The organism is Paenibacillus turpanensis (genome assembly GCF_011421635.1).
In the GTDB taxonomy this organism is placed as follows: Bacteria; Bacillota; Bacilli; order Paenibacillales; family YIM-B00363; genus Paenibacillus_AK; species Paenibacillus_AK turpanensis.
This window is the reverse complement of the sequence record NZ_WTLI01000029.1, coordinates 1-55,057: the sequence shown is the minus strand read 5'-3', so window position 1 is coordinate 55,057 and position 55,057 is coordinate 1. Positions and strand designations below refer to the sequence as shown.

At 49.2% G+C, this 55,057-nt stretch carries 73 protein-coding genes and 1 other annotated feature; of the genes, 70 read left to right on the top strand and 3 right to left on the bottom strand.

Annotation, left to right across the window (positions count from 1 at the left end; genetic code table 11):
• Positions 1-2 precede the first annotated feature (2 nt).
• The 3 genes from radA to pssA all read left to right on the top strand — a co-directional run bounded on the left by radA (position 3) and on the right by pssA (position 3,286).
• Positions 3-1,385 (top strand): DNA repair protein RadA, encoded by a 1,383-nt coding sequence (gene radA / locus GQS10_RS21285; protein WP_166246048.1) that lies wholly within the window; start codon positions 3-5, stop codon positions 1,383-1,385.
• Between the two features lie 61 nt (positions 1,386-1,446).
• Positions 1,447-2,496, top strand: coding sequence for a DNA integrity scanning diadenylate cyclase DisA (gene disA, locus GQS10_RS21280; RefSeq protein ID WP_207952384.1), 1,050 nt, complete (start codon positions 1,447-1,449; stop codon positions 2,494-2,496).
• A 61-nt stretch (positions 2,497-2,557) separates the two neighbouring features.
• Positions 2,558-3,286 carry a CDP-diacylglycerol--serine O-phosphatidyltransferase gene (pssA, locus tag GQS10_RS21275; RefSeq protein ID WP_166246045.1) on the top strand — a complete coding sequence of 243 codons (729 nt, stop codon included), beginning with the start codon at positions 2,558-2,560 and terminating at the stop codon, positions 3,284-3,286.
• A 118-nt stretch (positions 3,287-3,404) separates the two neighbouring features.
• Here the strand turns inward: pssA and GQS10_RS21270 are convergent, their stop codons facing one another.
• Positions 3,405-3,800, bottom strand: coding sequence for a nucleoside triphosphate pyrophosphohydrolase family protein (locus GQS10_RS21270; protein WP_166246043.1), 396 nt, complete (start codon positions 3,798-3,800; stop codon positions 3,405-3,407).
• Between the two features lie 248 nt (positions 3,801-4,048).
• Here GQS10_RS21270 and GQS10_RS21265 point away from each other — a divergent pair, with 248 nt between their 5' ends.
• The 64 genes from GQS10_RS21265 to GQS10_RS20950 all read left to right on the top strand — a co-directional run bounded on the left by GQS10_RS21265 (position 4,049) and on the right by GQS10_RS20950 (position 51,334).
• Positions 4,049-5,137: a PIN/TRAM domain-containing protein gene (locus tag GQS10_RS21265; RefSeq protein WP_166246041.1), complete on the top strand. Its 1,089-nt coding sequence runs from the start codon at positions 4,049-4,051 to the stop codon at positions 5,135-5,137.
• 62 nt (positions 5,138-5,199) lie between these two features.
• On the top strand, positions 5,200-5,901 hold the full coding sequence (gene ispD, locus GQS10_RS21260; RefSeq protein ID WP_166246039.1) for a 2-C-methyl-D-erythritol 4-phosphate cytidylyltransferase: 702 nt from the start codon (positions 5,200-5,202) through the stop codon (positions 5,899-5,901).
• Positions 5,898-6,380 carry a 2-C-methyl-D-erythritol 2,4-cyclodiphosphate synthase gene (gene ispF / locus GQS10_RS21255; RefSeq protein WP_166246037.1) on the top strand — a complete coding sequence of 161 codons (483 nt, stop codon included), beginning with the start codon at positions 5,898-5,900 and terminating at the stop codon, positions 6,378-6,380. Before ispD ends, ispF begins: the two co-directional genes overlap by 4 nt.
• A 46-nt stretch (positions 6,381-6,426) precedes the next feature.
• Positions 6,427-7,884 carry a glutamate--tRNA ligase gene (gene gltX, locus GQS10_RS21250; protein WP_166246035.1) on the top strand — a complete coding sequence of 486 codons (1,458 nt, stop codon included), beginning with the start codon at positions 6,427-6,429 and terminating at the stop codon, positions 7,882-7,884.
• 129 nt (positions 7,885-8,013) lie between these two features.
• Positions 8,014-8,196 (top strand): hypothetical protein, encoded by a 183-nt coding sequence (locus tag GQS10_RS21245; protein ID WP_166246033.1) that lies wholly within the window; start codon positions 8,014-8,016, stop codon positions 8,194-8,196.
• 134 nt (positions 8,197-8,330) lie between these two features.
• Positions 8,331-9,038, top strand: coding sequence for a serine O-acetyltransferase EpsC (gene epsC, locus GQS10_RS21240; RefSeq protein WP_166246060.1), 708 nt, complete (start codon positions 8,331-8,333; stop codon positions 9,036-9,038).
• Entirely contained in the window at positions 9,019-10,431 is a 1,413-nt protein-coding gene (gene cysS, locus GQS10_RS21235; protein WP_166246031.1) for a cysteine--tRNA ligase, read from the top strand. Before epsC ends, cysS begins: the two co-directional genes overlap by 20 nt.
• Positions 10,432-10,438: 7 nt before the next feature.
• Positions 10,439-10,870 (top strand): Mini-ribonuclease 3, encoded by a 432-nt coding sequence (locus GQS10_RS21230; protein ID WP_166246029.1) that lies wholly within the window; start codon positions 10,439-10,441, stop codon positions 10,868-10,870.
• Positions 10,854-11,660: a 23S rRNA (guanosine(2251)-2'-O)-methyltransferase RlmB gene (gene rlmB, locus GQS10_RS21225; protein WP_166246027.1), complete on the top strand. Its 807-nt coding sequence runs from the start codon at positions 10,854-10,856 to the stop codon at positions 11,658-11,660. The genes GQS10_RS21230 and rlmB overlap by 17 nt, the downstream gene beginning before the upstream one ends.
• Positions 11,645-12,157: an NYN domain-containing protein gene (locus GQS10_RS21220; RefSeq protein ID WP_166246025.1), complete on the top strand. Its 513-nt coding sequence runs from the start codon at positions 11,645-11,647 to the stop codon at positions 12,155-12,157. The genes rlmB and GQS10_RS21220 overlap by 16 nt, the downstream gene beginning before the upstream one ends.
• A gap of 134 nt (positions 12,158-12,291) precedes the next feature.
• Positions 12,292-12,960 carry an RNA polymerase sporulation sigma factor SigH gene (gene sigH, locus GQS10_RS21215; RefSeq protein WP_166246023.1) on the top strand — a complete coding sequence of 223 codons (669 nt, stop codon included), beginning with the start codon at positions 12,292-12,294 and terminating at the stop codon, positions 12,958-12,960.
• Between the two features lie 395 nt (positions 12,961-13,355).
• The gene (rpmG, locus tag GQS10_RS21210; protein ID WP_166246021.1) at positions 13,356-13,505 is read left to right on the top strand and encodes a 50S ribosomal protein L33; all 150 of its coding nucleotides are present in this window, start codon (positions 13,356-13,358) and stop codon (positions 13,503-13,505) included.
• A gap of 27 nt (positions 13,506-13,532) precedes the next feature.
• The gene (gene secE, locus GQS10_RS21205; RefSeq protein WP_166246019.1) at positions 13,533-13,748 is read left to right on the top strand and encodes a preprotein translocase subunit SecE; all 216 of its coding nucleotides are present in this window, start codon (positions 13,533-13,535) and stop codon (positions 13,746-13,748) included.
• Between the two features lie 10 nt (positions 13,749-13,758).
• Complete coding sequence (nusG, locus tag GQS10_RS21200; protein WP_166246016.1) at positions 13,759-14,295, top strand: transcription termination/antitermination protein NusG; 537 nt, start codon at positions 13,759-13,761, stop codon at positions 14,293-14,295.
• 71 nt (positions 14,296-14,366) lie between these two features.
• Positions 14,367-14,792, top strand: coding sequence for a 50S ribosomal protein L11 (gene rplK, locus GQS10_RS21195; RefSeq protein ID WP_166246014.1), 426 nt, complete (start codon positions 14,367-14,369; stop codon positions 14,790-14,792).
• 84 nt (positions 14,793-14,876) lie between these two features.
• Positions 14,877-15,569 (top strand): 50S ribosomal protein L1, encoded by a 693-nt coding sequence (gene rplA, locus GQS10_RS21190; protein WP_166246012.1) that lies wholly within the window; start codon positions 14,877-14,879, stop codon positions 15,567-15,569.
• Between the two features lie 56 nt (positions 15,570-15,625).
• Positions 15,626-15,777 (top strand) — a sequence feature (ribosomal protein L10 leader region).
• Positions 15,778-15,821: 44 nt separating this feature from the next.
• Entirely contained in the window at positions 15,822-16,325 is a 504-nt protein-coding gene (gene rplJ, locus GQS10_RS21185) for a 50S ribosomal protein L10 (protein WP_166246010.1), read from the top strand.
• Positions 16,326-16,368: 43 nt separating this feature from the next.
• Positions 16,369-16,731 (top strand): 50S ribosomal protein L7/L12, encoded by a 363-nt coding sequence (rplL, locus tag GQS10_RS21180; RefSeq protein ID WP_166246008.1) that lies wholly within the window; start codon positions 16,369-16,371, stop codon positions 16,729-16,731.
• A gap of 97 nt (positions 16,732-16,828) precedes the next feature.
• On the top strand, positions 16,829-17,443 hold the full coding sequence (locus GQS10_RS21175) for a class I SAM-dependent methyltransferase (protein WP_166246006.1): 615 nt from the start codon (positions 16,829-16,831) through the stop codon (positions 17,441-17,443).
• A gap of 350 nt (positions 17,444-17,793) precedes the next feature.
• Entirely contained in the window at positions 17,794-21,330 is a 3,537-nt protein-coding gene (gene rpoB, locus GQS10_RS21170) for a DNA-directed RNA polymerase subunit beta (protein WP_166246004.1), read from the top strand.
• 42 nt (positions 21,331-21,372) lie between these two features.
• Positions 21,373-24,993, top strand: coding sequence for a DNA-directed RNA polymerase subunit beta' (rpoC, locus tag GQS10_RS21165; protein ID WP_166246002.1), 3,621 nt, complete (start codon positions 21,373-21,375; stop codon positions 24,991-24,993).
• A gap of 136 nt (positions 24,994-25,129) precedes the next feature.
• A complete protein-coding gene (locus tag GQS10_RS21160) occupies positions 25,130-25,378 on the top strand; it encodes a 50S ribosomal protein L7ae-like protein (protein WP_166246000.1) in 249 nt (82 codons plus the stop codon).
• Positions 25,379-25,498: 120 nt separating this feature from the next.
• On the top strand, positions 25,499-25,921 hold the full coding sequence (gene rpsL, locus GQS10_RS21155; RefSeq protein WP_166245998.1) for a 30S ribosomal protein S12: 423 nt from the start codon (positions 25,499-25,501) through the stop codon (positions 25,919-25,921).
• Positions 25,922-25,968: 47 nt separating this feature from the next.
• Complete coding sequence (gene rpsG, locus GQS10_RS21150; RefSeq protein WP_166245996.1) at positions 25,969-26,439, top strand: 30S ribosomal protein S7; 471 nt, start codon at positions 25,969-25,971, stop codon at positions 26,437-26,439.
• 111 nt (positions 26,440-26,550) lie between these two features.
• Positions 26,551-28,626 carry an elongation factor G gene (fusA, locus tag GQS10_RS21145; RefSeq protein WP_166245994.1) on the top strand — a complete coding sequence of 692 codons (2,076 nt, stop codon included), beginning with the start codon at positions 26,551-26,553 and terminating at the stop codon, positions 28,624-28,626.
• A gap of 41 nt (positions 28,627-28,667) precedes the next feature.
• Entirely contained in the window at positions 28,668-29,858 is a 1,191-nt protein-coding gene (tuf, locus tag GQS10_RS21140; RefSeq protein ID WP_166245992.1) for an elongation factor Tu, read from the top strand.
• Positions 29,859-30,143: 285 nt separating this feature from the next.
• On the top strand, positions 30,144-30,455 hold the full coding sequence (gene rpsJ, locus GQS10_RS21135) for a 30S ribosomal protein S10 (protein ID WP_166245990.1): 312 nt from the start codon (positions 30,144-30,146) through the stop codon (positions 30,453-30,455).
• A gap of 45 nt (positions 30,456-30,500) precedes the next feature.
• Entirely contained in the window at positions 30,501-31,130 is a 630-nt protein-coding gene (gene rplC, locus GQS10_RS21130; RefSeq protein ID WP_166245988.1) for a 50S ribosomal protein L3, read from the top strand.
• A gap of 26 nt (positions 31,131-31,156) precedes the next feature.
• Positions 31,157-31,780, top strand: a complete 624-nt coding sequence (rplD, locus tag GQS10_RS21125) for a 50S ribosomal protein L4 (protein WP_166245986.1) — start codon at positions 31,157-31,159, stop codon at positions 31,778-31,780.
• The gene (rplW, locus tag GQS10_RS21120) at positions 31,780-32,070 is read left to right on the top strand and encodes a 50S ribosomal protein L23 (RefSeq protein WP_166245984.1); all 291 of its coding nucleotides are present in this window, start codon (positions 31,780-31,782) and stop codon (positions 32,068-32,070) included. Before rplD ends, rplW begins: the two co-directional genes overlap by 1 nt.
• A gap of 33 nt (positions 32,071-32,103) precedes the next feature.
• The gene (rplB, locus tag GQS10_RS21115) at positions 32,104-32,934 is read left to right on the top strand and encodes a 50S ribosomal protein L2 (RefSeq protein ID WP_166245982.1); all 831 of its coding nucleotides are present in this window, start codon (positions 32,104-32,106) and stop codon (positions 32,932-32,934) included.
• A 36-nt stretch (positions 32,935-32,970) separates the two neighbouring features.
• Positions 32,971-33,252, top strand: coding sequence for a 30S ribosomal protein S19 (gene rpsS, locus GQS10_RS21110; protein WP_166245980.1), 282 nt, complete (start codon positions 32,971-32,973; stop codon positions 33,250-33,252).
• A gap of 68 nt (positions 33,253-33,320) precedes the next feature.
• Positions 33,321-33,653 carry a 50S ribosomal protein L22 gene (gene rplV, locus GQS10_RS21105; RefSeq protein WP_166245978.1) on the top strand — a complete coding sequence of 111 codons (333 nt, stop codon included), beginning with the start codon at positions 33,321-33,323 and terminating at the stop codon, positions 33,651-33,653.
• A gap of 30 nt (positions 33,654-33,683) precedes the next feature.
• Positions 33,684-34,352 (top strand): 30S ribosomal protein S3, encoded by a 669-nt coding sequence (gene rpsC / locus GQS10_RS21100; protein WP_166245976.1) that lies wholly within the window; start codon positions 33,684-33,686, stop codon positions 34,350-34,352.
• 2 nt (positions 34,353-34,354) lie between these two features.
• Positions 34,355-34,792 carry a 50S ribosomal protein L16 gene (gene rplP / locus GQS10_RS21095; RefSeq protein ID WP_166245974.1) on the top strand — a complete coding sequence of 146 codons (438 nt, stop codon included), beginning with the start codon at positions 34,355-34,357 and terminating at the stop codon, positions 34,790-34,792.
• Positions 34,779-34,976: a 50S ribosomal protein L29 gene (gene rpmC / locus GQS10_RS21090; protein WP_166245972.1), complete on the top strand. Its 198-nt coding sequence runs from the start codon at positions 34,779-34,781 to the stop codon at positions 34,974-34,976. The genes rplP and rpmC overlap by 14 nt, the downstream gene beginning before the upstream one ends.
• A 37-nt stretch (positions 34,977-35,013) precedes the next feature.
• Entirely contained in the window at positions 35,014-35,286 is a 273-nt protein-coding gene (gene rpsQ / locus GQS10_RS21085; protein WP_166245970.1) for a 30S ribosomal protein S17, read from the top strand.
• 36 nt (positions 35,287-35,322) lie between these two features.
• Positions 35,323-35,691 (top strand): 50S ribosomal protein L14, encoded by a 369-nt coding sequence (gene rplN, locus GQS10_RS21080; RefSeq protein WP_166245968.1) that lies wholly within the window; start codon positions 35,323-35,325, stop codon positions 35,689-35,691.
• 50 nt (positions 35,692-35,741) lie between these two features.
• On the top strand, positions 35,742-36,095 hold the full coding sequence (rplX, locus tag GQS10_RS21075) for a 50S ribosomal protein L24 (RefSeq protein ID WP_243735323.1): 354 nt from the start codon (positions 35,742-35,744) through the stop codon (positions 36,093-36,095).
• A 31-nt stretch (positions 36,096-36,126) separates the two neighbouring features.
• Positions 36,127-36,669, top strand: coding sequence for a 50S ribosomal protein L5 (rplE, locus tag GQS10_RS21070; protein WP_166245966.1), 543 nt, complete (start codon positions 36,127-36,129; stop codon positions 36,667-36,669).
• 37 nt (positions 36,670-36,706) lie between these two features.
• Positions 36,707-36,892, top strand: a complete 186-nt coding sequence (locus GQS10_RS21065; RefSeq protein ID WP_166245964.1) for a type Z 30S ribosomal protein S14 — start codon at positions 36,707-36,709, stop codon at positions 36,890-36,892.
• A gap of 31 nt (positions 36,893-36,923) precedes the next feature.
• A complete protein-coding gene (rpsH, locus tag GQS10_RS21060) occupies positions 36,924-37,322 on the top strand; it encodes a 30S ribosomal protein S8 (RefSeq protein WP_166245962.1) in 399 nt (132 codons plus the stop codon).
• Positions 37,323-37,352: 30 nt separating this feature from the next.
• Positions 37,353-37,895, top strand: coding sequence for a 50S ribosomal protein L6 (rplF, locus tag GQS10_RS21055; RefSeq protein ID WP_166245960.1), 543 nt, complete (start codon positions 37,353-37,355; stop codon positions 37,893-37,895).
• A 58-nt stretch (positions 37,896-37,953) separates the two neighbouring features.
• Complete coding sequence (gene rplR, locus GQS10_RS21050) at positions 37,954-38,322, top strand: 50S ribosomal protein L18 (protein WP_166245958.1); 369 nt, start codon at positions 37,954-37,956, stop codon at positions 38,320-38,322.
• A gap of 26 nt (positions 38,323-38,348) precedes the next feature.
• The gene (gene rpsE, locus GQS10_RS21045) at positions 38,349-38,846 is read left to right on the top strand and encodes a 30S ribosomal protein S5 (RefSeq protein WP_166245956.1); all 498 of its coding nucleotides are present in this window, start codon (positions 38,349-38,351) and stop codon (positions 38,844-38,846) included.
• A 13-nt stretch (positions 38,847-38,859) separates the two neighbouring features.
• Positions 38,860-39,042, top strand: coding sequence for a 50S ribosomal protein L30 (gene rpmD / locus GQS10_RS21040; protein WP_166245954.1), 183 nt, complete (start codon positions 38,860-38,862; stop codon positions 39,040-39,042).
• 38 nt (positions 39,043-39,080) lie between these two features.
• Positions 39,081-39,524, top strand: coding sequence for a 50S ribosomal protein L15 (gene rplO, locus GQS10_RS21035; protein ID WP_166245952.1), 444 nt, complete (start codon positions 39,081-39,083; stop codon positions 39,522-39,524).
• Positions 39,524-40,834, top strand: coding sequence for a preprotein translocase subunit SecY (secY, locus tag GQS10_RS21030; RefSeq protein WP_166245950.1), 1,311 nt, complete (start codon positions 39,524-39,526; stop codon positions 40,832-40,834). The genes rplO and secY overlap by 1 nt, the downstream gene beginning before the upstream one ends.
• Positions 40,835-40,873: 39 nt before the next feature.
• On the top strand, positions 40,874-41,524 hold the full coding sequence (locus GQS10_RS21025) for an adenylate kinase (RefSeq protein ID WP_166245948.1): 651 nt from the start codon (positions 40,874-40,876) through the stop codon (positions 41,522-41,524).
• Entirely contained in the window at positions 41,525-42,274 is a 750-nt protein-coding gene (gene map / locus GQS10_RS21020) for a type I methionyl aminopeptidase (protein ID WP_166245946.1), read from the top strand.
• Between the two features lie 15 nt (positions 42,275-42,289).
• The gene (locus tag GQS10_RS21015) at positions 42,290-42,601 is read left to right on the top strand and encodes a KOW domain-containing RNA-binding protein (protein ID WP_166245944.1); all 312 of its coding nucleotides are present in this window, start codon (positions 42,290-42,292) and stop codon (positions 42,599-42,601) included.
• Positions 42,602-42,603: 2 nt separating this feature from the next.
• Positions 42,604-42,819, top strand: a complete 216-nt coding sequence (gene infA, locus GQS10_RS21010; RefSeq protein WP_068606632.1) for a translation initiation factor IF-1 — start codon at positions 42,604-42,606, stop codon at positions 42,817-42,819.
• A gap of 90 nt (positions 42,820-42,909) precedes the next feature.
• The gene (rpmJ, locus tag GQS10_RS21005) at positions 42,910-43,023 is read left to right on the top strand and encodes a 50S ribosomal protein L36 (protein WP_003333770.1); all 114 of its coding nucleotides are present in this window, start codon (positions 42,910-42,912) and stop codon (positions 43,021-43,023) included.
• A 17-nt stretch (positions 43,024-43,040) separates the two neighbouring features.
• Positions 43,041-43,406 (top strand): 30S ribosomal protein S13, encoded by a 366-nt coding sequence (gene rpsM / locus GQS10_RS21000; RefSeq protein ID WP_166245942.1) that lies wholly within the window; start codon positions 43,041-43,043, stop codon positions 43,404-43,406.
• 19 nt (positions 43,407-43,425) lie between these two features.
• Positions 43,426-43,827, top strand: coding sequence for a 30S ribosomal protein S11 (rpsK, locus tag GQS10_RS20995; protein WP_166245940.1), 402 nt, complete (start codon positions 43,426-43,428; stop codon positions 43,825-43,827).
• A 124-nt stretch (positions 43,828-43,951) separates the two neighbouring features.
• Positions 43,952-44,896, top strand: coding sequence for a DNA-directed RNA polymerase subunit alpha (locus GQS10_RS20990; RefSeq protein ID WP_166245938.1), 945 nt, complete (start codon positions 43,952-43,954; stop codon positions 44,894-44,896).
• A gap of 40 nt (positions 44,897-44,936) precedes the next feature.
• Positions 44,937-45,305 (top strand): 50S ribosomal protein L17, encoded by a 369-nt coding sequence (gene rplQ, locus GQS10_RS20985; protein ID WP_166245936.1) that lies wholly within the window; start codon positions 44,937-44,939, stop codon positions 45,303-45,305.
• Between the two features lie 72 nt (positions 45,306-45,377).
• Complete coding sequence (gene truA / locus GQS10_RS20980; protein ID WP_166245934.1) at positions 45,378-46,169, top strand: tRNA pseudouridine(38-40) synthase TruA; 792 nt, start codon at positions 45,378-45,380, stop codon at positions 46,167-46,169.
• A gap of 184 nt (positions 46,170-46,353) precedes the next feature.
• A complete protein-coding gene (rplM, locus tag GQS10_RS20975; protein ID WP_166245932.1) occupies positions 46,354-46,791 on the top strand; it encodes a 50S ribosomal protein L13 in 438 nt (145 codons plus the stop codon).
• A gap of 20 nt (positions 46,792-46,811) precedes the next feature.
• Positions 46,812-47,204, top strand: coding sequence for a 30S ribosomal protein S9 (gene rpsI / locus GQS10_RS20970; protein ID WP_166245930.1), 393 nt, complete (start codon positions 46,812-46,814; stop codon positions 47,202-47,204).
• Between the two features lie 228 nt (positions 47,205-47,432).
• Positions 47,433-48,125 (top strand): phosphoadenylyl-sulfate reductase, encoded by a 693-nt coding sequence (locus GQS10_RS20965; protein WP_166245928.1) that lies wholly within the window; start codon positions 47,433-47,435, stop codon positions 48,123-48,125.
• Between the two features lie 22 nt (positions 48,126-48,147).
• Positions 48,148-49,329 carry a sulfate adenylyltransferase gene (gene sat / locus GQS10_RS20960; protein ID WP_166245926.1) on the top strand — a complete coding sequence of 394 codons (1,182 nt, stop codon included), beginning with the start codon at positions 48,148-48,150 and terminating at the stop codon, positions 49,327-49,329.
• 81 nt (positions 49,330-49,410) lie between these two features.
• Positions 49,411-50,166, top strand: coding sequence for an N-acetylmuramoyl-L-alanine amidase CwlD (gene cwlD, locus GQS10_RS20955; protein WP_166245924.1), 756 nt, complete (start codon positions 49,411-49,413; stop codon positions 50,164-50,166).
• A gap of 55 nt (positions 50,167-50,221) precedes the next feature.
• A complete protein-coding gene (locus GQS10_RS20950; protein ID WP_166245923.1) occupies positions 50,222-51,334 on the top strand; it encodes an Mrp/NBP35 family ATP-binding protein in 1,113 nt (370 codons plus the stop codon).
• A 44-nt stretch (positions 51,335-51,378) separates the two neighbouring features.
• On the opposite strand, the gene gerD is transcribed toward GQS10_RS20950, so the two are convergent.
• Complete coding sequence (gene gerD / locus GQS10_RS20945; protein ID WP_166245921.1) at positions 51,379-52,203, bottom strand: spore germination lipoprotein GerD; 825 nt, start codon at positions 52,201-52,203, stop codon at positions 51,379-51,381.
• 142 nt (positions 52,204-52,345) lie between these two features.
• On the opposite strand from gerD, the gene GQS10_RS20940 reads away from it, so the two are divergent.
• Positions 52,346-52,945: a KinB-signaling pathway activation protein gene (locus tag GQS10_RS20940; protein ID WP_166245919.1), complete on the top strand. Its 600-nt coding sequence runs from the start codon at positions 52,346-52,348 to the stop codon at positions 52,943-52,945.
• Positions 52,946-52,976: 31 nt separating this feature from the next.
• Here the strand turns inward: GQS10_RS20940 and pdaB are convergent, their stop codons facing one another.
• Positions 52,977-53,750, bottom strand: a complete 774-nt coding sequence (gene pdaB, locus GQS10_RS20935; protein WP_166245917.1) for a polysaccharide deacetylase family sporulation protein PdaB — start codon at positions 53,748-53,750, stop codon at positions 52,977-52,979.
• A gap of 114 nt (positions 53,751-53,864) precedes the next feature.
• On the opposite strand from pdaB, the gene GQS10_RS20930 reads away from it, so the two are divergent.
• Entirely contained in the window at positions 53,865-54,464 is a 600-nt protein-coding gene (locus tag GQS10_RS20930) for a stage II sporulation protein M (protein WP_166245915.1), read from the top strand.
• A gap of 139 nt (positions 54,465-54,603) precedes the next feature.
• A complete protein-coding gene (locus GQS10_RS23355; protein WP_243735321.1) occupies positions 54,604-54,822 on the top strand; it encodes a hypothetical protein in 219 nt (72 codons plus the stop codon).
• The last annotated feature ends 235 nt before the right edge of the window (positions 54,823-55,057 follow it).

The following is a 55,057-nucleotide window of genomic DNA, read 5'->3' as shown; positions in this document are numbered from 1 at the left end:
TCATGGCGAAAACAAAAACAAAATTTTGCTGTCAGGAATGCGGGTATGATTCTCCACGCTGGATGGGAAAGTGTCCGGGCTGCGGGGAATGGAATACGATGGTCGAGGAGCTCGAGCGTTCGGAAGTTAAGACACGCGGCATTTCTACGGCATTCGGGGGCATCGCGGCGGCCTCGAAGGAGAAGGCCGTTCCGATTGTCCGGGTAGACAGTACGGCGGCGCCGCGAGTCACAACCGGTATGAATGAGCTGAATCGGGTGCTTGGCGGGGGTCTTGTGCCTGGTTCCTTGATTCTCGTCGGAGGCGACCCAGGGATCGGCAAATCGACGCTGCTGCTGCAGTCCTCGTTTTCGCTTGCTTCTCAAGGGTTAAAGGTGCTGTACATTTCTGGTGAGGAATCGGTTCGCCAGACGAAGTTAAGAGCAGACCGCTTAAACGCATTGTCCGAACAATTGTTCGTATTATGTGAAACGAACCTTGATCATATTGACGAGGCGTTGGAGCAGGTGAAGCCGGATTTTCTGGTCATCGACTCGATCCAGACGGTATACCATCCACAGGTTGCTTCGGCACCGGGAAGTGTTGCGCAAGTTCGCGAATGCACCAGTCATTTTATGCGTATAAGTAAAATGAGAGGCATTGCCACCGTGCTGGTCGGTCACGTTACGAAAGAGGGAGCGATTGCCGGCCCTAGGCTGCTCGAGCATATGGTCGATTGTGTGCTCTATTTCGAGGGAGAACGGCATCATGCTTACCGGATGCTGCGAGCGGTCAAAAACCGTTTCGGTTCCACCAATGAAATTGGCATCTTCGAAATGAACGAGGACGGCTTGAAGGAAGTGGCCAATCCGTCGGAGCTCTTCCTATCAGAGCGTCCGAAGGGTGCCTCCGGTTCTACAGTGGTAGCAAGTGTGGAAGGGACGCGCCCGGTGTTAGTGGAGCTGCAGGCGCTTGTAGCGGCGACAGGCTTCCCGTCTCCGAGACGGATGGCAACCGGCGTTGATTATAACCGCTTGTCTTTAATTATTGCGGTGCTGGAAAAACGCATGGGGATGATGCTGCAAACGCAGGACGCCTACATCAACGTTGCCGGCGGCGTAAAACTGGATGAGCCTGCCGTGGATTTGGCGATCGCCATTAGCATTGTTTCCAGCTTCCGGGACCGGCCTTTGCGTCCGGAGGATGTCGTATTTGGCGAAATTGGCTTAACCGGGGAAGTGCGGGCCGTTTCTCGGGTGGATCAACGAGTGAAGGAAGCGCAGAAGCTGGGCTTCAAACGTGTTATCATGCCGCAAAAAAGCATGAAGGGCTGGAACCCGCCTAAAGGAATTGAAATTATAGGAGTAGATACAGTGGCGGAAGCATTAGCGGCTGCTTTTGAATAATGTGGGGATGAAAGAAACAAGGGGGTCAACAAGGGTGACAGAGGACCAGAATGAAGGAATAATGAGTCAGTTACTGCAATTGGTGGCGCCGGGTACTGCGTTTCGGGAAGGCTTGGAGAATGTACTGCGGGCGAAAACCGGCGGTTTGATTGTGGTCGGTTACAGCCCGGAGGTCATGGAAATTGTAGACGGCGGTTTTGCCATTAATTGTGATTTCTCGCCCAATTACTTGTATGAGCTGGCAAAGATGGACGGCGCAATCATTTTGAGCGAGGATATCAAAAGAATTCTTTACGCGAACACGCAGTTAATTCCCGATTCTTCCATCACTTCGATCGAAACGGGGATTCGGCACCGGACGGCGGAGCGGGTGGCCAAACAGACCGGAAAGCTTGTCGTATCCATCTCTCAGAGAAGGAACGTCATCACGCTGTACCAAGGAAACCTGCGTTATGCGCTGAAGGACATTGGCGTCATACTGACAAAAGCCAATCAGGCATTGCAGACGCTGGAAAAATACAAGGTTGTATTGGACCAGGCGTTTACCAATTTAAGTGCGGCGGAATTCGAGGAGCAGGTAACCCTGCATGATGTCACCAATGTCATTCAGCGCATTGAAATGGTATTGAGGGTTAAGTCGGAAATTAACAAGTATATCAATGAGCTGGGAACGGAAGGGCGCCTCATTTCGATGCAGGTCGAGGAGCTGGTGGGCAATACGGAGGAAGAAGCCGCGCTTCTGCTGAAGGATTACTGCCGCGATTCCCATGATGAGAAGGTCAGGGATATTGACCACTCCCTCAAACGTCTTTCTTCCGATGAGCTGTTGGAGCCTCATCATATCGTTCGATTGATCGGCTACCCTTATAACAATGCAGCGCTGGAAGAGCAGGTTTCACCGCGGGGATATCGGATTCTGAACAAAATCCCGCGTCTTCCTACCGTTATTATAACCAATCTGGTGGAACAATTTATGCACCTCCCGCACATTATGATGGCAACAATTGAAGAGCTTGACGAGGTGGATGGAATTGGCGAAGTACGGGCCCGTACGATAAAGGAAGGGCTGAAGCGGATTCAGGAACAAGTTCTTATTGACAGACATATTTAGATGCCCTAGAATGGGTAATTGACTCGCATACAGGGAATAGTAAGGACAGAGGTGGATGCAAATGATCGCTAAATCGCTACCCAGCGTCTTTACGGTCGGCAACCTGTTTCTCGGCATTATTTCGATCATCTTGGTGTTTAATGGGAACCCGGAAATGGCTGCCATCATGGTGATTGTAGCAATGCTGTTAGACGGCCTTGACGGCCGCGTCGCGCGCGCGCTCAATGCGCAAAGTGAATTTGGCAAGGAGCTGGACTCGTTATCCGACGTCATCTCGTTTGGCGTGGCGCCGGCGTTTATTATGTATGTTGTATCGTTTCAGGATTTGCAGTATGCGGCAGTAAGCTGGATTGTTACCGCGATTTTTCCGATTTGCGGAGCGCTTCGACTGGCGAGATTTAATGTTATCGCAGGAGTGCCCGGCTATTTCGTGGGCTTGCCGATTCCGGCAGCAGGCGGTGTACTTTGTACGTTAGCGCTGTTCCACAAGGACATTCCTACGTGGGGACTAATGCTCAGCACAATCGCTCTGTCGTATTTGATGGTCAGCAACATCCGGTACCCGAACTTCAAGAAATTCGGTCTGTCGAAGAAAGCACTTTGGATTACGCCGATCGTGGTTATTGTAGCAGTAGCACTAGCAATTATGTTCCCTGGATTGTCCAAGCTGATTTTCGTTCCGTTGGTCATCTACGCATTATGGGGCCTAAAAAAAAACGTTAACCTAATGGCACGATTTGCTACCCGTCGTCAGCGCCGTGATCGTTCTTCACAGCGCAAGACTTTATAGTGTTTCTTGAAATTATTAACTTCATATTTGGTAAAATAAAAAGCATTTATTTTCCGGCCTGCAGAGGGCGAGGGAATAAATGCTTTTTTTCTTGCGGAAAAGATATCGGCAGCGGCAGTTACGTCATTTTGAAAAAGCCAAGGGTCGAGCATTTGTCCGCTTCTTCGGCAACCACTTCATCCAGTTGAATGTTAAGCAAGTTGCAAAGCGAGGTCATATAAAACAAATTTTTTCCGAGTTCATTCTTAATGGTGTCAACACAATGCTCACATAGATCGCCGGTAACATGCGTATTCGTAACCGTTTTCAAATCGTCGCCATTGAGCGTTACATCGTATTTCTGGCGGTGTGCGTTAATGCTGATGCACCCGCATTCGGTGACCGCCTTGGTAACGCTGCGGTTAACCGTCGCATTGGATTGCTGAAACTTGGACATCACATCGAGCAGACTGCGGTGACGGAGTAGCAGATCTTCCACTTGGGACTGAAATTCCGTTAAAGATGGCTTGCTCATGATTCCACCTCGCGATCACTTTGAATGTTCGGTATCCCCATTATAGTCGTCCTACAAAAATAGTGTCAATGTCGCCTGCTTATCCCTAACGGTAAAGGGGAAAATTGATTTCCATAAAAAAATTGGCTCCACAAGATTAGTGTTTGCACGTTTGGAACATACTGGGAGTATGGAATCACGTTTTACGTCTCATTGAACCATTTTCTCATCAACTTTTTTAGGTGTGTGAAAGCAGGGGGTATAATAACATGGTCAGGAAAATGATGCAGTTATGTTTGACAATTGTTGGGGGGGTACTCGGTTACCGAGTAGGCATCCCGGGCGAAATGCCGGCGATGAACTCCTTCCAAACCGTAGGAGGAACGGAGCTTATTCCAGGTCAGCCTTATTGGTTTGCGGCTGCTGGTGCGGTCATCGGGTATGTGGTGGCTAGAACAGCGGGGGATTACAGCCTTCGCAAGCTGCATCAGAGCGAGGATCGAATTATTCGGCTGCCTGTGGCCGATCTCGCTGCAGGAATTACAGGAATGATTATCGGCTTGGTCATCGCGGCGCTTCTGTACCCGGCTGCTGCCAGCATCGGCGGAATGGGGACGGCTGTACCGACTCTGCTTACGCTGGTACTCGGGTATCTTGGTTTCCGAATCGGATCCCGAAAAAAGGAAGAGGTCGGCGCTCTCATTACCGCATTCCGCAAAGGGCCGGTGGAAGAGCATGTGCATCGTGTGGAGGAGCATAAAATCCTCGATACAAGCGTTATTATTGACGGGCGTATTGCCGATATTTGCAAAACAGGCTTTATTGAAGGGACGCTCGTTATTCCGGAGTTCGTTCTGGAAGAGCTGCAGCATATTGCCGATTCTTCCGATCTGTTGAAGCGTAATCGAGGCCGGCGCGGACTCGATATTTTAAATAAGATTCAAAAAGAGCTTGAAGTAAAGGTACTGATTTATGAAGGAGATTTTGAAGACATTTCCGAGGTCGACAGCAAGCTGGTGAAGCTGGCCAAGGTGCTGCATGGAAAAGTGGTTACCAACGACTTTAACTTGAACAAGGTTTGCGAGCTGCAGGGTGTTTCGGTATTAAACATCAATGATTTGGCGAATGCGGTGAAACCGGTTGTGCTTCCGGGTGAGGAAATCTTCGTTCAAGTGATCAAGGATGGCAAGGAGCATGGTCAAGGAGTTGCTTATCTTGACGACGGCACTATGATTGTGGTCGAGGGCGGCCGCGATCATATCGGTTCGAACCTAGAGGTGCTTGTGACGAGCGTGCTGCAAACGTCGGCAGGACGAATGATTTTTGCCAAACCGAAATTGTTGGAAAAAGCCCAGTAAAACGTTTATCATAGAGTACGGATTGCTTCAACCATATTTCCGTAATTTAGGAGAAGCGAATAATGGGAAAAACGGTGGCGGTTGTTGTTGCCGCAGGCCGCGGCTCACGAATGGGGACCGCGGAAAGCAAGCAGTACTTGCTTCTGCAGGGAAAGCCGATTCTGGTCTGGACGCTGCAGGCGTTGGCGGCTATACATAGGATTGATGAGATCGTGCTCGTCACCGGAGCGGACGATGTTCAGCGCTGTGAAGCGCTTGTCCAGCAATACGGCTTGGCCGGACAAGTCTCCCGGATTGTCCCTGGGGGATCGGAGCGGCAGCACAGCGTTCTGGAAGGCTTGAAGGTATGCCGGGAGCGGGATGCGGATTGGGTGCTCGTGCACGACGGCGTGCGGCCGTTTATCGACGCGGGGCAAATGGACGCGTTGATGGCGGAAGCAGAGAAGAGCGGGGCGGCCGTGCTTGCGGTGCCCGTGAAGGATACGATCAAGGTGGTTGGGGCGTCGGGAGACATTACGTCGACGCCGGACCGCCGCAGCCTGTGGGCGATTCATACGCCCCAGGCTTTTCGCTTTTCTTTGTTGTGGAAGGCGAACGAGGCCGCTGTACGTGACGGGTTTCTTGGCACGGACGATGCCTCGCTTGTGGAACGGCTGGGGGTCTCTGTGCGTGTAGCGGAGGGCTCCTACCGCAATATTAAAATAACGACGCCTGAAGACCTGGAATGGGCGGATTGGTTTATCGGGCGGGGGGAGAACGTATGATCCGGATCGGACAAGGATTTGACGTGCATCAGCTGACGGAAGGCCGGAAGTGCATTATCGGCGGCGTGGAAATTCCGTATGAGAAGGGCCTGCTTGGTCATTCCGACGCGGATGTGCTGCTGCATGCTGTTGCCGACGCGGTGCTGGGGGCGCTGGCCATGGGGGATATCGGCAAGCATTTTCCAGACACGGACCCGGCGTTTAAGGATGCCGACAGCGTTAAGCTGCTGAAGCATGTATGGGGACTCGCCAAGGCCAAGGGCTATAAGCTTGGCAATGCGGATTGCACCATTATTGCGGAACGGCCGAAGATGGCGCCTTACATTCCGCAAATGGTGGAATGTATTGCAGCGGCGCTTGACGGGGAGCCGTCTCAAGTCAATGTGAAGGCGACAACCTCGGAGAAGCTTGGCTTCACGGGGCGTGGAGAAGGGATTGCCGCGATGGCTGTTGTTTGCCTCGTGAAGGATATGCTATGATTTTGCCATTATAGGGAGCAGGAGCTTGAAAGGAGCTTAACAATTCATGTCTGAGCAGGTAAGAGTGCGCTATGCGCCAAGTCCGACAGGGCATTTACATATCGGGAATGCAAGAACGGCATTATTCAATTATTTGTTTGCGAAAAATCAAGGCGGCAAATTTATTGTCCGCATTGAAGATACCGATTTGAAGCGTAATGTAGCGGGCGGGGAAGAAAATCAATTCACATTCATGAAATGGCTCGGCATCGAATGGGATGAAAGTGTGGACTTGGACGGCGGCTTCGGGCCTTATCGGCAAACCGAGCGTCTGCATATTTACGGTCCGCTCACAGAGCAGCTCATTGCAGAGGGCCGCGCTTACCGCTGCTACTGCACCGAGGAGGAGCTTGAGAAGGAGCGGGAGGAGCAGACGAACCGAGGCGAAACCCCGCGTTATTCCGGACGCTGCGCAAACCTGACGGACGAACAGCGCGCTGCGTTTGAGGCAGAGGGCCGCGTGCCGAGTGTGCGCTTCCGGGTTCCTGCTGGCCGTACGTACACCTTCAACGACATGGTGAAGGGGCAGATCAGCTTCGAATCGAGTGAAATCGGTGATTTCGTTATCGTGAAGAAGGATGGCATTCCGACGTATAACTACGCTGTGGCGATCGACGATCACTATATGGCGATTTCTCATGTACTGCGCGGAGAGGATCATATCTCCAACACGCCGCGCCAGCTGATGGTATACGAAGCGTTTGGGTGGACGCCGCCGACGTTCGGGCATATGACGCTGATCGTCAATGAGAACCGTAAGAAGCTGAGCAAACGTGACGAATCGATCATTCAGTTTATCGAGCAGTATCACGATCTCGGGTATTTGCCGGAGGCGCTTTTTAACTTCATTACCCTGCTCGGCTGGTCGCCGGAAGGGGAAAACGAAATTTACAGCCGCGAGGAACTGATTGAGGTGTTCCATGCGGACCGCCTTTCGCGCAGCCCTGCGGTCTTTGATACCGCGAAGCTGCAGTGGATGAACTCGCACTATATGAAGAAAGCGGAGCTTACCCGGGTAGTCGACCTGGCGCTGCCGCATCTGCAGAAGGCAGGGCGCCTTCCTGAGGCGCTCAGCGAAGAGCAGCGCGCATGGGCGACGGAGCTGATCGCGCTGCATCAGGAGAAGCTGTCCTACGCGGCGGAAATCGTGCCGCTGACGGAGCTCTTCTTCCGCGCCGATCTGGTGCTCGAAGAAGAGGCGGCGACTGTGCTCGGCGAGGAGCAGGTGCCGACGGTGCTGGCGAGCTTCCGCGCACAGGTGGAGGCGGCGGCCGAGCTGACGCCTGAAGCGGTAGGCGCGATGCTGAAGGCCGTGCAGAAGGAGACCGGCTTCAAGGGCAAGCAGCTGTTTATGCCGGTGCGTGCCGCTTTGACGGGGCAAACGCACGGTCCTGACCTTAACCGCACGGTTGCCCTGCTAGGGAAACAGCAGGTGCTGGATCGTCTCACTGCGCGTCTGGCGTAAAGGCAGAAAAAATTTAATATCTCCCGCGAAGCTGCTGCCTGAATCGGTTGCCAGTAAACGGGGATTCGGCTATACTTGTAACAAATTCATGTAAACATTTTGGATTGCGTTGACCGGGAGAAGTACCTTATGCAGGGAATTTCAGAGAGGGGTGCCATGCACGTTCGTTCCGTTGTGCAGGGCTGGAAGCACCCTATTCCAGTGAAGGGAAATGCGCCCGTGAGCAGTGCGGGGAAAGAAGAGGTCGCTAGCAAGGCTATCGAGCCGATCAGCAAGCGCCACGTAAACCGCACCGGCTGGCTGCCGTTATGAGCCGTCGAGAGGAGCTGCAATTGCTGCAGCTCAAGCAGAGTGGGACCGCGCATAAGCGTCTCTGCAGCCTATTGAAGGCTGTAGAGGCGCTTTTTTTGCATGGCTTGGGCATACCGGGAGGGGGGCGAGGTTGTATGTTCCGGTTATTGGAAACAATGAAATCCGACATCCGTGCGGTGTTCGACAATGACCCGGCGGCGCGCAGTACATTTGAGGTGGTTTTTACATACTCAGGGCTGCATGCCATTTGGTCGCATCGGCTGGCACATTGGTTTTATCACAAAAGGCTGTTTACCCTCGCGAGAGCAGTGTCACAGGTAAGCCGGTTTTTTACCGGTATTGAAATACACCCTGGGGCCCGGATCGGCCAAAGGCTATTTATCGATCACGGCATGGGAGTGGTCATCGGCGAAACATGTGAAATCGGCAACGATGTCATTTTGTATCAAGGCGTTACGTTAGGCGGTACGGGCAAAGAGAAGGGGAAACGGCACCCGACCATCGGCAATAATGTGGTGGTGTCCTCCGGGGCTAAGGTGCTTGGCTCGTTTACCGTTGGGGATAACTCGAATATCGGTGCGAATGCGGTTGTCTTGCGGGAAGTGCCTCCTAACAGCACGGTGGTTGGTATCCCGGGGAAAATCGTCAAGCAGAACGGAGTGAGGGTCAACCGGCTGGCGCACGGAGATTTGCCGGATCCGGTTATCGATATTTGCAAGCAAATGCAGCAGCAGATCGACGAATTAAAGCTGGAGCTGGAACGGCTTCGGTCCGAGGGGACCGCTAAGCCTTCAGACGGTGAGGAAGAAGGTGCTCAGAAGAATGTCGTTAAAAATCTATAACACGGTCACGAAAGCGAAGGAACCATTTGAACCGATCGAAGCGGGGAAGGTCAGCATGTACGTATGCGGCCCGACGGTATATGACTATATCCACATTGGCAACGCCCGTCCGCTGATCGTCTTTGATATGGTGCGCAAATATTTGGAGCAGCTTCGCTACGAGGTCAAGTATGTCGTCAATTTTACCGATGTCGACGACAAAATGATCAAAAAAGCGGAAAGCGCCGGAATCACGGTCGATGAAGTCGGCGAGACCTATGTCAAAGCCTTCTATGAGGATACGGCACTTCTCGGGGTGGACCCGGCGACCATTCATCCGCGTGTAACGGAAAATATCCCTGAGATTATCGGATTCATTCAAGAGCTTGTGGATAAAGGCTTTGCGTATGCAAACGGCGGCGACGTTTACTTCCGCACAGCGGAATTCAAGGAATACGGGAAAATATCGCATCAAAACATCCAGGAGCTGCAATTCGGGATTCGGGTTGAGGTGGATGAGCGGAAGGAAAATCCGCAGGATTTCGTGCTTTGGAAGGGTGCGAAGCCGGGCGAGCCGAAATGGGAAAGTCCATGGGGAGATGGCCGTCCGGGCTGGCATATTGAATGCTCGGCAATGGCGCGCAAATATTTGGGAGAGACGATCGATATCCATGGGGGCGGACAAGATTTGCAGTTCCCGCACCATGAGTGCGAGGTGGCGCAGTCCGAGGCGAACCACGGACAGCCGATGTCGCGGTACTGGATGCATAATGGATACTTGAACATTGACGGGGAAAAAATGTCGAAGTCGCTGGCCAACGGCATCCAGGTACGGGAAATTATGAAGCAGGTGACGCCGCAGACGATGCGTTACTTTATGCTTTCGACGCAATACCGCAATCCGCTTAACTTTGACGGCGAGGCGCTTGAGCAGAGCAAGAGAGGCGTGGAGCGTTTGCAGAACAGCTTCACCAATGTTCGCGACCGCCTATCCAAGCTAGAAGAGGGCGCAGCCGGCGATGGGGAAGCGGATGCTCAGCTTGCGCAGCGTTTGGAAGCGATTCGCAAGCTTTACCACGATAAAATGCAGGATGACTTTAATACGCCGGACGCGATTACGGCGATGTTCGAATTGGTGAGCGAAGCGAACTTGTACATTCAACGGGAGCGGGTTAGCCGGAATGCTCTGGAACAATTACTGGAGCATTTTCAGGAAATGAACGCAGTTTTGGGTATCCTATCGGAAGAACAGGATGAGCTGCTGGATGATGAGATCGAGCGTCTGATTGCGGAGCGTGTGGAAGCGCGTAAAAACAAGCAGTGGGCTCGTGCCGATGAAATCCGCGATCTGCTGTCCGCCCAAGGCATTCTCTTAGAGGATACACCGCAGGGGATTCGCTGGAAAAGGAAGTGATCAAAGGATGGAGCTAACGACGCTTTTTCCTCATCAGCCCTCGAAGGATCCGGGACTGCTGCATCCGCTGGCGCTTGCGTACTTGGGTGACGCGGTATACGAGGTGTTTGTCCGGCAATATTTAATTTCAAGGCCGAACAATAAACCGAATCATATGCACCGGGAGGCGACGTCCTTTGTCTCGGCAAAGGCGCAATGCCGTTCGATCGAAGCGCTCATGCCGATGCTGTCGGAAGAGGAAATCGATATTTATAAAAGAGGAAGGAACGCCAAATCCGCCACCTCCCCCAAAAATACCGACGTTGTGGTCTATCGGATCAGCACGGGCTTTGAATGCCTGATCGGTTATTTGTACTTGCGCGGCCGCTGGGACCGGCTAAGGGAGCTGATGGAATGGACGATCGGCGAGAAAGGAATGAATCATGGAACGGAATCATGAACATGATGAAGAATTTGTAGCAGGGAAGCATCCCGTGATGGAAGCATTGCGTTCCGGACGTTCGGTAAACAAAATTTGGGTGGCCGATCAAGGCGGCGGCGGGAAACCGGGCGGCGCCACACCTATCATCGCGGAAGCGAAGAAGCTGGGCGTGCTCGTGCAGTTTGTGGATAAGCGTAAGCTGGATTCGCTGGTGCCCGGTGTGCAGCATCAAGGCGTAGTAGCTCAGGTTGCTCCCTACGCTTACGCTGAGCTTGATCAGATTGTCGCGGCGGCGCGCGCGGAAGGTCAGACTCCTTTCCTGCTCATTTTGGATGAAATCGAGGACCCGCATAATTTAGGCTCGATTTTGCGGACTGCGGACTGCACCGGCGTCCACGGGGTTATTATTCCGAAGCGCAGATCGGTCGGGGTGACTGTAACGGTATCCAAAATTTCGGCGGGAGCGGCAGCTTATGTTCCCGTTGCGAAGGTGACGAATATCGCACAGACGATTGAGGAGCTGAAGGAACAGGGCTTTTGGGTTGCGGGTACCGATGTCACGGCAAAGCAATCGGTTCACCAAGCGGATTTTACGATGCCGCTAGCACTTGTCATTGGAAATGAGCATAAAGGCGTTTCCCGTCTCGTTCGGGACAAATGCGATTTTCTGGTGAAGCTGCCTATGGTCGGGCATGTCGACTCCTTGAATGCGTCGGTTGCGGCCGGCGTGTTAATGTATGAAGTGCTGCGCCAGCGCCAAGCGGGTCAAGCCGCAGCAACCGGGGCCGGCGCATGGAACAAATCTTAATTGTTGACGGATATAATATAATCGGGGCTTGGCCCGAGCTGAGAAAGCTTCGGGATACTTCGCTGGAAGAGGCGAGAGTGAAGCTGATCGGGATGATGACGGATTACCAAGCTTATAAGGGCAGCCGGGTATACATTGTGTTCGATGCTTACAAAGTCCCGGGTCTTGGAGGCAAGGAAACCTCGGGGGCTGTTTCGATTCGGTATACGAAGGAAAACGAGAGTGCCGACGAGCTGGTGGAACGGCTTGTCGGCGAGCTTTCCGGCCGACGAAAGCAAGTCTATGTCGCTACCTCCGATTCGGTAGAACAGCATGTTTCGTTCGGAAAAGGAGCTCTGAGACTATCCGCGAGAGAGCTAGCGATAGAAATTGAGATTATTCGCAAGGAAATTCGGACGCAAATTTCTGCCAAGGACAAGCCGATGCGAAATTCGCTTGATAACGCGCTAAATAAGGATATCAAGCTGATTTTTGAACGTTGGCGCAGGGAAAAATAATGTCGAATACTTGGTAATCGACATGAAAGCTAACCTTCCAAACGGTTGACGATAATCAGGGGGCTCATGTATACTAAGTCTATCTTTTGCTTGGTGTATAAAGGATTTTTGCCTGGCAACCGGAGGGGAACACAGTGAGTGTCGATCTCAATGAACTTAGAACACGCGAGTATGACCTCAAAACTGATGAAGACATTGTCGAAGCCGTCCGGGCAGGCGAAAGCGAAGCGCTGGAATACTTGATCAACAAGTATCGGAACTTCGTCCGCGCCAAGGCCCGTTCCTATTTTTTGATCGGGGCGGACCGTGAAGACATCGTGCAAGAAGGGATGATCGGTCTCTATAAGTCGATCCGGGATTTTCGGGGGGACAAGCTGGCGTCGTTTAAGGCGTTCGCCGAGCTTTGCATAACGAGGCAGATTATTACAGCTATCAAAACGGCAACACGTCAAAAGCATATTCCGTTAAATTCCTATGTTTCGTTGGACAAGCCGATCTACGACGAGGATTCCGACAGGACGCTGCTTGATGTTATTTGCGGCTCGCGAGTGACCGATCCGGAAGAGCTCATCATTAACCAAGAGGAATTCAGCGGCTTGGAAGATAAGATGAGTGAAATTTTAAGCGATCTGGAACGCCGCGTGCTGATGCTGTACCTGGATGGACGGTCTTATCAGGAAATTGCGGTCGATTTGGACAGGCACGTGAAATCGATAGATAACGCATTGCAGCGCGTGAAGCGAAAGCTGGAACGTTATTTGGAAGTGCGTGATGCCGGAGTAAGCGGCAGCGGGAAAGAATAAGGTTTTGCACTCATTGGCATCCGGTTGGATGTCTTTTTTTATGGTTTGAGCGCGGAAAAGTTCACAGTTCTGCATGAATGTGGGTTTACGTGTGAATGATTTTGTTGGACTGTTGATTTTCACCTTTTTACGGAATGAATTGGAGTGCTTAGCCGGAATAAAGGTTTAAGCGATGGGGCATTGGAACATACTGGTTACCGTAATGGGTCGTAGGCGGGCAAGAGACAGGAAATAAACGGCTGTGCGCGCGGCTCCCTCGTTGATTTTGTTGACAACGGTCTCTGGCGTGTGGTAATCTGTTCGGGTAGCGCTTTTTGTGCGTTGTCTTTTTTTTGCTCACAATTTATGATACAGGGAGCTACGGCCATAAGGCTGCAACAGGGAGGTGTCGTGAAATGCGGGTCATCATCACGTTAGCTTGCACGAACTGCAAACAGCGGAATTATACGACCATGAAAAACAAGCGGAATAACCCTGACCGCATCGAGTTGAAGAAGTTTTGCCGTTTCTGCAACTCGTACCATCCTCATCGCGAGACGCGGTAGGGCACCTGAAGCCATGGAGGTGTAGTTGTGGCGTTCTTAGCGAGAATTAAACAAAGTTTCGGACAGACGTTTTCCTTTTTTGCGGACAGTATCGCCGAGTTGAAGAAGGTTAAGTGGCCTACACGTAAAGAGCTGACAAGCTATACGATTGTGGTTATTGTTACCGTTCTAATCATCGCGGTGTATTTTACTGTTCTTGATCTAGGGATCTCGAACTTGCTCCGTCTCGTATTCGAGGGGTAGAATGGAGACTATGGAGAAAAGATGGTATGTCGTTCATACGTACTCGGGTTATGAGAACAAGGTCAAAGCGAATTTGGAAAAGCGCGTCGAATCCATGGGAATGAATGACAAGATATTCCGGGTGCTTGTGCCGACGGAAGACGAAATCGTCAACAAAGACGGTAAGAAGAAAACCGTTACGCGCAAGGTTTATCCTGGGTATGTGCTTGTCGAAATGATTCAAACGGACGATTCGTGGTATGTAGTGCGTAATACGCCGGGGGTAACCGGATTTGTCGGTTCGACAGGTTCTGGCTCCAAGCCGACTCCGCTGCTGCCCGAAGAAGCTGAATCGATCATGAAGCTCATGGGTCTAGATGAAGCTCCAAAGGCTGTCATCGAATTCGACCTGAAAGAGTCCGTGCGCGTAAAGGTTGGGCCTTTTGCGAACTTTATCGGTACGATCGAAGAGATCCTGCCTGAGAAGAGCAAGGTAAAGGTTCATGTCAATATGTTTGGCCGTGAAACACCGGTTGAGCTTGACTTTACGCAAGTGGAAAAGGTGTGACGTACTGGATAAATTCAGTACTCGCCTAATCGGCAGCTGCCGATGTATATTACATCAAGGAGGTGTCATACATGGCTAAAAAGGTTATTAAAATGGTGAAGCTTCAAGTTCCTGCCGGTAAAGCGAACCCAGCTCCGCCGATCGGTCCGGCTCTTGGTCAAGCGGGTGTTAACATCATGGCATTCTGTAAAGAATTCAACGCTCGTACGCAAGATCAAGCAGGTCTGATCATTCCGGTTGTGATCTCCGTATTTGAAGACCGTTCTTTCACGTTCGAAACCAAAACGCCTCCTGCTGCCGTTCTTTTGCGCGTTGCTGCAAAAGTCGAGAAGGGGTCGGGTGAACCGAACAAGAAGAAAGTTGCTACACTGAAGCGTGACAAAGTACGTGAAATCGCTGAGCAAAAAATGCCTGACTTGAACGCAGCTTCTGTTGAAGCAGCTATGCGCATGGTTGAAGGTACTGCTCGCAGCATGGGCATCACGATCGTTGACTAATGGTCGTTTGTTACGTGTGAGCGCAAGCTCGCCAGTCGTGGGAGGATAATCCGTTAGAACCACATAAGGAGGATATTAAACATCATGGCAAAACATGGTAAGAAGTACCAAGAAGCTGTAAAGCTGCTTGAGCAGGATACGGCTTACGAGCCGGCGCAAGCGATTGAGCTCGTGAAGAAAATGTCGACTGCAAAGTTCGACGAAACTGTAGAAGTTGCAGTTCGTTTGGGCGTTGACCCTCGTAAGCAAGACCAGAACGTTCGTGGTGTCGTTGTACTTCCACACGGAACTGGTAAAACTAAGCGCGTCCTCGTATTCGCAAAAGGCGACAAAGCGAAGGAAGCGGAAGCGGCTGGCGCTGATTTTGTCGGCGATCAGGACCTTATCAACAAAATCCAGCAAGGCTGGTTCGATTTCGACGTCTGTGTGGCTACGCCGGACATGATGGGCGAAGTTGGTAAGCTGGGCCGTATTCTCGGTGGTAAAGGCCTTATGCCGAACCCGAAAGCGGGCACAGTTACTCTTGACGTGACGAAAGCCATTCAAGAAATCAAAGCTGGTAAAATCGAATACCGTCTGGACAAAGCAGGTCAAATTCACGCGCCAATCGGCAAAGTGTCTTTCGACAACGAGAAGCTTGCTGAAAACTTCAAAGCTCTTGTTGACGCGTTGAACCGTGCGAAGCCAGCGGCTGCAAAAGGCGTTTATCTGAAGAACATCTCCGTTTCCTCTACAATGGGACCGGGTGTTGCTGTAAACACTGCAACATTCAGATAAAAGTTGCCAATTGACTTGATGCTTACCCCTGTGGTAAGGTGTCAAGGTGATTAATTTGAAATGAATATTCCGAACCGTAGACAGCAGGGGCCGACGGGGCTTAATGATCCTGCCGAGGTGATCCGATATATAATGACGTTAGCATCTAATGTTGCGCCATTTGAACTAGGAGCCTTCGCGTCTGCGCGAAGGCTTTCGTGTTGTCTACGACCGGCTCGGATATATGGCAATTCGTGAACAGGAGGTGCACCAATGGCAAACCAAAGAATTCTCGAAGAAAAGCAACAGGTTGTTTCCGAAGTGAAATCGAAGCTGACTGAATATAGCTGCACTGTAGTGGCAGACTACCGCGGTCTTTCCGTTGCGCAAGTTACGGAACTTCGTAAGAGACTTCGTGAAGCAGGTGTAGAATTCCAAGTCATTAAGAATACGCTTGTTCGCCGTGCTACGGCTGAAGCGGAATTGACTGAGTTGGATGAGCATTTGACAGGACCTACTGCTTACGCGTTCAGCAAAGAGGATTTGATCGCTCCGGCGAAAATCTTGACGGAATTTGCGAAGAAGAACGATGCGTTGAAAGTAAAAGGCGGTATCGTAGAAGGTCGCGTAGTTGGCTTTGATCAAATCAAAGCGCTGGCAGATCTACCTTCCCGCGAAGGTCTTCTCTCCATGCTCCTCAGCGTGCTTCAAGCGCCGGTTCGCAACTTCGCGCTTGCAGTTAAAGCAGTATCGGAAAAGAAAGAAGCAGAAGCTTAAAATTAGTTAAAAAAAATACAAAATACGTATGCGGAGGTTTACCATGAGCAAAGAGCAAATTCTTGAAGCCATTAAAGGTATGACCGTTCTTGAACTGAACGATCTTGTTAAAGCAATCGAAGAGGAATTCGGCGTAACAGCAGCAGCTCCAGTAGCAGTTATGGGCGGCGCAGCAGCAGCAGAAGTAGAAGAGCAATCCGAATTCGACGTAATCTTGACAAACGCTGGCGCGTCCAAGATCAACGTAATCAAAGTTGTTCGCGAAATCACAGGTCTTGGCCTGAAAGAAGCGAAGGACCTGGTTGACAACGCACCAAAGCCAATCAAAGAAAAGATCTCCAAGGAAGACGCGGAGAAGATCAAAGGTCAGCTTGAAGAAGCTGGCGCAGCTGTAGAAGTGAAGTAATGACGAACATCCCCTTGGAGAGCTTCTCCAAGGGGGTGATCTTTTTGTAGCGAAAGAACGAATTACGGCGAATGCTGTCACCGGAGGGCATAGAACAATGTCGGAGCACTATTATTCGGAGCAACCGCAAACGGCACATGACTTGAAGAAACATGAGGAAAAATTGCGCGGCCGCACCTTTCATTTTTGGACGGATGCTGGCGTGTTTTCTAAAGAGGGAGTCGATTTTGGCAGCAGGCTGTTGATCGATACCATGACGGTGACGGATACTGACCATATCCTTGACGTAGGCTGCGGCTATGGGCCAATCGGATTAAGTGCGGCAGTACAAGCATCAAGCGGATGGGTTACCATGGTTGATGTAAATGAACGAGCGATAGGCTTGGCCAAACGGAATGCTGAGGAGAACGGCATTCGAAACGTAACGATTATGCAGAGTGACTTATATGGAGCGATTGAAGAATCACAAAAGTTCAGTTTGATTGTTTCGAATCCGCCGATCCGTGCGGGAAAATCCGTTGTGCACGCTGTTTTCGAAGGTGCTGCACCGCGGCTGAAGCCGGGTGGCACGCTATGGATCGTGATTCAAAAGAAACAAGGGGCTCCGTCGGCGGTAACGAAGCTGGAATCACTATTTGAAGAAGTGGAGATCGCTGCGAGAGACCGGGGCTATTGGATTATCAAGGCGTCTCAGCCCATAGTAATGGCCTAGTTTTCTTCTGCTGCGTAATGTTGGATGGATTGGTGTTGACTTCAATATTTCGTTGTGATATTATTAAATAATGTCAGAATTAGACTAGGATAAATGTCTTTAGTTTGCTAAAATGTCAATACTTTTTTAGAGTGTTGTGCATAATTTTTTTGAAAACGACGTATAATGTGTAGATTTTGGGCAAATCTAGAGTCGTACGCTTCAAAAAGGAATTATTCACCACCGAAAGGATTGAATGATTGCTTTTTCAAGCGGAAGCTTCCCTTCGAAGTTTATTCGGACGGGGCTTTCTTTGTTTTTGTCTCAAGCGCTTTACAGCGGTATAGTAGCACACAAGGGGTGGATGTAAATTGGCAGGTAAGCTGGTGCAGTACGGACGTCGCACTCGCAGAAGTTATGCGCGAATCAATGAAGTGCTCGAAGTTCCGAACCTCATCGAAATTCAGCAGAAATCGTACGAAACCTTTTTGGATACGGGTCTGCGCGAAATGCTGCATGACATTTCTCCGATTCAAGATTTTACCGGTAACTTAAGTCTTGAGTTTGTTGATTATTCGTTGGGTGAGCCGAAGTATTCGGTAGACGAATCAAAAGAGCGTGATGTGACTTATGCCGCTCCGCTTAAAGTGAAGGTTCGTCTGATTAACAGAGAGACCGGTGAAGTAAAGGATCAGGAAGTGTTCATGGGCGACTTCCCGCTTATGACCGAAACGGGAACGTTTATTATTAACGGTGCGGAGCGCGTCATCGTCTCCCAGCTCGTACGTTCACCCAGTGTATATTTTAGTACGAAGATCGACAAGAACGGGAAGAGAGCTTATACGGCGACGGTTATTCCAAACCGCGGCGCTTGGCTGGAGCTTGAGACGGATGCAAAGGACATCATCTATGTCCGCATCGACCGTACTCGTAAAATTCCGGTAACGGTATTGCTGCGTGCGCTTGGATTTGGTACGGATGCTGAAATCATCGAATTGCTTGGTGATGATGAGTACATCCGCAACACGCTGGATAAGGATAACACCGATTCCACGGAAAAAGCCCTTATTGAAATTTACGAGCGTCTTCGTCCGGGCGAACCGCCGACATTGGATAACGCAAGAAGCCTGCTTACGGCACGTTTCTTCGATCCGAAGCGGTACGACCTTGCGAACGTAGGGCGTTATAAAATTAATAAAAAGCTTCATATCAAAAATCGCTTGTTTAACCAGCGCCTTGCGGAAACGCTGATTGATCCGGAAACCGGTGAGATTATTGCGGAAGCAGGCCAGTTAATCGACCGTCGTGTCCTCGATACCATTCTTCCTGCACTTGAGAAGAATGTTGCTTTCAAGGAAGTGCGTGTCACTGGCGGTGTGAACGAATCCGAGACGATTTTATTACAGTCTATTAACGCCTTTTCTCCGTTAGAAGACGGAAAGGTGATCAAAATTATTTCGAACGGAATGATCGACAAGAGCGTTAAGAACATTACCGCGGCCGATATCATTTCTTCGATTAACTATTTTATCAACCTGCTTCATGGTGTTGGCAGCACGGATGACATCGACCACTTGGGCAACCGTCGTCTTCGTTCCGTAGGCGAACTGCTTCAAAACCAGTTCCGCATCGGCTTGAGCCGTATGGAGCGTGTAGTTCGTGAGCGTATGTCTATTCAAGACACGAACACGGTTACACCGCAGCAGCTTATTAATATTCGCCCGGTTATCGCATCCATTAAGGAGTTCTTCGGAAGCTCGCAGCTTTCGCAGTTTATGGACCAGACGAACCCTCTGGCCGAGCTTACGCATAAGCGCCGTTTGTCCGCGTTGGGACCGGGCGGTTTGACGCGTGAGCGCGCAGGCTTCGAGGTTCGTGACGTTCACCACTCTCATTATGGACGCATGTGTCCGATCGAGACGCCGGAAGGTCCGAACATCGGTTTGATCAACTCCTTGTCGACGTTCGCTCGTATTAACGAATATGGCTTTATTGAAACGCCGTACCGTTATGTTGATCCGAAGGATGGCCGGATTACTAGCACGATTCACTACATGACGGCCGATGAGGAAGATAATTACGTCGTTGCTCAGGCGAATGCGGAAATGAACGAAGACGGAACGTTTACGAACGATCTCGTTATTTCCCGTTTGAAATCTGAAAACCTTGCTGTGCCGAAAGACCGCGTTGACTACATGGACGTATCGCCTAAGCAGGTTGTGTCCGTTGCGACTGCAATGATTCCGTTCTTGGAAAATGACGACTCCAACCGTGCGCTCATGGGTTCCAACATGCAGCGGCAGGCGGTTCCGCTTCTTATTCCGAAGGCACCGTTCGTCGGAACAGGTATGGAGCATAAGTCTGCGAAGGATTCCGGGGTTTGTATCGTTTCGAAGGTAGACGGTATCGTTGAACGCGTTTCGGCAAATGAGATCTGGGTACGCAAGCAGGTAGTCGTTGACGGCAAGACCGTGTCCGGTGACATTATCAAGCATAAGCTTCAAAAGTTCATGCGATCCAACCAAGGCACGTGCATTAACCAGCGTCCGCTTTGCAAACGCGGGGAGATTGTCAAGGCTGGAGACATTTTGGCTGACGGTCCATCCACGGAAATGGGCGAGCTGGCACTGGGCCGCAACGTCGTCGTTGCCTTTATGACATGGGAAGGCTATAACTACGAGGATGCGATCCTTCTTAGTGAAAAATTGGTAAAAGAAGACGTCTATACGTCTATTCATATTGAAGAATACGAGTCCGAGGCTCGTGATACGAAGCTTGGACCAGAAGAAATTACGCGCGATATTCCGAACGTCGGTGAAGAAGCGCTGAAAAATCTCGACGAACGCGGTATTATCCGTGTCGGTGCGGAGATCGGTGCTGGCGATATCCTTGTTGGTAAAGTTACGCCGAAGGGTGTTACCGAGCTGACAGCGGAAGAACGTTTGCTGCACGCGATCTTCGGTGAAAAAGCGCGTGAAGTTCGCGATACCAGCTTGCGTGTACCACATGGGACCGATGGTATTGTTGTCGACGTGAAGGTGTTTACCCGCGAAAACGGAGACGAACTGCCGCCGGGCGTTAACCAGCTCGTTCGTGTATACATTGCACAAAAACGGAAAATTTCCGAAGGCGATAAGATGGCGGGACGTCACGGTAACAAGGGTGTCGTTGCGCGGATCCTGCCGGAAGAGGATATGCCGTTCCTGCCGGACGGAACACCGGTTGAAGTCGTGCTTAACCCGTTGGGCGTACCGTCGCGTATGAACATCGGTCAGGTGCTTGAGGTTCACTTGGGTATGGCGGCGAAACGTCTTGGCTTTCACGTGGCTACGCCGGTATTCGACGGTGCGCGTGAGGATGACGTGTTCGACGCGATGGAAGAAGCCGGCATGCAGCGCAACGGTAAGACGATCCTGTACGACGGAAGAACCGGGGAGCGTTTTGACCGGGAAGTTACTGTTGGTGTCATGTACATGATCAAGCTGGCGCACATGGTTGACGATAAAATCCACGCCCGTTCCACGGGTCCATACTCGCTCGTTACGCAGCAGCCGCTCGGTGGTAAAGCACAGTTCGGCGGACAGCGCTTCGGTGAGATGGAAGTTTGGGCGCTTGAGGCCTACGGGGCGGCTTATACGCTTCAAGAAATCTTGACAGTCAAGTCTGATGACGTTGTGGGCCGTGTGAAAACATACGAGTCGATCGTCAAAGGCGAGAATGTGCCGGAGCCTGGAGTTCCGGAATCCTTTAAAGTATTGATCAAAGAGCTTCAGAGCTTGGGCATGGACGTCAAGATCTTGTCCGAGAACGAAGAAGAAATCCTTATGCGCGATATCGACGAAGATGACGATGCTTCGGGCGACAAGTTGAACTTGAACTTGGAAGGTGCTGAGGTTGGGGCTGAGTAATCGGTCTGCAGAAGATCGGACATTCTGAAGGAGGGTTGCTCTTTGTTGGACGTCAACAACTTCGAATATATGAAAATCGGGCTTGCTTCGCCGGATAAGATTCGTTCTTGGTCCCGCGGGGAAGTGAAGAAGCCGGAAACCATTAACTATCGTACACTCAAGCCGGAGAAAGAAGGCTTGTTCTGCGAAAAGATTTTTGGACCGCAGAAAGACTGGGAATGTCACTGCGGCAAATATAAGCGTGTCCGTTACAAAGGCGTTGTCTGCGATCGCTGCGGCGTCGAAGTCACGCGTGCCAAAGTACGCCGCGAGCGTATGGGCCACATTGAATTGGCGGCGCCGGTATCCCATATTTGGTACTTTAAAGGGATTCCGAGCCGTATGGGCCTTGCCCTGGATATGTCTCCGCGTTCGCTGGAGGAAATCATTTACTTTGCATCTTATGTTGTGACGGATCCAGGCGATACACCGCTGGAGAAGAAGCAGCTTCTCTCTGAGAAGGAGTTCCGCAGCTACCGCGAAAAGTACGGTTATGCGTTCCAAGCCGGTATGGGGGCGGAAGCAGTCAAGAAGCTCCTTCAAGATATCGACATCGATAAAGAAGTCGATATGCTGAAGGAAGATTTGAAGACGGCTCAAGGCCAGCGCCGGAACCGTGCGATTAAGCGCCTCGAGGTGCTTGAGGCGTTCCGTAACTCCGGCAATGCGCCGGAATGGATGGTGCTCGACGTGCTTCCGGTTATTCCGCCGGAGCTTCGTCCGATGGTTCAGCTAGACGGGGGACGTTTTGCTACCTCCGACTTGAACGACCTTTACCGCCGCGTCATTAACCGGAACAATCGTTTAAAGCGTCTTCTTGATCTTGGCGCTCCGGACATTATCGTACAGAACGAAAAGCGGATGCTGCAGGAAGCGGTTGACGCATTGATCGATAACGGCCGCCGCGGTCGTCCGGTAACAGGACCAGGCAACCGTCCATTGAAATCTTTGAGCCATATGCTGAAAGGTAAGCAAGGACGTTTCCGTCAAAACCTGCTCGGTAAGCGTGTTGACTACTCCGGTCGTTCCGTTATCGTCGTAGGACCGAACCTGAAGATGTACCAATGCGGACTTCCGAAGGAAATGGCGCTGGAATTGTTTAAGCCTTTCGTTATGAAGGAGCTTGTAAACAAAGGCCAGGCTCATAATATTAAGAGCGCGAAGCGTAAGGTAGAGCGCGTCAGCCCTGAAGTATGGGACGTACTTGAAGAAGTCATTAAGGAGCACCCGGTTCTTCTGAACCGTGCGCCGACGCTTCACCGTCTCGGTATCCAGGCGTTCGAACCGATTCTTGTAGAAGGCCGCGCGATTAAGCTGCATCCTCTTGTATGTACAGCTTATAACGCTGACTTTGACGGCGACCAGATGGCGGTTCACGTTCCGTTGTCGGCGGAAGCGCAGGCGGAAGCACGCATCCTGATGCTTGCTTCGGGCAACATCTTGAACCCGAAGGACGGCAAGCCGGTTGTAACACCTTCCCAGGATATGGTTCTTGGCTCCTTCTACTTGACGATGGATAATGTGGAGGCAGAAGGTTCCGGTAAGATTTTCGGCAGCATCAATGAGGTGGTATCCGCTTATCAGCGCGGAATCGTATCGCTTCATGCGCGGATTGCTATTCCGGTTAAGGCGCTGAACAAGACGTCCTTTACGGAAAAGCAGCAGAATGCACTGATCGTAACGAACGTTGGTAAAGTCATTTTCAACGAAATTTTCCCTGCTGATTTCCCATACATCAACGAGCCAAGTAAGGCGAACCTGCTGATTGGAACACCAGAAGAATATTTCATTTACGAAAAAGGCACTAACGTCGTAGAGTACATGAACAGCCTGCCTTCGAAAGGCGCGATTGGTAAAGACTTCTTAGGAACAATTATCGGTGAGTGCTTCCGTTTATACCAAACGACTCGCACATCGATGATCCTTGACAATATTAAGCAGCTTGGGTTTACGTACTCGACCAAAGCGGGGATTACGATCGCCGTTGCGGACGTTATGGTTCCAGGTGAAAAGCAGCGCATTCTTAGCGAGTCCGAAGAAAAAGTCCGTGTGGTTACGAACCAGTACCGCCGCGGCTTAATCACAGACGAAGAGCGCTATGACCGTGTTATCGCAATTTGGAGTAAATCGAAGGATGACATTACAGATATCCTGATGAGATCCTTGGATAAATTCAATTCCATCAACATGATGGTGGAGTCGAAGGCGCGGGGTAACAAATCTCAAATCACACAGCTTGGCGGTATGCGCGGTCTTATGGCGAACCCGTCCGGCCGGATTATCGAGCTCCCGATCAAATCGAACTTCCGTGAAGGCCTAACGGTATTGGAGTACTTTATCTCCACGCACGGCGCGCGGAAAGGTTTGGCGGATACGGCGCTTCGGACAGCGGACTCGGGTTACTTGACTCGTCGTCTCGTTGACGTTGCGCAGGATGTTATCGTACGTGAAGAGGATTGCGGAACGGATAAAGGCTTTGTCGTTTCCCGGATTCAGGATGGCAAAGAGGTTATCGAGGATCTGTTTGACCGGATCGAAGGACGCTACTGCTTCGAAACATTGAAGCATCCGGAAACGGGTGAAATTATTGCCCACCGCAATCAGCTGATTGAAACGGATATTGCGAATGCGATTGTTAAAGCGGGCGTTCAACGCGTTCAGATTCGTTCGGTGCTTTCGTGCCGTACGCGTCATGGCGTATGTAATAAGTGTTACGGCCGCAACCTGGCGACAGGCAAGCACGTGGAGATCGGCGAAGCGGTTGGTATCATCGCGGCGCAGTCGATTGGTGAGCCGGGTACCCAGCTGACCATGCGTACGTTCCATACGGGCGGCGTAGCGGGGGATGATATTACGCAAGGTTTGCCGCGTATTCAGGAATTGTTTGAAGCGCGGAATCCGAAGGGTCAAGCGATCATTTCGGAACTTGACGGCGTTATTAAAGATATCCGTGAAGCTAAAGACCGTCGTGAAATCGAGGTTGAAGGCGAAGCGGAATCGAAAGTATATCCAGTTACCTATGGCTCGCGTATTCGCGTAACTGTTGGACAGAAGGTAGAAGCCGGCGATGAAATTACCGACGGTTCCATTGACCCGAAAGAGATGCTGCGCATTAAGGGCATCCGCGGCGTTCAAAACTACATTCTTCAAGAAGTTCAGCGCGTATACCGTAACCAGGGTGTAGAAATCAACGATAAGCACGTTGAGGTTATGATTCGTCAGATGCTCCGGAAGATCCGCGTCATCGATGCTGGCGATACTACGCTGCTTCCTGGCTCGTTCGTTGACATTCATGAATACGAAGAAGCGAATCTTAACGTTCTTCTCGAAGGAAGAGAACCGGCCGTTGCCAAACCGGTGCTTCTCGGGATTACCAAAGCATCGCTTGAAACCGATTCGTTCTTGTCGGCAGCGTCCTTCCAGGAAACGACACGTGTCCTGACGGATGCGGCGATCAAAGGCAAGGTCGACGAATTGCTCGGTCTGAAAGAGAACGTAATTATCGGTAAGCTGATCCCGGCGGGTACGGGTATGACCCGTTACCGTGCGGTACGTGTTGTTGATCCAACACAAGAGACGGAAGCTTCGGAAGATGTACTGCCAGAGGCGGTTTCAGTAGAATAGCGACTCGATGAGCCGGGTGAGGAATCGCCCGGCTATCATCCTCGTAATTATTACTTGACACGCCTATTTTAAAAGTGATAATATGACGTAGTGTGCCAAAAAGATTAGTGGTTCTGTCCTTTGGAGGATATGAAGAATGTCTTATGAAAAGGTGCTACAGGGCGCTAACATCACAGTAGGTACGAAGCAGACTGCGAAAGCAGTTGAGCAGGGCTTGGCCCGCGAGCTGTATGTTGCGAATGACGCAGATCCGAAGGTAACGGCCAAGGTGATAGCAAGCTCTAAGAAATTAGGGATTCCGATTCACTATGTAGACACGATGAAACAGCTTGGAAAAGCGTGTGGAATTGATGTCGGTGCAGCATTGGTCGCTGTAATAGAATAAACGAAGCATATGTTTTTGCGGTCTTTCGCAAAAACATTTTGTTCGCCTATTTGCGATATGCCTGGGTCTGTTGGCTTAAAATTTTGGAAGCAACAATTCATTTTTGGAAGGAGGTGCACCATGCCTACAATCAACCAGCTAGTACGTAAAGGTCGTCAAGCGAAAGTGGTAAAGTCGAAATCTCCAGCCCTTCAAAAAGGTTACAACGCTTTGAAGCGTGAAGAGACAGACCTTAGCGCTCCGCAAAAACGCGGCGTATGCACACGTGTTGGTACAATGACGCCGAAGAAGCCGAACTCCGCTCTTCGTAAATATGCGCGTGTACGTTTGACAAACCGTGTTGAGGTTACTGCGTACATTCCGGGTATCGGCCACAACCTGCAAGAGCACTCCGTTGTTCTTGTTCGCGGCGGTCGTGTTAAGGACTTGCCGGGTGTTCGTTACCATATCGTTCGCGGCGCGTTGGATACTGCAGGGGTTAACAACCGCATGCAGGCTCGTTCCAAATACGGAACAAAGCGTCCGAAAGCGAAGAAATCCTAATCATGTCTACAGCATAAGTATGACAACTAGCAGAAAGGGGGATAACTATGCCTCGTAAAGGTCCGGTTCCAAAAAGAGATGTGCTTCCAGATCCGATTTACAACAGCAAGTTGGTAACTCGCCTGGTTAACCGCATCATGATCGACGGAAAGAAAGGTACTGCACAGCGTATCTTGTACAATGCGTTCAACCTTGTGAAAGAACGTACTGGCAAAGAGCCGATGGACGTGTTTGAACAAGCTATCAAGAACATTATGCCTGTTCTTGAAGTTAAAGCACGCCGTGTGGGCGGTGCAAACTACCAGGTTCCGATCGAAGTTAAGCCTGAGCGTCGTACATCCTTAGGATTGCGTTGGCTCGTGAACTATTCCCGCCTTCGTGGCGAGAAGACGATGGAAGAGCGTTTGGCAGCGGAAATCATCGACGCTAGCAATAGCACTGGCGCATCGGTGAAGAAGCGTGAAGATACACATAAGATGGCAGAAGCAAACAAAGCGTTTGCTCACTATCGTTGGTAATCTGCTCTTCGCTTTTGATTTTCGGTTTCAAATCAAGTTATAATGAGCAAGGAAGGATGAATCATCCTTTCTTTGCTCAGTTTAAAAACCCCTTTATAGGAGGAGACAATCATGCCAAGAGAGTTCTCCTTAAAAGACACGCGGAATATCGGGATTATGGCGCATATTGATGCGGGTAAAACCACAACTACGGAGCGTATCTTGTTCTACACTGGTCGTACTCATAAGATCGGTGAAGTACACGAAGGCGCTGCGACAATGGACTGGATGGAGCAGGAGCAGGAGCGTGGTATCACAATCACGTCTGCAGCTACAACTTGTCAGTGGAATGGCCATCGCGTTAATATTATCGACACACCCGGACACGTAGACTTTACAGTCGAAGTGGAACGTTCCTTACGCGTGCTCGACGGAGCCGTAGGCGTATTCAGCGCCAAAGAAGGTGTTGAACCGCAATCCGAGACCGTTTGGAGACAAGCCGACCGTTATGGCGTACCGCGTATTGCGTACGTTAACAAGATGGACATTATCGGCGCTGACTACCTGAACGTTATCGAATCCATGAAAGAAAAGCTTGGTGCCAACGCTGTAGCGATTCAATTGCCGATCGGTGCAGAGTCGGACTTCAAAGGGATCATCGATCTCGTCGAAGAAGTAGCTTACATTTATAACGATGACCTTGGTAAGGACATTCAAAAGGTAGAAGTTCCGGAAGAATTCAAGGCGAAAGTTGCTGAACTGCGTACCATTCTCGTTGAGAAGGTAGCTGAGCTTGAAGAAGAACTGATGATGAAATACCTTGAAGGAGAAGAAATCTCTAAAGAGGAAATCAAAGCAGCTCTTCGTCAAGGCGTAATTCAGACGAAAGTTTTCCCTGTAATCTGCGGTTCTTCGTATAAGAACAAAGGCGTTCAGTTGATGCTTGACGCAGTAGTAGATTACCTTCCAGCTCCAGTGGATGTACCAGATATCAAGGGTACATTGGAAGATGGAACGGAAATCACGCGTAAATCCTCTGACGAGGAGCCGTTCGCGGCACTTGCGTTCAAGATTGCAACGGACCCGTTCGTCGGAAAATTAACATTCTTCCGGGTTTATTCCGGGGTGTTGTCTTCCGGTTCCTACGTACTTAACGCAACAAAAGGCAAGCGCGAGCGCGTTGGCCGTATTCTTCAAATGCATGCAAACAGCCGTCAGGAAATCGAGCAAGTATACGCAGGTGACATTGCAGCTGCTGTAGGCTTGAAAGATACGGTTACTGGCGACACACTTTGCGATGAAAAGCATCCGGTAGTTCTCGAATCGATGAACTTCCCAGAGCCGGTTATCCAGCTTTCTCTTGAACCAAAGACAAAAGCTGACCAAGATAAAATGGGCGTTGCTCTTTCGAAGCTTGCTGAAGAAGATCCGACGTTCCGTGCGTTCACGGATCATGAAACTGGCCAAACGATTATCGCAGGTATGGGTGAACTTCACCTTGAGATCATCGTTGACCGTATGCTTCGTGAATTCAAAGTGGAAACCAACGTTGGTAAGCCTCAGGTTGCTTACCGCGAAACGTTCCGCTCGCCTGCTAAGGTTGAAGGCAAGTTCGTTCGCCAATCCGGTGGCCGTGGTCAATACGGACATTGTTGGGTGGAGTTCGAACCGCTTGAAGCAGGAACAGGCTTCCAGTTCGAAAGCAAGATTGTGGGCGGTTCGATTCCAAGAGAATTTATCGCTCCAATCCAAGCGGGTATCGAAGAGTCGATGAAGAACGGCGTACTTGCCGGCTTCCCGATGGTAGATATCAAAGCAACTGTAGTTGACGGTTCTTACCACGATGTCGACTCCAGTGAAATGGCGTTTAAGATTGCCGGTTCGATGGCACTTAAAGCTGCGAAAGACAAATGTAATCCGGTACTGCTTGAGCCGATCATGAAGGTTGAAGTAACGGTTCCGGAAGAATACATGGGCGACGTTATGGGTGACCTTAACTCCCGTCGCGGACGCATCGAAGGTATGGACGCTAGACATGGCGCTCAAATCATTCGTGCGAAAGTGCCTCTTGCAGAAATGTTCGGATATTCGACGACACTCCGCTCCCGTACTCAAGGACGTGGCGTGTACGCAATGGAAATCTCCCATTACGAAGAAGTGCCGAAGAACATCTCCGAAGAAATCATCTCCAAGAACAAAGGTGCTTAATTTTATAACTTTGATTGCAATTTAAGGAGGAAGAGTAAGTCATGGCAAAGGCAAAATTTGAACGTAATAAACCGCACGTTAACATCGGAACCATCGGTCACGTCGACCACGGTAAAACGACTTTGACAGCGGCTATTACCACTGTTTTGGCAAAGCGTTACGGCGGCGCAGCAGTAGCGTTCGACCAAATCGACAAAGCACCAGAAGAGCGTGAGCGCGGGATTACAATCTCCACTGCACACGTAGAATACGAAACACCTAACCGTCACTACGCACACGTTGACTGCCCAGGCCACGCCGACTATGTTAAAAACATGATCACAGGCGCAGCGCAAATGGACGGCGCGATTCTCGTAGTATCCGCAGCTGACGGCCCGATGCCGCAAACTCGCGAGCACATCCTTCTTTCCCGTCAGGTAGGCGTACCTTACATCGTCGTATTCTTGAACAAGTGCGACATGGTTGAAGACGAAGAGCTTCTTGAACTCGTTGAGATGGAAGTTCGCGACCTTCTGAACGAATACGAATTCCCAGGCGACGACACTCCAATCGTTCGCGGTGCTGCTCGTCCGGCTCTTGAAGATCCGGCTGGCGCATGGGCTGACAAGATCGTTGAGCTGTTCGAGCACATCGATACTTACATCCCGAACCCAGAGCGTCAAGTTGACAAGCCGTTCCTGATGCCTGTCGAGGACGTATTCTCGATCACAGGCCGTGGTACAGTTGCTACTGGCCGTGTAGAGCGTGGTATCGTTAAAGTATCTGACGAGATCGAAATCATCGGTCTTACAGAAGAGCCTCGCAAATCCGTTGTTACGGGCGTAGAAATGTTCCGTAAGCTTCTGGACCAAGCACAAGCAGGCGACAACATCGGCGCACTTCTTCGTGGTGTAGACCGCAGCGACATCGAGCGTGGTCAAGTACTTGCGAAGCCAGGCTCCGTTAAGCCGCACACTTCCTTCTCTGCTCAGATCTACGTTCTGACTAAAGAAGAAGGCGGACGTCATAAGCCTTTCTTCACAGGCTACCGTCCACAGTTCTACTTCCGTACAACTGACGTTACAGGTATCATCACTCTTCCAGAAGGAACAGAGATGGTTATGCCAGGCGACAACATCACGGTAACTGTAGAACTGATCTCCCCGATCGCTATGGAAGAAGGTACTCGCTTCGCGATTCGCGAAGGTGGCCGTACTGTAGGCGCGGGCGCGGTTGCTACAATCAACAAGTAAATAACTGACCGCGCAAGCGGTTTTCGATGAGAGACTGTCTTTATAGACAGTCTCTTTTCATATATATGCAGCGTTTTTTCATTTACCAAATATTTATTATAATTTTTCTTGCATTTCGCCTATTTCTTTAGTACAATAGTGAACGTTGGTCTGTGACGTTGCGATGATGTGGGAGGTTGCCGACACACCCGGCTCCTTTGCCTTAGCAAGGGATACCAGTTGTATCGTGGTTATTTCCACGGAGTATGTCCGATTATAAATTGGGCGATAGAAGGAGGGACTACTATGGCAGCAAAGCAAAAAATTCGTATTCGCTTAAAAGCATACGACCACCGGGTTCTTGATCAGTCCGCAGAAAAGATCGTTGAAACGGCAAAACGTTCCGGAGCAAGTGTTTCGGGTCCGATTCCGCTTCCGACAGAGAAGCAAGTTATCACGATTCTTCGTGCGGTACACAAGTACAAGGACTCCCGGGAACAATTCGAAATGCGCACACACAAGCGCTTGATCGACATTGTCAACCCGACTCCGCAAACGGTCGACGCTCTCATGCGACTCGACTTGCCGTCCGGTGTGGACATCGAAATCAAGCTGTAAATTATATGATCGCTTTTTATGATGGAAAGGAAAAGAGGTGTCAACATGACAAAGGGTATCTTAGGTAAAAAGATCGGCATGACTCAAGTGTTTACCGAAGACGGTAACGTTGTACCGGTAACGGTAATCGAGGCGGGTCCTTGCGTGGTTCTTCAAAAGAAAGACGCAGATAACGACGGATACGAAGCGGTTCAGATTGGCTTTGACGATCAGAAAGAAAGAAACGCTACGAAGCCTGCTGTAGGCCATGCTAAGAAAGCAAACGCAACGCCTAAGCGCTACGTTCGCGAAATTCGCGGTATTGATTTGTCTGCTTTTGAAGTTGGCCAAGAGATTAAGGCTGACATTTTTGAAGCAGGAGAGTTTGTTGACGTAACAGGAACATCCAAGGGTAAAGGCTTCGCCGGCGTTATTCAGCGTCACGGACAAAGTCGTGGACCGATGACTCACGGTTCCAAATACCATCGTGGTGTTGGTTCCATGGCAGTTGTTCGTACAGCGAACAAAGTGCCGAAGGGCAAGATGATGCCTGGACATATGGGCCATGAGACAGTTACACTGCAAAACCTTGAAATTGTGAAAGTGGACGCAGAACGCAACGTAATCCTGGTGAAAGGCTCCATTCCGGGTCCTCGCAACAGCTACGTTAAGCTCCGTTCCACTGTGAAGAAATAATAAACGTAAAGAAAGGAGGAACACCAATGCCTAAAGTAGCTTTATATAATGTGAACGGAACACAAGTTGGCGAAGTGGAGCTGGCGGACGCAGTTTTCGGTATTGAGCCGAATACCCATGTACTCCATGAAGCTGTATTGATGCAGCAAGCATCCCTGCGTCAAGGAACACACAAGACTAAAGGACGTTCTGAAGTTCGCGGCGGCGGACGTAAGCCTTGGAAACAAAAAGGCACAGGTCGTGCTCGTCAGGGTTCGATTCGCGCTCCGCAATGGAAAGGCGGCGGTATCGTCTTCGGACCTACACCGCGCAGCTATGCATACAAACTTCCGAAGAAGGTTCGTCGTTTGGCGATTCGCTCGGCGCTTTCCTCGAAGGTTATTGATAACAACATCATCGTTCTTGATCAGCTTGCTATGAACGCACCGAAGACGAAAGAATTCGCGGCGATTCTGAACAACCTGAAGATCGAGCGTAAAGCATTGGTAGTAGCAGCAAGCTATGATGACAATCTTGCATTGTCCGCACGTAACATTCCGGGCGTTAAATTTGTAGCGGCTGACGGCATCAATGTTCTCGACGTTATGGTATACGACAAGCTTATCATTACGAAAGACGCCGTATCCAAAGTAGAGGAGGTGCTTGCGTAATGAAGGATCCACGCGATATTATCAAGCGCCCGGTCATCACTGAACGTACTAGTGAAATGATGGCGCTCAAGAAATACGTGTTTGAAGTTGACATCCGTACGAATAAAACGGAAATCAAGCTAGCCATTGAGCAAATCTTCAAGGTGAAGGTTGCTAATGTAAATACGATTCGCGTTCCGGGCAAGCCGAAGCGTTATGGCCGTTATTCCGGTTACACTTCCGAGTGGAAGAAAGCAATCGTTACGCTTACGCCAGAAAGCAAAGAACTTGAGTTCTTTGAATCTGTATAACGGAAATTTTAAGAGGTAAGGAGGGAAACGAAAGTGGCAGTTAAAACATTTAAACCTACAACTCCTAGCCGTCGTCAAATGTCGGTTTCGACGTTTGAAGAATTGACAGCTTCCAAACCGGAGAAATCGTTGCTTGCACCGCTTCATAAGAAGGCCGGCCGCAACAACATGGGTAAGATTACAGTTCGTCACCAAGGCGGCGGACATAAGCGAAAATACCGCGTAATCGACTTTAAGCGTACGAAGGACGGCATTCCAGGCCGCGTTGCCTCGGTTGAGTACGATCCGAACCGTACATCCTACATTGCGTTGATCAACTATGCTGACGGAGAAAAGCGTTACATCATTGCTCCGGACGGCTTAAAGGTTGGAGACGAGATCGTTTCCGGACCAGGCTCAGACATCAAAGTGGGTAATGCTCTTCCGTTGGAAAACATTCCTGTCGGTACAGTTATCCACAACATTGAATTAAAGCCTGGAAAAGGCGGACAGCTTGTTCGTGCAGCAGGTACTGAAGCGCAGCTTCTTGGTAAAGAGGATGATTACGTTGTTATTCGTCTTTCTTCCGGTGAAATGCGTCGTGTACTCAAAGAGTGCCGTGCTACAATCGGTTCCGTAGGCAACAAGGACCATGAGCTCTTGAACATCGGTAAAGCAGGCCGCAACCGTTGGTTGGGCAAACGTCCGCAAGTCCGCGGTTCCGTTATGAACCCGAACGATCACCCACACGGTGGTGGTGAAGGCCGTTCGCCAATCGGACGCAAATCTCCGATGTCTCCATGGGGCAAGCCGACACTTGGCTACAAAACCCGCAAGAAGAACAAGGCTTCCAACAAATATATTATTCGCCGCCGCACGAAGTAATACTTCGCAGTGGCTTGAAGGAAGGAGGTTCCTGCAGTGGGACGCAGCTTAAAGAAAGGTCCGTTTATCGACGGATATCTGCTTAAGAAGGTTGAAGAGCTGAACAGCTCCGAAAAGAAAGTCGTGATCAAAACTTGGTCTCGCCGTTCTACAATTTTCCCTCAATTCATCGGACACACTTTCGGTGTTTACGACGGCCGCAAGCATGTACCGGTATATGTGACGGAAGATATGGTAGGGCATAAACTCGGTGAATTCGCTCCAACCCGTACGTACAAAGGACATACGGACGACGATAAGAAAACCGGCAAGCGTTAAGATTGGCACTCGGACGGATACATTGTGCCAAACGTTCATTTATTTTTGTTTGAGAGGGGGTTTATCCCGTGGAAGCAAAAGCAATTGCAAGGCATGTACGTATTGCGCCTCGTAAAGCCCGTCTTGTGATCGACCTGATCCGCGGTAAGGCTGTAGGCGATGCGATCGCGATTCTTCGCCATACTCCTAGAGCGGCATCTCCGATTCTGGAAAAGCTTCTGAACTCGGCGATCGCAAATGCTGAGAACAATCTTTCTCTCGATCCGAACAGTCTTGTTATTAAGCAAGCGTTCGTAGATCAGGGACCGACGCTGAAGAGATTCCAGCCTCGTGCACAAGGTCGCGCGTTCCGTATTAACAAGCGCACTAGCCACATTACACTCGTTGTAGGCGAGAAATAATCATAATCGAGACATAAGGAGGGAAGACGTGTGGGACAAAAGGTTAGCCCGGTAGGGTTACGTATTGGTATTATCCGTGATTGGGAGTCCAAATGGTACGCTGATAAAGGCTTTGGCGATCTCCTGATCGAGGACGTAAAAATCCGCGAATACCTCAAAAACAAGCTGAAGGACTCGGCTGTTTCCCATATCGATATCGAACGCGCAGCAAACCGCGTGAGCGTTACGATTCACACTGCGAAGCCAGGTATGGTTATCGGTAAAGGCGGAGCGGAAGTGGAAGTAATTCGCAACTATATTGCGAAGCTTTCCGGCAAGAAAGTACACATCAACATTGCTGAAATCAAACAACCGGATCTTGATGCGATCTTGGTAGCAGAGAGCATTGCACAGCAGCTCGAGCGCCGCGTGTCTTTCCGTAGAGCGTTGAAGCAAGCAATCCAGCGTACAATGCGCAGTGGTGCAAAAGGAATTAAGGTTGCCGTTAGCGGTCGTCTTGGCGGCGCGGAAATCGCACGTTCCGAAGGCTACAGCGAAGGTACAGTACCTCTTCATACGCTTCGTGCAGACATCGATTACGGAACTGCAGAAGCACACACAACTTACGGCCGTATCGGCGTTAAAGTTTGGATTTACCGCGGTGAAGTTCTTCCGACCGCTCGGAAGCGTCAGCCTGCGGCACAGGAAGGAGGCAACTAATCGTGTTATTGCCTAAACGCGTAAAACACCGCAAACAACAGCGCGGTAACATGAAAGGTCGCGCAAAGGGCGGCACTGAGCTGAACTTCGGCGAATACGGCCTGGTTGCTCTTGAGCCGAGCTGGATCACGAACCGTCAAATCGAATCCGCTCGTATTGCGATGACTCGTTACATCCGCCGTGGCGGTAAAGTATGGATTAAAATTTTCCCGGATAAGCCGATCACTCAAAAGCCTCTTGAAGTGCGTATGGGTAGCGGTAAAGGTAACGTTGAGAAGTGGGTTGCCGTTGTTAAGCCGGGTAAAATTTTGTTTGAGCTGGCAGGGGTGAGCGAAGAGATTGCTCGCGAAGCGATGCGTCTTGCATCTCACAAGCTGCCAATCAAAACGAAGTTTGTGAAACGTGAAGAATTGGGTGGTGAAGCAAATGAAGGCAAGTGATTTCCGCAACTTGACCACTGCAGAACTTGAACATAAAATTTCCGGATTCAAGGAAGAGCTGTTCAATCTTCGTTTTCAGTTGGCAACCGGCCAATTAGACAACCCGACACGCATCCGTGAGGTGCGCAAAGAAATTGCTCGCGCTAAAACGGTGCTTCGCGAAAGAGAACTCGGCATCGGTTAATCGATGACGATCAGCCCGTAAGAAGAGGAGGGTAAGCATGAGCGAACAAGTGCAACGTAATGAACGTAAAGAGCAGATCGGACGCGTAGTATCCGATAAAATGGATAAAACGATCGTAGTTGCTGTAGAAACATACAAAAAACACGATCTGTACCATAAGCGTATCCGTTATACAAAGAAGTTCAAAGCCCATGACGAAAACAACGAAGCAAAGATCGGCGATACTGTGAAAATCATGGAAACTCGCCCGCTTTCGAAAGATAAGCGTTGGAGACTCGTTGAGATCGTTGAAAAGGCAGTAATCGTTTAATATTGATTCTCGCATCCGGAAGGAGGGAAATGCACAATGATTCAACCTTTTACACGTTTAAAAGCTGCTGACAACTCGGGAGCGAAAGAGTTGATGTGTATCCGCGTTCTTGGCGGTACAGGACGTCGCGTAGGTAAGATCGGCGACCTTATCATCTGCTCGGTTAAACAAGCAACACCCGGTGGCGTTGTCAAGAAAGGCGATGTCGTGAAGGCGGTTATCGTTCGTACGCGCCGTTCCACTCGTCGGAAGGACGGATCCTACATCACGTTCGACGAGAATGCAGCGGTTATCGTAAAGGACGACAAGAGCCCTCGTGGCACTCGTATCTTCGGACCAGTTGCTCGTGAGCTTCGCGATAGAGATTTCATGAAGATCGTATCGCTTGCACCAGAAGTTATCTAATGCTTCACAAAAATATAGAACGGAAGCCTTAACTCAGAGGAGGTGTCTCCATGCCCAGACTGAAAAAAGTGCTTGAAAGCCATAACAATAAATTGCACGTGAAGAAAGACGACAACGTTGTTGTTATCACGGGTAAAGATAAAGGCAAAAAAGGCCGCATCATCGCAGCATATCCGCGTGAAAACCGTGTGCTTGTCGAAGGTGTAAACATGGTGAAAAAGCATCAAAAACCAAATCCTGCTAACCCGCAGGGCGGTATTATCGAGAAAGAAGCTCCGATTCACGTTTCCAACGTGGCTCACATCGATCCGAAGAGCGGAAAAGCAACTCGTATCGGTTACAAAGTTCTCGAGAACGGCAACAAAGTACGTTATGCGAAAAAATCCGGAGAAGTCATCGACTAATCACGGTTCAGAAAGGAGGTCCATTTAAGCGATGGCAGCAAGAATGAAAGAACGTTATCTTAACGAAGTGACTCCTGCGCTGATGCAGAAGTTTACCTATAAATCGGTTATGCAAGTGCCGAAAATCGAAAAGGTCGTTATCAACATGGGCGTTGGCGAAGCAGTAGCGAACTCCAAGGTCCTGGACGTTGCAGTCAACGATCTGCAGTTGATCACTGGTCAAAAGCCGGTAATCACAAGAGCGAAGAAATCAATCGCAGGCTTCCGTCTTCGTGAAGGTATGCCAATCGGTGCGAAGGTAACTCTTCGCGGCGAGCGTATGTATCACTTCCTCGACAAATTGTTTAACATCTCTCTTCCACGTGTACGTGACTTCCGCGGTGTATCGACGAAAGCATTCGACGGACGCGGTAACTACACGCTCGGCTTGAAAGAACAACTGATCTTCCCAGAGATCGAGTACGACAAGGTCGACAAGGCTCGCGGGATGGACATCGTAATCGTAACAACGGCGAACTCGGACGAAGAGGCACGCGAACTGTTGACTCAGCTGGGCATGCCTTTCGCGAAGTAAGCCGCTGACCCCAACTATACGGAGGTGTTAATATAACGTGGCAAAAACTTCGATGAAAATTAAGCAGCAACGTGAGCCGAAATTCAAAGTGCAAGCCTATACCCGTTGTGAACGCTGCGGGCGTCCTCACTCGGTATTGAGAAAATTCAAAATCTGCCGGATTTGCTTCCGCGAACTCGCGTACAAGGGCCAAATTCCTGGCGTGAAGAAAGCAAGCTGGTAATTCCTTAACTAGGAAAGGAGGTTCCACAACCATGACGATGTCAGATCCGATTGCAGATATGCTTACACGCATCCGCAATGCAAATATCGTCCGTCACGAAACGGTTGAAATCCCGGCTTCCAAAATCAAACGCGAAATCGCTGAAATTTTGAAGCGCGAAGGTTTCATTCGTGACGCTGAATATGTAGAAGACAATAAGCAAGGGATTATCCGCATCTTCCTGAAGTACGGCCAAGAGAATGAGCGCGTTATTACAGGTTTGAAGCGGATTAGCAAGCCAGGCCTTCGCGTTTACGCGAAAAGCTACGAAGTACCTCGTGTACTTGGCGGTCTGGGTATTGCAATCTTGTCCACATCCAAGGGCGTTATGTCCGATAAAGAAGCACGTCAAGCTAAATCCGGCGGAGAAGTTATCTGCTACGTGTGGTAATCACATTTTTATACAGAATGGAGGTGCCCTATGTCTCGTATAGGTCGCAAACCGATCCAGATCCCGAACGGCGTTAACATCGATCTGGATAAGACAACAATCACGATTAAAGGACCTAAAGGCACGTTGAGCCGTGAACTTCATAAAGATATGAAAATTACGATCGAAGACAACGTGATTCTTGTAGAACGTCCTTCCGATAATAAATTGCACCGTGCATTGCACGGAACGACTCGCAGCGTCATCGCTAACATGGTTAACGGTGTAACTGAGGGTTATGCAAAGTCCCTTGAGCTTGTAGGCGTTGGATACCGTGCGAACAAAACTGGCGAGAAGCTTGTTTTGAACGTTGGTTATTCCCACCCTGTAGAAATCGTTCCTGAGAACGGCATCGATTTCGAACTTCCTTCGAACACGAAGATCATCGTTAAAGGCATCGATAAAGAACTGGTTGGCGCTACTGCAGCAAAAATCCGTTCCGTACGTGAGCCTGAGCCTTACAAAGGCAAAGGTATTAAGTACGAAGGCGAGCGTATCATTCGCAAAGAAGGTAAAGCTGGTAAGAAGAAATAAATCGGCGTAGCCTGATCATAGGAATGCAAGGTCGTAAGGAAAGGAGTGAACGATAAGCATGATTACGAAAGGCGATAAGAACAAAGCCCGTAAGGTGAGACACCTGCGCGTAAGAAAGAAGATTGAAGGAACAACTGCACGTCCACGTTTGAACGTGTTCCGCTCCTCCAAGCACATCTACGCTCAGATCATCGATGACGTACAAGGGGTTACTGTTGCAGCTGCATCTACACAAGACAAAGAGCTTCGTGAAGAGCTTTCGAACGGTGGAAATGTTGAAGCTGCTCGCAAAGTAGGCCAGCTGATTGCAAAGCGCGCACAAGAAAAAGGTTTGAAAGAAGTTGTATTCGATCGTGGTGGTTACCTGTACCACGGACGTATCCAAGCACTTGCTGACGCGGCTCGTGAAGCCGGTCTTGAATTCTAATCCACAAAGTAAGGAGGTTGCACAACTTGCGTATAGATCCTAATTCCCTAGAGCTTACGGAAAAGGTTGTTAACATTAACCGCGTAGCGAAAGTTGTTAAAGGCGGTCGCCGTTTCAGCTTCTCCGCACTGGTTGTTGTTGGCGACGGTAACGGTCACGTAGGCGCAGGCATCGGTAAAGCGGCTGAAGTTCCGGATGCAATCCGCAAAGGAATTGAAGACGCGAAGAAAAACCTGATCAGCGTTCCACTCGTTGGAACAACGATTCCTCACCAGGTTATCGGTCATTTCGGCGCAGGCGAAGTTCTTCTGAAGCCTGCTTCCAAAGGTACTGGAGTTATCGCCGGCGGTCCGGTTCGTGCAGTTCTCGAACTGGCTGGCGTTGGTGATATCTTGACGAAATCCCTTGGCTCTTCCAACTCCATCAACATGGTAAACGCTACGCTTGAAGGTCTTTCCCGCTTGAAGAAAGCGGAAGATGTTGCAAAGCTTCGCGGTAAAACTGTGGAAGAACTGTTAGGTTAAGGAGGGGTTGAAAATGGCTAACCAATTGCAAATTACCCTCAAACGCAGCTTAATCGGTCGTCCGGAAGATCAGCGCGTTACAGTTCGTACGCTTGGTCTTCGTAAGATGCATCAAACTGTTGTCCACAATGACAACGCGGCGATTCGCGGTATGGTAAACAAAGTCATTCACTTGGTAGAAGTGAAAGAAGTTTAATAAAAGATCTACCCATTTCTAAGAAGGAGGTGCAAGGAATGAAACTACACGAATTGCAATCGGCAGAAGGCTCTCGCCAAACGCGTAAGCGTGTCGGTCGTGGTATCGGAAGCGGCATGGGTAAAACCTCCACTCGCGGTCACAAGGGTCAATGGGCTCGTTCCGGCGGCGGCGTTCGTCCTGGATTTGAAGGTGGTCAAAACCCTTTGCTGCGTCGTGTTCCGAAGCGCGGTTTTAATAACGAGCGCTTTGCGATCAAGTTTGCTATCGTAAACCTGGATGAACTAAACGCATTTGCAGCTGGGACAGAAGTAACACCGGAATTGTTAAAGGAATCCGGCATCGTGAAAAACCCGCTTGACGGCATCAAGATTCTCGGCAACGGTGAATTGAAAGTCGGCTTGACTGTGAAAGCGAACAAGTTCTCCCAATCGGCAGTTGAAAAGATTCAAGCTGCTGGCGGTAAAACCGAGGTGATCTAATGTTTAGCACGCTGTCGAATATCATGAAGGTTCAGGATCTTAGACGGAAGATAATCTTCACGCTAGGTATCCTGTTGATTTACCGGATCGGAGCGTTCATCCCGGTACCGAACATTAATGCAGATGTAATCGCAAATGCAGACCGTGCAGCCAACACCGGAGACGTATTCAGCCTGATGAACACGTTCTCCGGCGGTGCATTGTTTCAGTTCTCCATCTTCGCAATGGGAATTTTCCCGTATATTACGGCGTCCATTATCGTACAGCTGTTAACAATGGATGTTATTCCGAAATTTGCTCAATGGGCAAAAGAAGGCGAAGTTGGTCGAAAGAAGCTTACACAGGTAACGAGATACGGAACAATCGTACTCGGTTTGGTTCAAGCCTTCGCTACGGCGATCGGTTTTAATAACATCTTTGGATCACAGCTGGTTATTAATCCGGGCTTTACTACTTATACCGTGATTGCAATCGTATTGACTGCAGGTACGGCTTTTCTCATGTGGCTTGGTGAACAAATCAACGAATATGGGATTGGCAACGGCATTTCGATTCTTATCTTCGCCGGTATCGTAGCAGTATTCCCTACTACGGCTCAGCAGATTTATCAGAGCCAGTTTGCGGATGCTGCAGAAGGTGCGCTGTTCCTTAATATTTTGAAAGTGATCGTAATCCTGCTCGTAATCTTGGCTATCGTAGTTGGCGTTATTTTCGTACAACAAGGGATTCGCAAGATCCCGGTTCAATACGCAAAGCGTGTTGTCGGACGGAAAATGTACGGCGGTCAAACTACACATATTCCGCTCAAGGTTAATGGTGCAGGTGTTATCCCGGTCATTTTCGCATCGTCTTTACTGTTGTTCCCGACTACGATCGCTCAGTTCTTTAGACCAAACGCTGTGGCCGAATGGATTATTGCTAACATGTCTTACAACGCGCCGCTCGGTATGGTTCTTTACGTTCTGATGATCATCGGGTTTACGTATTTTTACACCTTTGTACAGATCAATCCTGTGCAAATGGCCGATCAAATGAAGAAAAACGGTGGATACATTCCTGGGATTCGCCCCGGCAAACCAACTTCGGTTTATCTCACTCGTGTTATGAACCGAATTACATTGTCAGGCGCGATTTTCTTGGCGGCAATTTCGGTATTACCGGTAATCTTAGGTGGGGTTGCCGGCTTGCCGCAGTCTGTGCAAATCGGCGGAACGTCGCTGCTGATCGTCATCGGTGTAGCTCTTGATACGATGAAGCAGATAGAGACGCAGTTGATAAAGCGCCATTACAAAGGCTTTATTAACAAGTAACGGAACGTATTGCCATTGCACAAGGGAGGTCGAATGAAAATGAACTTGATTTTCATGGGTCCCCCGGGAGCCGGAAAAGGAACGCAGGCTGATTGGATTATCAACAATTTTGGTATCCCGCATATTTCTACAGGAGATATGTTCAGAGCTGCGATCGGGCAAGGTACGGCGCTCGGTTTGAAAGCGAAAGAATATATGGATCAAGGCCTACTCGTTCCGGATGATGTCACGAACGGCATCGTGAAAGAACGGCTTCAGGCTCCAGATTGTCAGAAAGGCTTCCTGCTCGACGGTTTTCCTAGAACGATTCCGCAGGCAGAAGCTCTTGATGAAATCTTGACGGCTTTGAATAAGCCGATTGATCATGTAATGAACTTGAAGGTGGATCGTTCCTTCTTGCTGGCGCGTTTAACAGGACGCCGCGTATGTCGTTCCTGCGGAGCAACATACCACGTTGAGTTTAACCCGCCGAAGCAGCAAGGTGTTTGTGACCGTTGTAACGGTGAATTGTACCAGCGTTCGGATGATACCGAAGAAAAGGTTGGCACACGCCTTGACGAGTATACGAACAAAACCGCTCCGCTTCTCGAATATTACGCGAAGAAGGGCCTGCTGCGAGACATCAATGGCGAACAAGATATTGATGTGGTAACGGCTGACATTCAAACGTTATTGAGAGGGCAAGCGTAGATGATCATATGCAAGACGCAAGATGAAGTGGCGTTGATGCGTGAGGCCGGACGGATCGTAGCAGAAACGCATCGGCTGCTGGCCGGTGCCATTCGTCCCGGAATTACGACTCTTGAACTTGATCAGATTGCGGAAACCTTCATCCGTAAAAGCGGAGGCGTTCCTTCTTTTAAAGGCTACAATTCTTTTCCTGCCAGCATTTGTGCTTCTGTGAACGAGGAATTAGTGCACGGTATTCCGGGCCCTAGGGAGTTGAAGGACGGCGATATCATCAGTATCGATATCGGCGTACAATATAAAGGCTATCATGGTGATTCCGCGTGGACGTATCCGGTAGGTACGATTTCACCGGAAGTGCAAAATCTTCTGGATATTACGGAGAAGTCGCTCTATGATGGTTTGGCCCAAGCTGGACCGGATGTCAGACTCTATACGATCTCGCATGCAATACAGAAATGCGCTGAAGAAGCCGGATACAGTATTATTCAGGAGTACGTAGGACATGGAATTGGGGTTGATCTTCATGAAGAGCCACAAATTCCGAACTACGGTTTGCCGAATCGCGGACCCCGTTTAAAGCCGGGGATGGTGCTGGCCATCGAACCGATGGTCGCAGCCGGAAAGCGGCATGTCAAAACGCTCGCGGATAATTGGACCGTTGTTACTCTTGACGGATCGATGTGTGCTCATTTCGAGCATACGATTGCAATTACGAATGACGGATACGAAATTCTCACAAAGCTCGATTAGTAGGAGAATATACTGATGGAGCAGGGGATGAAGCCGATAATCGGGCAAATTGCAAGGACGTTGAAAGGACGGGATCAAGAGAAGTATGGAGTAATCATCGGTATCATCGATGAACGCTTCGTATGGATCGCGGACGGGGATAAACGCAAGTTTGATCAGCCTAAGCGAAAAAACTTGCTGCACCTGGAGCTGTTTGATACCGTCAGCACAGAAGTTGCGTCCAGTATCTCGGAAACGGGACGTGTGACGAATGGAAAGCTGCGGTATGCTGTAAGCAAATTTCTGGAAGAGCATGACATAGAAAACACACAGGCGAAAGGAGAATGAATGTGGCTAAAGAAGATGTAATTGAAGTTGAAGGCACGGTGCTTGAGCCGTTGCCGAATGCAATGTTTAAAGTCGAATTGGAAAACGGTCATCAGATTTTGGCTCACGTGTCGGGAAAGCTTCGGATGCACTTTATTCGCATCTTAACGGGTGATAAAGTCGTTATCCAGCTGTCTCCTTATGACTTGACACGCGGCCGGATCACATACCGTAAATAACGATAAATTTCAGTCTATTTGCGTTAGTTTTGCCCCAAGGGCAAGACGATCTGGAAGCCCGCAGGGCAAAACTTTGAGGAGGGAATCACCATGAAAGTCAGACCTTCCGTGAAGCCGATTTGCGAGAAATGCAAGGTTATTCGTCGCAAAGGCAACGTTATGGTAATTTGTGAAAACCCTAAGCACAAACAAAAACAAGGATAAGGAGGTGCTCTTAATCCATGGCACGTATAGCTGGTGTAGATATTCCACGCGATAAGCGCGTCGTAATCGCCCTGACTTACATTTTCGGTATCGGCAACTCAACGGCTCAGCGCCTGATTGCTGAAACTGGCGTTAACCCGGATACCCGCGTTCGCGACCTTACTGAAGATGAACTGGCAAAACTCCGTGAGAGCATCGATAGAATGAAAGTGGAAGGCGATCTTCGTCGTGAAATCGCGCTTAACATTAAGCGTCTGATCGAGATCGGTTCCTACCGTGGAGTTCGTCATCGTCGCGGTCTGCCTGTTCGCGGTCAGCGCACAAAAACGAATGCACGTACACGCAAAGGTCCTCGTAAGACTGTAGCGAACAAGAAGAAATAATAAGGGGGGATAACATTCAATGGCAAAAGCGCAAGCAAAGAAAACCGTCCGCACGAAGCGCCGCGACCGGAAGAATATTGACTCCGGCGTAGCACATATCCGTTCGACGTTTAACAACACTATCGTTACGATCACTGATCCGCACGGAAACGCTATTTCCTGGGCTAGCGCTGGAAACCTTGGATTCAAGGGTTCCCGCAAAAGCACTCCTTTCGCAGCTCAAATGGCAGCAGAATCTGCAGCAAGAGCAGCAATGGAGCACGGAATGAAAGCTGTTGAAGTGATGGTTAAAGGTCCGGGCGCAGGCCGTGAAGCAGCGATCCGTTCCCTTCAAGCTGCAGGGCTTGAAGTTAACCTGATCAAAGACGTAACTCCGATCCCGCACAACGGCTGCCGTCCGCCAAAACGTCGTCGCGTGTAATTCAGAATCGGTAGTATAAATATTCTTCCTTGGTGAATAATGGATGTGAAGGATAGGCATACTACAACATTTGTGCTTATAAAGATTCGGAAAGCAACGACGTTTTTCAAGGAGGGTTTATTTGATGATCGAGATCGAAAAGCCGAAAATAGAAACCGTACAATTGAGCGATGACGGTACGTATGGACGATTTGTCGTTGAACCGTTGGAACGCGGGTACGGTACGACACTCGGTAACTCCCTACGCCGCATTTTGCTCTCCTCGCTGCCAGGCGCCGCCGTTACTTCGGTTCAAATCGACGGCGTCCTGCACGAGTTCTCTACCATCCCTGGAGTTGTTGAGGATGTTACGGAAATCATCCTGAACCTCAAAGGTCTGTCTCTGAAAATTCATTCCGACGAAGAGAAGGTTTTGGAAATCGACGCGGAAGGCGAAGGTCCGGTGCTTGCCGGTGACATTCGTGCGGATAGCGATGTCGAAATTCTGAATCCTGATCTTAAAATCGCTACAATGGCTCCGGATTCCCGTTTGCATATGCGTATTTATGCAAATCGAGGCCGCGGTTATGTATCGGCGGATAAGAATAAAAGAGAAGATCTTCCGATCGGTGTGATTCCAGTAGACTCGATCTACACGCCGATCTCCAGGGTGAATTACACGGTGGAAAACACCCGCGTCGGTCAAGTGACGAACTATGACAAATTAACCCTCGAAGTGTGGACCGATGGCAGCATACGTCCGGAAGAAGCGGTAAGTCTCGGAGCTAAAATTTTAAGCGAGCATTTGTATTTGTTCGTCGGTTTGACCGATGAAGCAAGAGACGCAGAGATCATGGTCGAGAAGGAAGAGGACAAGAAAGAGAAAGTTCTGGAGATGACAATCGAGGAACTGGATCTCTCTGTTCGTTCTTACAACTGCTTGAAACGTGCTGGAATCAACACGGTTCAAGAGCTCATCATGAAATCCGAAGAAGATATGATGAAGGTGCGTAACCTTGGCCGTAAATCCCTTGAGGAAGTACAAGAAAAGCTCGAGGAGCTCGGACTTGGTCTTCGCCAAGAAGATTAAGATACGGCAGCATTAGAATAAAGCAGAAGGAGGGAAACCCATGGCAGCATACTCCAAACTCGGTCGCGATTCCAGTGCCCGCAAGGCGCTACTTCGGGACCTGGTAACAGACCTTTTTATCTATGAGCGCATTCAAACAACAGAAGCGAAGGCGAAAGAGCTTCGTTCTGTAGCAGAGAAGCTCATTACTCTTGCAAAGCGCGGCGATCTTCACGCTCGTCGTCAAGCGGCTGCGTTCGTACGCCGTGAAGATGCAGGAAATGGACAAGACGCAATCCAGAAGCTTTTCAGCGAGCTGGCACCGCGTTACGCGGAACGTCCAGGTGGATATACACGCATCCTGAAGCTTGGTCCCCGTCGCGGTGACTCGGCTCCGATGGTATATCTTGAGCTGGTTGACAGAGCATAAGGAATCGAGAAAGGGTGAACCGGATCTTCGGATTCTAGGGAGCCCTTTTTTCGGTTTTTTACCGAGGTAGAGATGAGAAATATTTGTATGGTAGTCGGATACAGCGGCACTCCGTATAATGGCTTTCAAACACAGCCTGAGGGTCGTACAATCCAAGACGAAATTCAAAATGCTCTTCTTAAACTAACTGGTGAAACGATCAAAATTAACGGGTCTGGAAGAACGGATGCAGGCGTTCATGCAAAGGCTCAGGTTATTAATTTTCATACCGCGTCCAAAATACCGATCGAACGTTGGTGCCTGGCTTTAAACAGCTATTTACCCCAAGATATCGTATTCACAGACGCACGGGAAGTGAACACCGAGTTTAATGCAAGAAAGAGCGCCAAGCGTAAAACCTACCGTTATACGATCAATGCGAATCGTTACCCAGATGTTTTTATGCGGGACTATCAGTTCCATCATCCAAGAAAACTGGATCTTCCTGCAATGAGACTGGCGGCTGAAGCACTGCTTGGTGAGCATGATTTTACATCGTTCTGCTCTACGCGTTCCGTGAAGGATTCTCATGTGCGGACCTTATTTGAAGTTCGTTTGGACGTTGAGCCAGGGTCAATACCGGACAAGCCGGATCATGGGCAAGGGATCATTCATCTTTATGTAACGGGAAGCGGCTTTCTTTATAATATGGTTCGCATCATTGCCGGTACCTTACTCGAAGTAGGAGAAGGTAAATTGAGGAGTTCGGATCTGACGCATATATTGGCTGCGAAGGATCGCAGCTTGTCGGGGCCGACGGCAATGCCGCATGGGCTGATGTTATGGAAGGTAGAATACGATTTTGATGGGAACCAAGAGATTTGACTTGCTAAACGCCAGGATATGTTGTATTATAGATTTTGGCTTTCTTAATCGGCTCTCCCACAGCCCCGGATTAAGAAAACCACCTGAAATGCAACTTCTTGTACCTTTACCTAATGAAATGAGCTGCGGTTGCGATACCGCTTAAACACTAAAGCTATATGAAATGAATTGAGGAGGAACAAACATGCGCACGACCTACATGGCAAAGCCGACAGACGTGCAGCGGAAATGGTACGTCATCGACGCGGAAGGCAAAACGCTCGGTCGTCTTGCCAGCGAAGCGGCATCCATTCTGCGCGGTAAACATAAACCGACTTTCACTCCGCATATCGAGGGTGGAGATTTCGTAATCATCATCAACGCGGAAAAAATCGAACTGACAGGTAAGAAGTGGCAGCAAAAGAATTACTACCGTCACTCCCAATACCCAGGCGGTTTGAAGACAACAAACGCTGCAGACCTGCGTAACACAAGACCAGAACGTATTCTTGAGTTCGCTATCTACGGTATGCTTCCGAAGAACAAGATTGGCGATCGTATGCAGCAGCACCTGAAAGTGTATGCTGGTTCAGAACACCCGCACCAAGCGCAAAATCCGGAAGTTTACGAGCTTCGCGGTTAATTCGATAGGAGGATCTTACCATGGCACAAGTACAATACTATGGGACGGGTCGTCGTAAACACTCGGTAGCGCGCGTACGCTTAGTACCGGGTGAAGGACGAATCGTTATCAATAAACGTGAATTAGATGAATATTTTGGTTTGGAAACATTAAAGCTGATCGTTAAGCAACCGTTGAATTTGACTGATACACTCGGCAAATATGACGTGCTTGTAATCGCACACGGCGGCGGCATCACTGGCCAAGCTGGTGCAATCCGTCACGGGATTTCCCGTGCGCTTCTGAAAGCTGATCCTGAGCTGCGCCCATCGCTTAAGCGTGCTGGCTTCCTGACTCGTGATCCGCGTATGAAAGAACGTAAGAAGTACGGCTTGAAAGCAGCTCGTCGTGCTCCTCAGTTCTCCAAGCGTTAATTTGTACACATCAAACCTTTTCCGTTTTTACGGGAAAGGTTTTTTTGTTTATGCACCAATTGAAATGATGACGAATACCTATGGTGAAGAGCCTACTGATTTATTAAAATCATCTTGACTTTCCATCAATCAGATTTATAATTAGACTAACACTTATAATTCATATCAAATAACTCGGGATTAAAAAAATAATTGTGTTTGGGAAAGTATAAGGAGGAACGACCGAAAATGAATCTCTTGGAAAAAGAAAAATTTGTAACTGAAGCGGCGGAACGATTTGAATCGGCAACACCTCAAGAACTTTTGGCGTTTGCCGTTGAAAAATTTCAAAAGTTAACGTTCGCCTGCAGCTTCGGAGCAGAAGATGTTGTTTTGGTTGACATGCTGCAGAAAATCAACCCAGGCGTCGATATCTTTTACCTAGATACAGACTTTCACTTCAAGGAAACCTATGAAACTCGTGATGCACTTGTGAAACACTATGGTCTTACTTTCGTTCAAGTGAAACCAGAGCTGACACCTGAACAGCAAGCTGCAGAGCATGGCGAAGAGCTGTGGAAAAATGACCCGAACCTTTGCTGCAACATCCGTAAGGTTCAGCCGCTGACCAACATTCTTGGCAAATACGATGCTTGGATTACCGGTATTCGCCGTGATCAAGCACCGACTCGTGCGAATGCTAAGAAAGTCGAATACGATACAAAGTTCGGCTTAATTAAATTCAACCCGCTTGCCTCTTGGACATCTGAAGATGTATGGAACTATATCCGGGAGAACAATGTGATCTACAATCCGCTTCACGACAATTATTACCCAAGCATCGGCTGTGAATATTGCACACGTCAGGTTATGCCTGGGGAAGACCCGCGTGCGGGAAGATGGTCCGGATCGGAAAAAACAGAATGTGGATTGCATAAGTAAGGGAAGGGAGAGACGTATCAATATGACAGTCGGAATTACTCCTCACGGTGGGGAACTGGTTAACCGGGTTGCAACAGGTCAAGAGCGTGAACAACTGCTTCAATTGGCCAAAACATTACGTACGATTCCAGTCAGTGCTTGGACAGTATCGGATATTGACTTGATCGGCGTAGGTGCATTTTCTCCATTAACAGGCTTCATGAAGAAAGACGATTACCAATCTGTTGTTCATCAAATGAAGCTGGCGAATGGAATCGTATGGTCAATTCCAATCACATTCGCAGTCGAAGAGAAGCTTGCGCAAGAGCTGACCATCGGCGAAAAGGTTGCTTTAGTCGGTCAAAATGACGGCGTGACTTATGCAATCCTGAATGTTGAAGAAATTTACGCTGTAGACCAAAAGGAAGAGGCGATCAACGTTTACAAAACGGACGACATTGCTCATCCTGGTGTCGCAAAGCTTTACGAGCGTCCGTCTACTTATGTTGGCGGTGCAATCCAAGTGGTGAATCGTCCGACGCCTGAGAAATTCCGCGAGTTTTATTTTGATCCGTCTGAAACGCGTCGAATTTTCAGCGAAAAGGGCTGGAAAACGGTTGTTGGCTTCCAAACAAGAAATCCCGTGCACCGTGCACATGAATATATTCAAAAAAGCGCGATGGAAATTGTTGACGGGTTGTTTCTGAATCCGCTTGTCGGCGAAACTAAGTCGGATGACATTTCCGCTGATGTACGCATGAAGAGTTACTTAGCACTTCTCGAAAATTACTATCCGAAGGATCGAGTGTTCCTTGGCGTGTTCCCTGCAGCTATGCGCTATGCAGGACCTCGTGAGGCGATTTTCCATGCGACAGTCCGTAAAAACTATGGCTGCACGCATTTCATTGTTGGCCGTGATCACGCCGGTGTAGGCGATTACTACGGCACATACGATGCACAGAAAATTTTCTCCAACTTTACTCCGGAAGAGATCGGCATTACGCCGCTGTTTTTTGAACACAGCTTCTTCTGCAAAGTTTGCGGAAATATGGCATCCAGCAAAACATGCCCGCATGATGCGTCTGAGCATCTGCATCTGTCCGGAACGAAAGTTCGGGCAATGCTGCGCGATGGAATTCGTCCGCCGGAGCAATTCAGCCGTCCGGTTGTTGCGGATATCCTCATTGAAGGCATGAAGGAGCAGGAATCTGCATCCTTGAAGTAAATATCCAGCTATGCTTGTCATAAAAGACCATCCTGTCCCATATAGATCATTAGAATCTTATGGACGGGGTGGTCTTTCTTTATGCGCAAAAAACGTAAGATTATATTATGGCTAAATATACAGAGCAAATGGAAAGTGATTTCTTCGCTGCTAATGATCTTATTGCTCGGCTTTATTTTCATGTATGAGCTGCCGGCTTCGAAAACATGGACTTACTGGACCCTTCCGCTTTCGGGAAAAACCATTGTGATCGACGCTGGTCATGGTGGCCCAGATGGGGGAGCGAGCAGCAAAGAAGGGGTTATTGAAAAAGATATTACGCTGGCGATATCTTTGCATTTACGGGATTACTTGCAGCAGGCCGGTGCGTTAGTGCTTATGACGCGCGAAGCGGATCATGATTTAGCGGAACAAAATACCCGGGGGTTACGCAAAAGAAAAGTAGAGGATCTCCATAATCGATCCAAATTCGTTCAAGAAAGCGGAGCAGATATGCTTTTGAGTATTCACTTGAACGCAATTCCATCGGAACGCTGGTACGGTGCGCAGACCTTTTATACGAAAAACCACGAGGGTAATCAGGCGTTAGCAACATTAATTCAAGAGGAATTAAAACGGACGGTAGTCGAAACGGATCGAGTGGCAAAATCGTTAGACAAGACCGTATATCTGCTGAAGGAGTCCCAAATACCAAGCAGCCTCATTGAAGTTGGTTTTTTGTCTAACCCGGAGGAAGCGCGTAAACTGGCGACGGAAACGTATCAAAAGCAGCTTGCCGCGGCGATTTATCAGGGTGTGCTGCGGTATGTGTCGGGCGAGAAAATTGGATCCCCTTAAAAGTATGGTATAATAAGCAGCATATCCATTACCGTACAATAAAGGGTGGTCTTTGATGTTAACAAGAGAACAAGTCCTGGAAGGGCTTCAGCATCTGCAGCATCCCCACTGGAAGCAAAGCTTGTTGGAGCTTGGACTAATCCGGGATGTGATGGTGAAGCCGGAGCAAATCGCATTAACACTGGTATCTGCCTCAGAGGAAGAACAAGTCAATGAAGCACTTAAGCAAGAAGTAGAAACGGTACTGCGAGAATTAGGTGCAGACCAAGTACATATAAGAACGCGAATGATTTCAGACTTTGAACGTGCAGAATTGACCCGAAAAACTGGAGGAAGCACGGAAGCTCCAAAGCAAGCCTCAACACCGCCTACAGGAGCGCCTCAGCATCATGGCCTTAGTCCAATGCTGGAAAATGGCTCTGGAACGCAATTCATCGCTGTAGCAAGCGGCAAAGGCGGCGTTGGGAAATCTACAGTTACGGTGAATCTTGCGGTAGCTTTAGCTCGCCGCGGCAAGCGTGTAGGGATCATGGACGCTGACATTTACGGGTTTAGTGTGCCAGATATGATGGGGATCGAAGAACGGCCGCAGTTGATAGGTCAAAAGATCATTCCAGCAGAACGGTACGGGGTTAAGGTCATCTCCATGGGATTCTTTGTCGAAGACAATGCACCGATTATTTGGCGGGGGCCGATGCTTGGAAAAATGCTCCGTAATTTCTTTGCCGAGGTGGAGTGGGGCGAGCTGGATGTTATGCTATTGGATCTGCCGCCGGGTACAGGCGACGTCGCGCTTGATGTCCACCAAATGATTCCGCAAAGTAAGGAAGTGCTGGTCACGACCCCGCATGCTACCGCATCGTTCGTTGCGGCTCGGGCAGGCGCAATGGCTCTGCACACGAACCACGAAATACTGGGTGTCGTGGAAAATATGTCTTACTATCAGTGCTCCTCCTGCGGCAACAAAGATTTCGTTTTCGGTAGAGGCGGCGGGGCGAAGCTAGCTCAGGAGCTTCATACAGAGCTGCTGGCTCAAATTCCGCTGGGGGCACCGGATAACCATCCGGCTGAAGCTGATTATTCACCATCCGTATATAAAGCGGAATCGGAAACGGGGAAGCTCTATTTAGAAATGGCCGATCGCATCATACAAAAAATAGAACTTTAAAACACGATAAAAAACGCTCCTCAAATCGAGGAGCGTTTTTATCGTTAAGATTCCTCTTTTTTCTTTTCTTCTTCGCCGCCGCCGGATTCGCCGCCACCGCCGCCGCCGGATTCGCCGCCGCCACCGCCGCCACCGCCGCCGGATTCGCCGCCGCCACCGCCGCCGGATTCACCGCCACCGCCGCCGCCGGATTCGCCACCACCACCGCCGCCGGATTCACCGCCACCGCCGCCGCCGGATTCGCCACCACCACCGCCTTGCTTCTGTCCTTTTTGCTCATCGGGCTTTGGTTTCGCCTGTTCTTCAAGTGCTTTTTCCATTAGCTTCATGAGGTCGTCTTTATAAAGCGGGTTCTGCAGGGTTTCGCGAATAACGGTTTGCATTTGCTGGCGATACTGCGATGTTTTCATGACATCAAGGACAATCCGCTCGAATTCAGGGTTTTTCATAACGTCGATAAGTGCTTGCTGGTATTGCGGATCCTTCATCAAGTCCTGCATCAATGTTTTTTGCTCTTTGCTGGTCGCCTTCGCAAAATCAGCTGCAAATTTCGGATCAATCATCATATTTTTTAAGGTTGTAGCGTACTCGGGCTTTGTAATGACCTCTTTAACCGCGAGCTGCAGCTGCTGGCCTTGTCCAGTCGACAAAATTTGAAGTGTGCCGACATCAGTGCCTTCACCTTTTTTCATCGCATCTTTGATGGCCTTTTCGCCGTCTTCAGTCTTTAAGATATCCAGAACCATCGTTTTCGTTTCTTTATAATCCAACTGGCCGCCGCTCTGCTGCCCAGTATCCATCCCGCAGGCTGCTGTCAGCATCACAGCAGTAAGCGCGACAACTGTGGATCGTATGCGTTTCACGTTCATTCCGGATGCTCCCTTCTTAACTATGCTGGATTTATTATGTGAAAAATACACGGTGATTATGAAGGGTCATGATTGGCATTTTAAAGGGATCGTTGGTACAATGGTATGAGATGTCTGCAGGATGGGAAGGGGTTTCAAACCGTTGAATATTCGCAAATGGGTCTATTTATTTATGTCATCACTTGGAATCGGGGCTGCCGCTTCATTGCTTGCATGGGTGGTGCTCATCTTTATTAATCCGCCTGGAGAGTCGGGGGGAGTTGCAGGGGTCGGCTACAATATCATTTCCGTTCTGCTTGCGGGCATGCTGTTCAGCATTATTAGTCAAACCGGCTTTTTCGCATACTTAACGCTAAACTACATAGCAAGAAGCATTTTTAGACGTCCGCAGCTCTGGATTTATGCTCAACTCATCATCACCGCAATTACAGTCACATACCTGCCGTTTATGTTTACAGAGCCCGGGGAAGCGCTGCTGCCGCATATCGCAGTTCCGGTTATAGTCCTTATTGTGGCCATCGCCGTGGCATTCTGGAAGGTTAAGCTGACTAATAAATCGGCTTTTGTACCAACTGTATTTTTTATGAGTGCGGTTACGTTATTTGAAACGATCCCTTCACTTCGAGAAAATCATTTCTCCGGCATTTTCTTTATGATCCTGCCCTTATTAGCCTGCAATGCTTGGCAAATTTTAATTTTGGGGAAGCTACTATCAACGCCAAAAAGCCCTTCTCAATCCTGAGAAGAGCTTTCTTTTTTAGGATAAGCTTCTATTAAGTGGATGGCAGGTCCTCGACCTTCGTGCCTTTCACTTTGGTCTGATTCATTAACTCCGAAACCGTGGCGAATTCATACCCTTTGGAGCGAAGTTTGTCGATAATTTCCGGTAGAGCCAAATGGGTTTGCTTACAGGAATCACTCGCATGCATCAAAATAATATCGCCGGGATGAGCTTTCGTCACGACACGGTTGACAATATTGTCCACGCCCTTGTTCATCCAATCCAATGAATCGGTATCCCACTGGATTACTTTATAGCCAAGCTCATCGGCAATACGCAGAACACGCTTATCAAAATCACCGTTCGGCAAACGGAGTAAATTCGGCTCTTTACCGATTTCCGTGCTGAGAATTTGGTGTGCTGTAGTGATTTGCTTGCGGATTTCTTCGTCATCTAGACTGCTGTAATTGACGTGTTTATGGCCATGGCTGCCAATCTCATACCCGGCATCGACGATTTTTTTGACAATCTCCGGATGGCTTTTCGCCCATGGAGAAGAGAGGAAAAAGGTCGCTTTCGTAACTCCCTTTTCCTTCAAAATATCAATAATCGGTTCCGGACGCTTCTCGCCCCAGCTGATATCGAAGGTTAAGGAAACCACTTTTTCATCCGTGTCTACTTTGTATACCGCGCCCGGCTCTGCTTCGGCAAAAACAGTAATGTTGCTCTTTTCCGTAAAAATGACACCGGCCGCAAATAATAGGGCGATGGCGACGACAAAATACTGCTTAATCCGTTTTCCGTTCATTACATAGAAGAAGTTCACGTTCATTACCCTCCCTGGATGGACTCTCTGAAAAGAGGCTTGTTTGGTATTTAGTACAATGTATGCTCGTACGTATAAGTTATGACTGATGAAAATAGAGAGGGAAGATGCTAGATGATCAAAGATTTGAAAGCTGTTTTTCATGAAGTAAGAAGAGCTTGGATATATATTGTCATAACAAGTATTTTATTTGCTGCCGCCATTTATATCGGTTTTACCTCGAATGAATTTAATGAACTTCTTCGTTCGCAAGTTGAGGGCCTCGAATCCATAGCACAGCAGCTCAATCAAACGGAGAATACACAGTTTTGGGTGTTTCTGTTTATCTTTTTGAACAATGCAATTAAGGCTGTTTTGATCATGTTTGCAGGACTGTTTTTCGGGCTTATTCCGCTCGTGTTCATTGTCATGAACGGAATGGTATTAGGATTCGTTTTTCGGAATGCACTGGAGCAGGGAAGAGATTTGTCGGTTCTTATTGTAAAAGGGATCCTACCGCACGGAATTCTTGAAGTACCCGCGATTTTAATTGCTGGGGCTTTAGGTTTGAAGCTGGGAGGTCTCATGTGGAATTCGCTGCTGCGCCGCAATTCGCGCGGGACCTTAACCGGATTTCTGAAATCTTTAGGGAAGGTATCTGTCGTTTTGGTATCTGTATTGCTGATTGCAGCGGTGATTGAAAGCACGGTCACATTTTGGTTGTTAAAAGGTTAATGAGAGAAAATTTTTGTGCATATGTATCATAAAAAAAGAAATTTTTGTGCATAACTGTAAACGTAGCGTGAGGGCAAGAACGTTTGCGCCCGATTCGCGGCATTGTTGCAGTTACTCGTGAGGAGGTCCCGAACGCGCCATGCTAGGTATATTGTTCAACGAGAGGGAATGCAAAGAACTGGATTATGTGTTGCGAAAAGAGCTGGACGAAATGCTTCTCGACTTGCACGATAAACGGATTGACGGGGAAATTAAATCAGCTATCGAGGCCAGATATCAAGTCATTTTTCGCATGTTCGCCCGGTTGGCATCGCCAAAAGAGCTTTCCAGATACGCTCGAAATCGCCGAATCCCCTGAAAAGGGGATTTTATTTTTCTAGTTTATTTGAAATAGTGTTGACATGTAGGCTATATGTGTGTTAATTTATTTCTCGCCCCTTCTTTTTCAGAACAAAACGAGAAAATAAGTTGAGTTGGAAAAAGAAAGGTCTTGCACAGAATGGTGCAGATGTGATATATTATAAAAGTCGCCGCTGAAACGGTTGACGATTTAAAATGATAAAGTGCTCCTTGAAAACTGAACAACGAGCGTT

Coding starts and splice junctions, on each gene's coding strand:
- GQS10_RS23355 (WP_243735321.1), top strand. CDS start 54,604: ATGCTAGGTATATTGTTCAACGAGAGGGAATGCAAAGAACTGGATTAT.
- rplN (WP_166245968.1), top strand. CDS start 35,323: ATGATTCAACCTTTTACACGTTTAAAAGCTGCTGACAACTCGGGAGCG.
- GQS10_RS21245 (WP_166246033.1), top strand. CDS start 8,014: ATGCAGGGAATTTCAGAGAGGGGTGCCATGCACGTTCGTTCCGTTGTG.
- GQS10_RS20965 (WP_166245928.1), top strand. CDS start 47,433: ATGAATCTCTTGGAAAAAGAAAAATTTGTAACTGAAGCGGCGGAACGA.
- rpmJ (WP_003333770.1), top strand. CDS start 42,910: ATGAAAGTCAGACCTTCCGTGAAGCCGATTTGCGAGAAATGCAAGGTT.
- rlmB (WP_166246027.1), top strand. CDS start 10,854: ATGGAACGGAATCATGAACATGATGAAGAATTTGTAGCAGGGAAGCAT.
- GQS10_RS21175 (WP_166246006.1), top strand. CDS start 16,829: ATGTCGGAGCACTATTATTCGGAGCAACCGCAAACGGCACATGACTTG.
- rplW (WP_166245984.1), top strand. CDS start 31,780: ATGAAGGATCCACGCGATATTATCAAGCGCCCGGTCATCACTGAACGT.
- cysS (WP_166246031.1), top strand. CDS start 9,019: ATGTCGTTAAAAATCTATAACACGGTCACGAAAGCGAAGGAACCATTT.
- GQS10_RS21015 (WP_166245944.1), top strand. CDS start 42,290: ATGGAGCAGGGGATGAAGCCGATAATCGGGCAAATTGCAAGGACGTTG.
- tuf (WP_166245992.1), top strand. CDS start 28,668: ATGGCAAAGGCAAAATTTGAACGTAATAAACCGCACGTTAACATCGGA.
- rplF (WP_166245960.1), top strand. CDS start 37,353: ATGTCTCGTATAGGTCGCAAACCGATCCAGATCCCGAACGGCGTTAAC.
- rpsI (WP_166245930.1), top strand. CDS start 46,812: ATGGCACAAGTACAATACTATGGGACGGGTCGTCGTAAACACTCGGTA.
- rplX (WP_243735323.1), top strand. CDS start 35,742: ATGCCCAGACTGAAAAAAGTGCTTGAAAGCCATAACAATAAATTGCAC.
- cwlD (WP_166245924.1), top strand. CDS start 49,411: ATGCGCAAAAAACGTAAGATTATATTATGGCTAAATATACAGAGCAAA.
- rplK (WP_166246014.1), top strand. CDS start 14,367: ATGGCTAAAAAGGTTATTAAAATGGTGAAGCTTCAAGTTCCTGCCGGT.
- epsC (WP_166246060.1), top strand. CDS start 8,331: ATGTTCCGGTTATTGGAAACAATGAAATCCGACATCCGTGCGGTGTTC.
- radA (WP_166246048.1), top strand. CDS start 3: ATGGCGAAAACAAAAACAAAATTTTGCTGTCAGGAATGCGGGTATGAT.
- truA (WP_166245934.1), top strand. CDS start 45,378: ATGAGAAATATTTGTATGGTAGTCGGATACAGCGGCACTCCGTATAAT.
- rplR (WP_166245958.1), top strand. CDS start 37,954: ATGATTACGAAAGGCGATAAGAACAAAGCCCGTAAGGTGAGACACCTG.
- GQS10_RS20990 (WP_166245938.1), top strand. CDS start 43,952: ATGATCGAGATCGAAAAGCCGAAAATAGAAACCGTACAATTGAGCGAT.
- rpmD (WP_166245954.1), top strand. CDS start 38,860: ATGGCTAACCAATTGCAAATTACCCTCAAACGCAGCTTAATCGGTCGT.
- rpsG (WP_166245996.1), top strand. CDS start 25,969: ATGCCTCGTAAAGGTCCGGTTCCAAAAAGAGATGTGCTTCCAGATCCG.
- rpmG (WP_166246021.1), top strand. CDS start 13,356: ATGCGGGTCATCATCACGTTAGCTTGCACGAACTGCAAACAGCGGAAT.
- rpmC (WP_166245972.1), top strand. CDS start 34,779: ATGAAGGCAAGTGATTTCCGCAACTTGACCACTGCAGAACTTGAACAT.
- rpsL (WP_166245998.1), top strand. CDS start 25,499: ATGCCTACAATCAACCAGCTAGTACGTAAAGGTCGTCAAGCGAAAGTG.
- rplC (WP_166245988.1), top strand. CDS start 30,501: ATGACAAAGGGTATCTTAGGTAAAAAGATCGGCATGACTCAAGTGTTT.
- rplO (WP_166245952.1), top strand. CDS start 39,081: ATGAAACTACACGAATTGCAATCGGCAGAAGGCTCTCGCCAAACGCGT.
- rplQ (WP_166245936.1), top strand. CDS start 44,937: ATGGCAGCATACTCCAAACTCGGTCGCGATTCCAGTGCCCGCAAGGCG.
- pssA (WP_166246045.1), top strand. CDS start 2,558: ATGATCGCTAAATCGCTACCCAGCGTCTTTACGGTCGGCAACCTGTTT.
- sat (WP_166245926.1), top strand. CDS start 48,148: ATGACAGTCGGAATTACTCCTCACGGTGGGGAACTGGTTAACCGGGTT.
- rpsM (WP_166245942.1), top strand. CDS start 43,041: ATGGCACGTATAGCTGGTGTAGATATTCCACGCGATAAGCGCGTCGTA.
- rplE (WP_166245966.1), top strand. CDS start 36,127: ATGGCAGCAAGAATGAAAGAACGTTATCTTAACGAAGTGACTCCTGCG.
- gerD (WP_166245921.1), bottom strand. CDS start 52,203: ATGAACGTGAAACGCATACGATCCACAGTTGTCGCGCTTACTGCTGTG.
- rpsK (WP_166245940.1), top strand. CDS start 43,426: ATGGCAAAAGCGCAAGCAAAGAAAACCGTCCGCACGAAGCGCCGCGAC.
- rplJ (WP_166246010.1), top strand. CDS start 15,822: ATGGCAAACCAAAGAATTCTCGAAGAAAAGCAACAGGTTGTTTCCGAA.
- gltX (WP_166246035.1), top strand. CDS start 6,427: ATGTCTGAGCAGGTAAGAGTGCGCTATGCGCCAAGTCCGACAGGGCAT.
- nusG (WP_166246016.1), top strand. CDS start 13,759: ATGGAGAAAAGATGGTATGTCGTTCATACGTACTCGGGTTATGAGAAC.
- GQS10_RS21220 (WP_166246025.1), top strand. CDS start 11,645: ATGGAACAAATCTTAATTGTTGACGGATATAATATAATCGGGGCTTGG.
- rplM (WP_166245932.1), top strand. CDS start 46,354: ATGCGCACGACCTACATGGCAAAGCCGACAGACGTGCAGCGGAAATGG.
- secY (WP_166245950.1), top strand. CDS start 39,524: ATGTTTAGCACGCTGTCGAATATCATGAAGGTTCAGGATCTTAGACGG.
- GQS10_RS21270 (WP_166246043.1), bottom strand. CDS start 3,800: ATGAGCAAGCCATCTTTAACGGAATTTCAGTCCCAAGTGGAAGATCTG.
- GQS10_RS21160 (WP_166246000.1), top strand. CDS start 25,130: ATGTCTTATGAAAAGGTGCTACAGGGCGCTAACATCACAGTAGGTACG.
- rplA (WP_166246012.1), top strand. CDS start 14,877: ATGGCAAAACATGGTAAGAAGTACCAAGAAGCTGTAAAGCTGCTTGAG.
- ispD (WP_166246039.1), top strand. CDS start 5,200: ATGGGAAAAACGGTGGCGGTTGTTGTTGCCGCAGGCCGCGGCTCACGA.
- rpsJ (WP_166245990.1), top strand. CDS start 30,144: ATGGCAGCAAAGCAAAAAATTCGTATTCGCTTAAAAGCATACGACCAC.
- fusA (WP_166245994.1), top strand. CDS start 26,551: ATGCCAAGAGAGTTCTCCTTAAAAGACACGCGGAATATCGGGATTATG.
- disA (WP_207952384.1), top strand. CDS start 1,447: ATGAGTCAGTTACTGCAATTGGTGGCGCCGGGTACTGCGTTTCGGGAA.
- GQS10_RS21230 (WP_166246029.1), top strand. CDS start 10,439: ATGGAGCTAACGACGCTTTTTCCTCATCAGCCCTCGAAGGATCCGGGA.
- rplL (WP_166246008.1), top strand. CDS start 16,369: ATGAGCAAAGAGCAAATTCTTGAAGCCATTAAAGGTATGACCGTTCTT.
- GQS10_RS21025 (WP_166245948.1), top strand. CDS start 40,874: ATGAACTTGATTTTCATGGGTCCCCCGGGAGCCGGAAAAGGAACGCAG.
- GQS10_RS21265 (WP_166246041.1), top strand. CDS start 4,049: ATGGTCAGGAAAATGATGCAGTTATGTTTGACAATTGTTGGGGGGGTA.
- rpsQ (WP_166245970.1), top strand. CDS start 35,014: ATGAGCGAACAAGTGCAACGTAATGAACGTAAAGAGCAGATCGGACGC.
- map (WP_166245946.1), top strand. CDS start 41,525: ATGATCATATGCAAGACGCAAGATGAAGTGGCGTTGATGCGTGAGGCC.
- rplD (WP_166245986.1), top strand. CDS start 31,157: ATGCCTAAAGTAGCTTTATATAATGTGAACGGAACACAAGTTGGCGAA.
- rpsH (WP_166245962.1), top strand. CDS start 36,924: ATGACGATGTCAGATCCGATTGCAGATATGCTTACACGCATCCGCAAT.
- GQS10_RS20930 (WP_166245915.1), top strand. CDS start 53,865: ATGATCAAAGATTTGAAAGCTGTTTTTCATGAAGTAAGAAGAGCTTGG.
- ispF (WP_166246037.1), top strand. CDS start 5,898: ATGATCCGGATCGGACAAGGATTTGACGTGCATCAGCTGACGGAAGGC.
- GQS10_RS20950 (WP_166245923.1), top strand. CDS start 50,222: ATGTTAACAAGAGAACAAGTCCTGGAAGGGCTTCAGCATCTGCAGCAT.